The sequence below is a fragment of the Marinobacter sp. genome, from assembly GCF_033722735.1.
Taxonomy (GTDB): Bacteria; Pseudomonadota; Gammaproteobacteria; order Pseudomonadales; family Oleiphilaceae; genus Marinobacter.
Window position 1 is genome coordinate 1 of record NZ_JAWVYN010000028.1, and the last position, 40,871, is coordinate 40,871.

At 62.6% G+C, this 40,871-nt stretch carries 38 protein-coding genes; 8 read left to right on the forward strand and 30 right to left on the reverse strand.

Going from position 1 to position 40,871, the window contains the following annotated elements:
- From tssI to R3175_RS16155, 25 genes are all read right to left on the reverse strand, one after another.
- The coding region (tssI, locus tag R3175_RS16035) for a type VI secretion system tip protein TssI/VgrG (protein ID WP_318945375.1) at positions 1 to 1,323 on the reverse strand (1,323 nt) is incomplete at its 3' end.
- A 205-nt stretch (positions 1,324 to 1,528) separates the two neighbouring features.
- Complete coding sequence (gene flhB / locus R3175_RS16040) at positions 1,529 to 2,665, reverse strand: flagellar biosynthesis protein FlhB (protein WP_318945339.1); 1,137 nt, start codon at positions 2,663 to 2,665, stop codon at positions 1,529 to 1,531.
- Positions 2,666 to 2,676: 11 nt separating this feature from the next.
- On the reverse strand, positions 2,677 to 3,462 hold the full coding sequence (gene fliR, locus R3175_RS16045) for a flagellar biosynthetic protein FliR (protein WP_318945340.1): 786 nt from the start codon (positions 3,460 to 3,462) through the stop codon (positions 2,677 to 2,679).
- A 3-nt stretch (positions 3,463 to 3,465) separates the two neighbouring features.
- Positions 3,466 to 3,735, reverse strand: a complete 270-nt coding sequence (fliQ, locus tag R3175_RS16050) for a flagellar biosynthesis protein FliQ (protein ID WP_318945341.1) — start codon at positions 3,733 to 3,735, stop codon at positions 3,466 to 3,468.
- Positions 3,736 to 3,762: 27 nt separating this feature from the next.
- Complete coding sequence (gene fliP, locus R3175_RS16055) at positions 3,763 to 4,464, reverse strand: flagellar type III secretion system pore protein FliP (RefSeq protein ID WP_318945376.1); 702 nt, start codon at positions 4,462 to 4,464, stop codon at positions 3,763 to 3,765.
- Between the two features lie 44 nt (positions 4,465 to 4,508).
- The gene (gene fliO / locus R3175_RS16060; protein WP_318945342.1) at positions 4,509 to 4,967 is read right to left on the reverse strand and encodes a flagellar biosynthetic protein FliO; all 459 of its coding nucleotides are present in this window, start codon (positions 4,965 to 4,967) and stop codon (positions 4,509 to 4,511) included.
- An 11-nt stretch (positions 4,968 to 4,978) separates the two neighbouring features.
- Positions 4,979 to 5,500, reverse strand: coding sequence for a flagellar motor switch protein FliN (fliN, locus tag R3175_RS16065; protein ID WP_318945343.1), 522 nt, complete (start codon positions 5,498 to 5,500; stop codon positions 4,979 to 4,981).
- Positions 5,493 to 6,494, reverse strand: a complete 1,002-nt coding sequence (gene fliM / locus R3175_RS16070; protein WP_318945344.1) for a flagellar motor switch protein FliM — start codon at positions 6,492 to 6,494, stop codon at positions 5,493 to 5,495. The genes fliN and fliM overlap by 8 nt, the downstream gene beginning before the upstream one ends.
- Before the next feature lie 29 nt (positions 6,495 to 6,523).
- Positions 6,524 to 7,021 carry a flagellar basal body-associated protein FliL gene (gene fliL, locus R3175_RS16075; RefSeq protein ID WP_318945345.1) on the reverse strand — a complete coding sequence of 166 codons (498 nt, stop codon included), beginning with the start codon at positions 7,019 to 7,021 and terminating at the stop codon, positions 6,524 to 6,526.
- Positions 7,022 to 7,244: 223 nt separating this feature from the next.
- The gene (locus R3175_RS16080; RefSeq protein ID WP_318945346.1) at positions 7,245 to 8,366 is read right to left on the reverse strand and encodes a flagellar hook-length control protein FliK; all 1,122 of its coding nucleotides are present in this window, start codon (positions 8,364 to 8,366) and stop codon (positions 7,245 to 7,247) included.
- A gap of 77 nt (positions 8,367 to 8,443) precedes the next feature.
- Positions 8,444 to 8,860 carry an Hpt domain-containing protein gene (locus tag R3175_RS16085; protein ID WP_413231787.1) on the reverse strand — a complete coding sequence of 139 codons (417 nt, stop codon included), beginning with the start codon at positions 8,858 to 8,860 and terminating at the stop codon, positions 8,444 to 8,446.
- Complete coding sequence (locus R3175_RS16090) at positions 8,841 to 10,556, reverse strand: fused response regulator/phosphatase (protein WP_318945348.1); 1,716 nt, start codon at positions 10,554 to 10,556, stop codon at positions 8,841 to 8,843. Before R3175_RS16090 ends, R3175_RS16085 begins: the two co-directional genes overlap by 20 nt.
- Before the next feature lie 31 nt (positions 10,557 to 10,587).
- Complete coding sequence (locus R3175_RS16095) at positions 10,588 to 10,893, reverse strand: STAS domain-containing protein (RefSeq protein ID WP_318945349.1); 306 nt, start codon at positions 10,891 to 10,893, stop codon at positions 10,588 to 10,590.
- A gap of 229 nt (positions 10,894 to 11,122) precedes the next feature.
- On the reverse strand, positions 11,123 to 11,563 hold the full coding sequence (gene fliJ / locus R3175_RS16100; protein WP_318945350.1) for a flagellar export protein FliJ: 441 nt from the start codon (positions 11,561 to 11,563) through the stop codon (positions 11,123 to 11,125).
- A complete protein-coding gene (fliI, locus tag R3175_RS16105) occupies positions 11,563 to 12,933 on the reverse strand; it encodes a flagellar protein export ATPase FliI (RefSeq protein WP_318945351.1) in 1,371 nt (456 codons plus the stop codon). Before fliI ends, fliJ begins: the two co-directional genes overlap by 1 nt.
- Entirely contained in the window at positions 12,914 to 13,765 is an 852-nt protein-coding gene (locus R3175_RS16110) for a flagellar assembly protein FliH (RefSeq protein ID WP_318945352.1), read from the reverse strand. Before R3175_RS16110 ends, fliI begins: the two co-directional genes overlap by 20 nt.
- The gene (fliG, locus tag R3175_RS16115; protein WP_318945353.1) at positions 13,765 to 14,805 is read right to left on the reverse strand and encodes a flagellar motor switch protein FliG; all 1,041 of its coding nucleotides are present in this window, start codon (positions 14,803 to 14,805) and stop codon (positions 13,765 to 13,767) included. Before fliG ends, R3175_RS16110 begins: the two co-directional genes overlap by 1 nt.
- Positions 14,798 to 16,519, reverse strand: a complete 1,722-nt coding sequence (gene fliF / locus R3175_RS16120; RefSeq protein WP_318945354.1) for a flagellar basal-body MS-ring/collar protein FliF — start codon at positions 16,517 to 16,519, stop codon at positions 14,798 to 14,800. Before fliF ends, fliG begins: the two co-directional genes overlap by 8 nt.
- Positions 16,520 to 16,534: 15 nt before the next feature.
- Positions 16,535 to 16,903: a flagellar hook-basal body complex protein FliE gene (gene fliE / locus R3175_RS16125; protein WP_318945355.1), complete on the reverse strand. Its 369-nt coding sequence runs from the start codon at positions 16,901 to 16,903 to the stop codon at positions 16,535 to 16,537.
- 264 nt (positions 16,904 to 17,167) lie between these two features.
- Positions 17,168 to 18,586: a sigma-54 dependent transcriptional regulator gene (locus R3175_RS16130; RefSeq protein ID WP_318945356.1), complete on the reverse strand. Its 1,419-nt coding sequence runs from the start codon at positions 18,584 to 18,586 to the stop codon at positions 17,168 to 17,170.
- Positions 18,587 to 18,598: 12 nt separating this feature from the next.
- Positions 18,599 to 19,879, reverse strand: a complete 1,281-nt coding sequence (locus R3175_RS16135; protein ID WP_318945357.1) for a sensor histidine kinase — start codon at positions 19,877 to 19,879, stop codon at positions 18,599 to 18,601.
- Between the two features lie 197 nt (positions 19,880 to 20,076).
- The gene (locus tag R3175_RS16140) at positions 20,077 to 21,528 is read right to left on the reverse strand and encodes a sigma-54 dependent transcriptional regulator (RefSeq protein ID WP_318945358.1); all 1,452 of its coding nucleotides are present in this window, start codon (positions 21,526 to 21,528) and stop codon (positions 20,077 to 20,079) included.
- Positions 21,529 to 21,668: 140 nt separating this feature from the next.
- Positions 21,669 to 21,989, reverse strand: a complete 321-nt coding sequence (locus tag R3175_RS16145) for an SOS cell division inhibitor (RefSeq protein ID WP_318945359.1) — start codon at positions 21,987 to 21,989, stop codon at positions 21,669 to 21,671.
- Positions 21,990 to 22,025: 36 nt separating this feature from the next.
- Positions 22,026 to 22,946, reverse strand: a complete 921-nt coding sequence (locus R3175_RS16150) for a LysR family transcriptional regulator (RefSeq protein ID WP_318945360.1) — start codon at positions 22,944 to 22,946, stop codon at positions 22,026 to 22,028.
- 77 nt (positions 22,947 to 23,023) lie between these two features.
- Positions 23,024 to 24,382 (reverse strand): DUF1329 domain-containing protein, encoded by a 1,359-nt coding sequence (locus tag R3175_RS16155; protein WP_318945361.1) that lies wholly within the window; start codon positions 24,380 to 24,382, stop codon positions 23,024 to 23,026.
- Between the two features lie 311 nt (positions 24,383 to 24,693).
- Here R3175_RS16155 and R3175_RS16160 point away from each other — a divergent pair, with 311 nt between their 5' ends.
- Positions 24,694 to 25,170, forward strand: coding sequence for a DUF6586 family protein (locus R3175_RS16160; protein ID WP_318945362.1), 477 nt, complete (start codon positions 24,694 to 24,696; stop codon positions 25,168 to 25,170).
- A gap of 81 nt (positions 25,171 to 25,251) precedes the next feature.
- On the forward strand, positions 25,252 to 25,512 hold the full coding sequence (locus R3175_RS16165) for a hypothetical protein (RefSeq protein WP_318945363.1): 261 nt from the start codon (positions 25,252 to 25,254) through the stop codon (positions 25,510 to 25,512).
- A 182-nt stretch (positions 25,513 to 25,694) separates the two neighbouring features.
- Here the strand turns inward: R3175_RS16165 and R3175_RS16170 are convergent, their stop codons facing one another.
- Together R3175_RS16170 and lexA are read right to left on the reverse strand one after the other, a co-directional pair.
- Complete coding sequence (locus R3175_RS16170) at positions 25,695 to 26,240, reverse strand: cell division inhibitor SulA (RefSeq protein ID WP_318945364.1); 546 nt, start codon at positions 26,238 to 26,240, stop codon at positions 25,695 to 25,697.
- Between the two features lie 50 nt (positions 26,241 to 26,290).
- Entirely contained in the window at positions 26,291 to 26,899 is a 609-nt protein-coding gene (lexA, locus tag R3175_RS16175; RefSeq protein ID WP_318945365.1) for a transcriptional repressor LexA, read from the reverse strand.
- 176 nt (positions 26,900 to 27,075) lie between these two features.
- On the opposite strand from lexA, the gene R3175_RS16180 reads away from it, so the two are divergent.
- A complete protein-coding gene (locus R3175_RS16180; protein ID WP_318945366.1) occupies positions 27,076 to 28,077 on the forward strand; it encodes an amidoligase family protein in 1,002 nt (333 codons plus the stop codon).
- Positions 28,070 to 28,804, forward strand: a complete 735-nt coding sequence (locus R3175_RS16185; RefSeq protein ID WP_318945367.1) for a type 1 glutamine amidotransferase — start codon at positions 28,070 to 28,072, stop codon at positions 28,802 to 28,804. The genes R3175_RS16180 and R3175_RS16185 overlap by 8 nt, the downstream gene beginning before the upstream one ends.
- A gap of 470 nt (positions 28,805 to 29,274) precedes the next feature.
- Here R3175_RS16185 and R3175_RS16190 read toward each other — a convergent pair whose 3' ends face one another.
- The 3 genes from R3175_RS16190 to trhA are packed head-to-tail and all read right to left on the reverse strand — an operon-like array spanning position 29,275 to position 35,368.
- The gene (locus R3175_RS16190; RefSeq protein WP_318945368.1) at positions 29,275 to 32,976 is read right to left on the reverse strand and encodes a translocation/assembly module TamB domain-containing protein; all 3,702 of its coding nucleotides are present in this window, start codon (positions 32,974 to 32,976) and stop codon (positions 29,275 to 29,277) included.
- A complete protein-coding gene (locus R3175_RS16195; protein ID WP_318945369.1) occupies positions 32,973 to 34,697 on the reverse strand; it encodes an autotransporter assembly complex family protein in 1,725 nt (574 codons plus the stop codon). The genes R3175_RS16190 and R3175_RS16195 overlap by 4 nt, the downstream gene beginning before the upstream one ends.
- Positions 34,698 to 34,705: 8 nt before the next feature.
- Positions 34,706 to 35,368, reverse strand: coding sequence for a PAQR family membrane homeostasis protein TrhA (trhA, locus tag R3175_RS16200; protein WP_318945370.1), 663 nt, complete (start codon positions 35,366 to 35,368; stop codon positions 34,706 to 34,708).
- Between the two features lie 330 nt (positions 35,369 to 35,698).
- Between trhA and R3175_RS16205 the strand changes: the two genes are divergently transcribed.
- The 4 genes from R3175_RS16205 to R3175_RS16220 form a co-directional block, all read left to right on the forward strand.
- Positions 35,699 to 37,003 carry an acyl-CoA dehydrogenase family protein gene (locus R3175_RS16205; protein ID WP_318945371.1) on the forward strand — a complete coding sequence of 435 codons (1,305 nt, stop codon included), beginning with the start codon at positions 35,699 to 35,701 and terminating at the stop codon, positions 37,001 to 37,003.
- A gap of 13 nt (positions 37,004 to 37,016) precedes the next feature.
- Complete coding sequence (locus R3175_RS16210; RefSeq protein WP_318945372.1) at positions 37,017 to 38,222, forward strand: acyl-CoA dehydrogenase family protein; 1,206 nt, start codon at positions 37,017 to 37,019, stop codon at positions 38,220 to 38,222.
- Positions 38,223 to 38,365: 143 nt separating this feature from the next.
- Positions 38,366 to 39,394 (forward strand): hypothetical protein, encoded by a 1,029-nt coding sequence (locus R3175_RS16215; RefSeq protein WP_318945373.1) that lies wholly within the window; start codon positions 38,366 to 38,368, stop codon positions 39,392 to 39,394.
- The coding region (locus tag R3175_RS16220) for an amidase (protein WP_318945374.1) at positions 39,391 to 40,871 on the forward strand (1,481 nt) is incomplete at its 3' end. The genes R3175_RS16215 and R3175_RS16220, both read left to right, overlap by 4 nt.

Below are 40,871 nucleotides of genomic sequence, written 5' to 3' on the forward strand. Positions count from 1 at the left end.
CGGGTCGCCGTTGAGGAAGCTGACGATGACTTCGTGGCCAATCCTGGGCAGAGCCATGAAACCGTACTGGCCGCCAGCCCAGCCCTGACTGACGCGGAGCCAGGCGCTGCTGTGTTCGTCGTTATCCGAGTAGCGATCCCAGGGGAAGCGGACTTTGACCCGGCCGTGTTCGTCGCAGTGGATCTCCTCGCCGTCCGGGCCGGTGACGAGGGCCATCTGGGGGCCGTCCATCAGCGGGCGGTTCTCTACCTGGGGCCGCCAGGTCTTATCCGCCGGGATGGCGGTGAAGGTGTTGCTGTAGGTGGTGGGCTCGGAACCGCCCTCTTCTGCCAGGGCCTGGGGCTGCTTGCCGGTGTGGACGACACCGGTCAGTAGCCAGTCGCGATTGAGGCTGTCCTGGCTGTGCCCCATCAGCGGCAGCTTGGCGCCGCCGGCGAGGTCCGGGCGGTTGCTCTTGCCCCGGGCCACGCTGGCGTCGTTGCGCAGGGCGTCCAGTCGGGCCTGGGTGAAGGCGGTGCCGCTGGCATCGGCCTTGAAACGGCCGGGGTAGTCGTAGTGCTGGTAGTCGTCGCGCTGGTGGTCGATGCCACTCGCCGCCTGTTCGTGCATCAGGGCGTAGGCGGGGTTCTTGAAGGTGTAGTCCTTCATCGCCACCGAGGCGGCCCGGCCCCGTTCCCGGTAGCTGAATTTGAAGACCGCTGGTTGGCGGGTGCTGGCGCCGGCGGTGGCGTTGTAGGTGGCCTCGGGCAGGATGGGGGCGTCGCCGTGGTGGTCCGACAGCACCAGCGGCTGGTTATCGGAATCGATGTCGAAACGGTAGTGCCAGCCCTCCTCGGCCGCGAGCCGCTGCAGGAACGCCAGGTCGCTTTCCCGGTGCTGGACGCAGTACTCCCGTTCCTCGGGGGTGCGCTTGAGGTCGAACACGGTGCCGGCGATGCCGCGCTCCTCCAGCAGGGTCTTGAGGATGGTATCCGGGGTCTGGGCCTGGAAGATGCGGCTGTTGTGCATCAGCCCCAGGCGCCACAGGGCCGGTTCCACCACCAGCTCGTAGCGGGTGCGGCGGTGGCCGCTGTCGCCGCGGGCGAATTCGGAGACCACGCCGGTGAAGCGGCGCAGCAGCTGGCCGTCCTGCCACACCGCCAGCTCCACGGGCTGCTCCAGCACTTCCGCTACGGCAATGGCCGAGTCGGTGCTGGCCAGCGCCAGGGTGCCCTGGAACAGGCTGGACAGGGATTCGGTCAGTTTGAATTCAGCGACGGCGAACAGATCGGCGGGCAGGCTGCCGACACGGGCGGTGAACTGCAGTCCCTTCAAGAGAGGGATAATGGCCTCGGGCATGGCTTCGGTCCTTGAAGTACGTTTCCTCAATGAGGAGACAGGCTTGAGACCTGTCTCTACGTGCAGCTCTTCCTGAGCAGTCCATGATTATAACCAGCACCACTATGAATAAAACCCCGGTAAGTAGAATTCGGCAATACGACTCTGCAAATCACCAGCTCAAGCCTGGTGACTATGCAAGCAGCCATGTCTAAACATCCCGCCGCAGGTCACTGGGTATGGGGAAATCCGGCATGCCCGGCTTGGGCCCCTGGCCACGGCGGAACTGCCGCAGCTGGAACAGGTAGGCCAGTACCTGGGCCACCGCCATGTAGAGGCCATCGGGAATCTCGCCGCCGATCTCGGTGTTGTGGTACACCGCCCGGGTCAGCGGTGGTGTCCGCAATACTTCCACCCGATGCTCCCGGGCGATTTCCATAATCTTGAAGGCAATCTCGTCCGCGCCCTTAGCCACCACGATGGGCGCGGCCATGGTTTTCTGGTCGTACTTCAGGGCCACCGCGTAGTGACTGGGGTTGGTGATCACCACATCGGCCTCCGGCACTTCCTGCATCATCCGTCGCTGGGCCATTTCCCGCTGCAGCTGACGGATCCGTCCCTTCACCTCCGGCTTGCCCTCGGTGTCCTTGAACTCGTCCTTGACCTCCTGTTTGGTCATTCGCAATTTCTTGTGGTGATCGTAGATCTGGAACGGCACGTCGATGGCGGCAATGATGATGGTGGCGCAGGACAGCAGGAAGAAGCTCCAGGCCAGGGTCCACGCCACGTGTTCCATGGCGGGCATGGCCGGCTCTTCGGCAATGCTCAGCAGGTCTTCGGTCCGCAGGTTGAGGATCAGGATGGCCACCACCATCACCAGCGCCACCTTGGCCACGCCTTTCAACAGCTCCACCAGCGACCGCATGGAGAACATCCGTTTGAGGCCCTTGAGCGGATTGAGCCGATCCAACTTCGGGGCAATGGCCTTGCCACTGAACAACAGGCCGCCGATGCCGATCGAGCCCACAATGGCCGCCACCAGCAGCACTAACAGCAGGGGGGCGACGGCGGCGGTTGCCTCCTCGGCTGCCGCCATCAAATGTATGGCCATGAAGTTGGTGTCGAACAGGGCGGCCCGCTCAATGTCGAAACTGTTGCGCATGATGTCCGCAAACGCCTTCCCCAGCGTGGTCCCGAACACCAACAGGCCCCCAGCCCCGGCCAGCAGTACCGCCATGGTGGCCAGCTCCTTGGAACGAGCGGTCTGGCCCTCCTCCCGCGCCTTTTCCAATCGTCGGGGGGTGGCCTCTTCGGTCTTCTCCTGACTGTCGTCGTTGTCTTCAGCCATCGCCGCTTACCTCAGGGGGCGCCCTGTAACTGGCGCATGAACTCGAAGGTCTCTGCCGTGTACTGCTGGAAATGGGGGGCGAAGTTGCTCTCCAGCACCCAGATGGAAAACAGGCCGAATATCAGCGCAATGGGGAAACCCAGCGCAAAAATGTTCATCTGCGGGGCGGCCCGGGTCATGACACCGAATGAGATGGTGACAATCAGCACGGCGGTCACCGCCGGCAGGGCCAGCAGCATGGCGGAGACAAATATCCAGCTGATGCGATGAGCCAACTGCCAGACACCGGCCTGCCCCAACCCCTCCAGACCGATCGGCAGGGTCCGGAAGCTCTCCAGGAACACCTCGAAGGCCACCAGGTGGCCATTCATGGCCAGGTACAGCAGGGTAATGCTGACGGTATACAGCTGGGACAGCACCGGCACCGTGACGCCGTTGGCGGGGTCGTTCATCGAGGCGAACCCCAGCCCCATCTGCATGGCGATCATCTGGCCCGCCACCACGAACAACTGGAACAGCGCGGTCAGCGCAAAGCCCATCCCCACCCCGATCAGAATCTGCTGCAGGGTGATCACCACGGCGTCGGCGCTGAGCGCCTCCACCTGGGGCACCGGCCCGATCAGCGGCACGATCAGCACGGTGATCAGCAACGCCAGCCCCAGGCGCACCCGCATCGGCACCAGCTGGGTGCCGATAAAGGGAATGACCATCAGGAAGCTGGCAATGCGAAACAGCGGCCATAGGTGCCGCCCCACCCACTGGCCAATCTGGTCTGCACCGAAATCCAGAGGGACCACAACTTACCCTATGAGATAGGGAATGTTGGTGATGAGGCTGCGGGCATGATCCACCAGCTGGGTCAGCATCCACGGTCCCATTACGATAATCACCAGCAGGGTCACGATCAGCCTGGGCAGGAAACTCAGGGTCTGTTCGTTGATCTGGGTGGCGGCCTGGAAAGTACTGACCACCAGGCCGATCACCAGGCCCGGGCCAATGATCACCCCCGCCAACAACACGATCATCCACAGGGCGTCGCGCATGATGTCGATCACGGTTTCCGGTGTCATATTCGACCTCCCCCTGGCGGCGTCAGGCTAGATGCCGTAACTGGCGGCCAGGGTTCCCATGATCAGGGCCCAGCCATCCACCAGCACAAACAGCATGATCTTGAACGGCAGCGAGATAATGATAGGCGACAGCATCATCATCCCCATGGCCATCAGTACGCTGGCCACCACCATATCGATAATGAGAAACGGGATAAACAGGATGAACCCGATCTGGAACGCAGTCTTCAGCTCGCTGGTGACAAAGGCCGGGGTCAGCACCCAGAACGACACCTCTTCCGGGGTATCGAACTGTTCGTCGGCAATGCGCATGAACAGGGCCAGGTCGTCCTCCCGGGTCTGGGACAGCATGAACCGACGAAACGGCTGACTGGCCCGTTCCACCGCCTCCAGCGAAGTGATTTGCTCCGAGACGTAAGGCTGCAGGGCCACCCGGTTGGCCTCCTCCAGCACCGGCTTCATGATGAAGATACTGAGAAACAGGGCCAGCCCCAGCAGAATCTGGTTGGACGGCGTGGCCTGCAGCCCCATGGCCTGGCGAAGGATGGCGAACACCACGATAATGCGGGTGAACGAGGTCATCATCATCACCATCGCCGGCAGGAACGTCAGCGCGGTCATCAGCGCCAGGATCTGCAGGGTCACCGAGTACTCCTGAGTCCCCTCGCCTTCTCCCGGCGTCATGGTAACCGCGGGAATGCCCGGCAGGTCGGCCAGGGCCGCCGGCATGTAGGTGGCCAGCAGGACACCGCCAAGGGTGAGCCAAACGCGCTTCACTGGGAGTCTCCCGAGGGCTTGTCCCCCTGCCAGGGCTTGCTGATCATGCCCTGGAGTCGACGGGCGAAGTCACTGGAGGTCGTGGCGTTCGGGTCGGTCACCGGCTCTTCAAACACGTGCAGGGTACGAATGGTGGTGGGGGTGATCCCCACCAGAATCTGCTTGTCGCCAACCTCGATCAAGGCGATACGCTCCCGGGCCCCCAGGTTGAGCACCGATACCACCTTCATCAGCTGGTTGTTCATGCCGGTCAGGCCACTCATGCGACGAACCAGCCAGGCACAGACAAAGATCAGGCCGATGACGACCAGCAGGCCGATCCCCAGACTGGTGATGGTGCCGACCGAATCCGGCACCGATGGCCGGTTCGCCGGCGCCCCCTCCTGGGCCAGGGCAACCGCCGGCGCTAGCCACAGCAGGGTCAGCCCCACCGCCGGATCACAACGCCTGCGCACAGCGGATGGCCTCATTTCTGCAACCGCTTGATACGTTCGGCCGGGCTGATGACGTCGGTAAGGCGGATGCCGAACTTTTCGTTGACCATCACCACCTCGCCGTGGGCGATCAGAGTACCATTGACCAGCACATCCAGCGGTTCGCCCGCCAGGCGATCCAGCTCGATCACCGAGCCCTGGTTCAGTTGCAGCAGGTTACGGATGGGAATCTGGGTATTGCCCACCTCCATGGAGATGGTGACCGGGATATCCAGGATGACATCCAGGTCCGGCGATTCGCCGCCGCCCGCAGCCAGCCCGGTATCCTCGCCAAACTCTTCCATCGGCGCGGTACGCACCGAGTCTTCCGGCTCCTCCGCTTCGCCAGCTTCGGCCATGGCGGCGGCCCACTCGTCGTCCCGGTTCGCCTCCGGCGATTCGCCAGCCTCCTCGTCGGACTTGTCTCCGGCCTCTTCCATGGCGGCTTCCCATTCGGCGGCGAGCTTCTCGTCCTCGCTCATCTCCTGGTCGTCTTTCTTGTCGTCGTCAGCCATTTCGCCCTACCTTCAGTTGTTTTTTGACCTTGGGCCGCTCGGCCCGGGCCTTGATCCGCAGTGCCAGCTTGCCATCCCGGGTCCCCAGGGTGGCCTTGTAGATGGGGATGCCGTTGGCAGTCACCGTCAATGCGTCCGGCATCTCAATGGGGATCACATCGCCCGCCTTGAGTTTTGCCACATCCCGCAGGGAAATGCGGCGCCGGCACACCATGCTGTTGATGGGCACATCCACATCCTTGATGTCTTCCTGCAGCGCATTCACCCAACGCTCGTCCACATCATCAATGTCACTCTGTACCCCGGCATCCAGCACGTCCCGGATGGGTTCAATCATCGAGTACGGCAGCGCCATGTGCAGTTCGCCGCCGCCCCCATCCAGCTCAATGTGGAAGGTGCTGATCACCACCACCTCGCTGGGGCTGACAATGTTCGCCATGGCGGGATTGACTTCCGAGCTGAGGTATTCGAAATCCACCTTCAGGACTGCCTGCCAGGCCTCCCGCATGTCATGAAACACCTGGTCCAGCACCATCTGGACAATCCGGGTTTCCGTTGGGGTGAATTCGCGGCCCTCAATCTTGGCGTGGCGCCCCTCGCCGCCGAAAAAGTTGTCGACCAGCTTGAACACCAGCTTGGCGTCCATGATGAACAGGCCCGTGCCCCGCAGGGGACGGACCTTCACCAGGTTGAGGCTGGTGGGTACGTAAAGGGTGTGGATGTATTCGCCAAACTTCATGATCTGGACGCCGCCGGTAGAGACATCCGCATTGCGGCGCAGCAGGTTGAACAGGCTAATGCGGGTGTAGCGGGCAAAACGCTCGTTGATCATCTCCAGGGTGGGCATTCGCCCCCGGACGATGCGATCCTGGCTGGCCAGGTCGTAGGCCTTTACCCCGCCGGCCTCTTCGGTTTCATCGTAAGTATCGATGTCCCCGTCGTCCACGCCGTGCAAGAGCGCATCGATTTCATCCTGTGACAGTAGATCCTGCATAGTCGGTCCTGCCCGTAATCACACTTTGGTTACTGCACTACAAAGTTCCGCAGGAGCACCCGTTTCAGGGGTGGCTCGCCCTCCCGCTCCAAGACGCTGTTGACCGAGACCAGCATGTCTTCCGCCAGCTGCGCCCGACCCTCGGGGGTCTGCAACGTCAGAAAGTCGCTGCCGGCCACCACGTTGATGAGCTCGCTGCGCAACAGCGGCATGTGCAACTCGGTGGCAGCCAGCGCCTCCGGGTTGTCCGCCTCGAAGGCAACATACACCTGGGCATAGCGTTGCCGACCTTCTGCCTGGACCGTGGTTACCAGTGATTTTTCCAACACCGCATACTGACTGGGACTGAACGCCTCTTCCTGGGTTTCATCGGGTTCACCATTGGCCTCGTCTGGCGCCTTGTCCTTGAGGAACCACAGGGTACCTCCGATTGACAGGCCCACCGCCAGCACGATGACCACCGCCAGCAGCACGATCAGTTTCAGTTTACCTTTTTTGGGTGCCTCTTCGGGCGTATTGTCGGCCATAGGTCGCTTCTGTCAGATAGTTGTCGTTCAGCTCGAATTGACTGGAATAAAGCAAAGGTTGGGCCAAACCGGGTAGCCCAATGTTTCAAATCAGCAGTTTAGCGTTCCCACACGGCGGGGGCAAAGGGCATGACAGGGAGAATTGAGGCATGGTGAACCGGCGACGCCGGGCGGGACGACCGGCCTCCCGGAAGGCACAAGGGAGGCCGATGGCATCGAATCGCTAGGCGTAGAGATCCACCTCGCCACGCCAGCTCAGATCCAGCGCGTCGCCAGTGATGGCCTGGCCGGAGCCGTCATCGTCGATAACGCCTCCGGCAACGGTATCGCCGTCATCAGCTCCACCCTCCCGGTCACCACCCCGGTGATCGTGGGAATCGGCGACGTCGAACTGGTCCAGGGCGATGCCCTGCTCGTTTAGCATTTCACGCAACCGATGGCTGTGCAGTTCGAGCTGGTCCCGGACCACTGGGTTGGCCGAGTGTACCGTCACCGTCGCCTGATCCTGCTGCACCTGAACCCGGACCTCCATGGGCCCCATATCCGGCGGAGTAAGGTGAATCTCGGCCACCGACATCTTGTTGGCGGTCAACCAGGTCAGCTTGCCCACCAGCTTGTCCCCCCATTCCGCATGACCAACCGGAAGCTCGATGCTGGTGGTGTAACCCCGCAATGGCACAGCAGGTTCTGCCAACCGGGTATTGGCCTGCGCCTGGGTCTGAGCCAGATGGCCCGCCAGGTCCGTGCCGGTACCCCGGCTGGCAGCCGCCAGCGTCGCGGCCGGATCAATCGGCCGGCCACCCTCGGTGGATGGTTGGCCCAGCAATGCTTCCACCACCTGGCCCATGGACTGCCCTGGCAAGGCGTTGCCGCCATCCTGGCCGTTGGCCTGCTGAATGGCCAGCATCGGCACAGGGCCGGCGACAGTCCCCGCTCGCCCAGGCGGCAACCCGGTCTCGAGCCGGTTTCCGGTCACGGGCTGCTCGGCTAACGCCTGCAGGTCCGCAAAACTGAACAGAATGGGGTTGCCTTGGTCCAGAAGCTCCAGTTCCCAGGCAGGCTCGCCGTCACCAGCCTGCTCCGCGTCGACTGGACTCTGCCCTTCACCCCCGGGCTTGGTGCCGGCCACCGGGTCGGCAGGTGGCGAGCCAGGTTCTTCCGGCGGCTGCGTCCGCTTGTCCTGCGGTTCGGAATCCGGGGATCGCTCCAGGCGTCGGCGTTCCTGGTGAGAGACCTCGTCAAATCGGCTCTCTCCGCTTTTGCCGGAGGAGCCGGACGGGTGGGAATCACTGGCCTGGCCGGCTTTGCCAGGGGCCGGACTGGGAGGAAGTAACGGTGCAGTCATGGCAACCTCTTGCCGCTTTTTGGGATAAACGCTGGTGTTGACGTTAAGCAGGCAAAAGTAATGCCATCAAGGCGGGGTCAGGTGTTCAGGAGCTTTTCAAACAGCGAACGCACGGTGTCGAACTCGCGTTCGATCTGGTCCAGAACGGCCGCCGCCTCTTCCAGTTGGGCCGCCCGACCGGCCTTTTCGGCATTCAGGCACAGTTCTCCGAGGCAGGGCGCACCGATGTTGACGGAACTGCCCTTGAAACTGTGAGCGGCTTTGCTGAATCCCTCCGGGTCCTCGCGTTCCAGGGCCTGGCGCAGGGTTGAAATGCGGTCCCTGGAATCGCTGAGATAGGTGGTGATCAGGACGTCAAACTCATCCTCCATGACCTCCTTTAACTCTGCCAGCGCTTCCTCGTCAAGGTGCGGTTTGTCGGTCATGACGCCCCCCTTGTCTGCCTGAGTGTCCCGTTGCGATCCGTAGTCCGGGTTAAGTGAACTTCCAGTCATACACGACGCCTACCTGATTTCCCTTGTCGTTAAAACTCAGTGAGGTACTCAGCTGCTGCAGGAGCATGAGCCCTCGCCCGGCATACCGTTTATCCGGGCGGCTTTCAGCGAGGCAAGGTCGATAGTCGAACCCGTCTCCACTGTCTTCGCACAGGATTTCGAGGCGCCCCCCCTGGTCTTTTGGGGTGTGGCGCAACCTGAAGCGGATGAAGTGGCCAACGGTCTCGGACAATCGCCTCTCCCTTTCAGCATAGTACTGTCCGAAGCCTTCTGGAGAAATTTTCCATTCGGAGGGCAGTTGCAGGATGCCGTGCTCCAGGGCGTTGCTGTACAGTTCTGACAACAGGGTGTAAACCTCGCCACTGCGGCGCCGCAACCCGGGCACCTCCATGCAGATCTGCAATAGCAGTGGCAGCGGATTAAACTGCCCGAGGGTCCTGTCGGTCAACTCATACTCGCATTGCCACTCGGTCGCGCCGCTGAGGGGGGATTGTGGCAAGCGGCTCGGCAGGTCTGCAAGTAGTTGTTCGTCCACCATCTCCAGGGCGAAGACCGTAAGATCGTCCTGCACCCGCTGGTCACCGGTAAACTCACTCACTGCCGCCATGACCGATTCAAACAGGTCGTCCCCGCCCGTCTGCCCCGACATGGCGTCCAGCAACCGGACCTCGCCAAACATCTCGCCCTCGGCGTTTTCCGCCTCCAGAATCCCGTCCGTGGCCACCAGCAGGGCGTCCCCGGGTTCGGTGTGAATCACATCCACCTGCGCGGCAAACCGTTCGCTGCTCAACACCCCGAGGGGCAGGTGGCTCGAGGCGAGCTTGACCCGCTCGCCGTTGTGACGCACCAGGTAGCCGTCGGGTAACCCGCCATTCCAGACCCGCAGTTGGTTGAGGTGAAAATCCGCCTGGATGAACAGGGCGCAGCAGAACATCCCGGTAGGCAGGATGCGCTTGAGCTTCTGGTTGATCTCCCGCAGCACATCGTCGCTGCCAAAGCCCTTGCTGGTCATGCCGTAGAATATCTCCGCCATCGGCATGGCGCCGATCGCCGCCGGCAGGCCATGACCGGTAAAGTCCCCGATCAGCACATGCATGCCGCCGGCCGGTCTCGGGCAGGCAAACAGCACGTCGCCGTTGAATATGGACAGTGGCGAGGCATGATAGCGGAGGTTGGGCGCGTCCAGGCAGCCAGTGTGGGCCACGTTGTCGAACACCCGCTTGGCCACTTTCTGCTCGGACAACAGTAGTCGGTTCCGGTCCCGAATCAGGTCCCGCTGATGGGACAGGGTCCGATGCATCAGGCGCATGCGATTGAACGCATTGATCTTCGCCTCGAGGATGACCCGGTTGTAGGGCTTGGACAAGAAGTCATCGCCACCGGATTCCAGGCACTTGGCGAGTGTCGGCGCGTCCGAGATCGACGTCAGGAAGATCACCGGCACCAGCCGTTCGCCGGCAATCACCTTGATCTGGCGGGCTGCTTCCATGCCATCCAGTCGAGGCATCATGACATCGAGCAACACCAGGTGAGGGTCGTGGTCGCGAAACTGCTCGACTGCCTCCAGGCCATCCCTGGCACCGACAACCTCGTGCCCTTGACGCTCCACCAGCTTGGCCAGGATCAGGCGGTCGGACTCGCTGTCATCCGCAATCAGGATGCGCAACGGGCCTTGCTCCGGTAGTGGCTCGTCCACAACAGGCTCCAGGATTCATCGGGGGTGAGTATCAGCGAATGGCGAAGAGTTGTTCGAAGTTGGAGATCGAGAGGATACGGCGCACGTCGCCGTTGCAGTTCTCGATACGGATCTGGGCGGAATCGCCCCCTGCAAAGTCCCGCAGCAGCAGTAGCATGCCCAGTGCCGAGCTGTCCAGGTAGGTGGTGTCGGACATATCGACGACATAACTGACGATGCCCTCGTCACTATGCTCGTACGCATCCCTGAACTTCTGGTGGGTACTGAAATCGAAGCGCCCCTCAATCTTTATGGTCAGCGTTCGGCCATCTTCACTTCGGCGCGTCTGAATCGACATCCTGGGTCCTCCGTCAATTACTCCGTCTGGCGAACATACACGTCTTCTTGCCTTGCCCTGGTACTCCTTCAAGGAGATTTCCCCTTGACACAGATCCGCTATGACTGCGAGACAACGCCCAGCATTGAACCGCTTTTGGACTGACTGAATACGGCAAAATCACCCTGAATGAGTACTAGAATAGCCCAGCGCTCGCGAATTGCACCTGCTTTTTCGCTCGCGGCCCGGCTCACCGCCGACGCGTCACGGCGCGGGCTGCCGCTTCATCCATCGCTTTCTGTTCCCGGGCATCCTCGGCCCGTTGCTCCCGCTCCCGGCAACTGGCAATGTACCTTTCCATGCCCCGCCGGCGCTCATAGGCCTGCTGCCATTTGGCACGGCATTCCTCAAAGGCTTTGAGGGCACTCTGCAGCTGGAGTTCCTGTTGCGCCACCACCTGGTTCAGCTGGGCAATAAAGGCCTGCCAGCCCTGAAGCCGGCTCACCGGCACCACGCCCTGCTGTCCCTGGCGCATCTGCTCGCGGTAGTCCGCCTGGTAACGCCGTAACTGGTCCAGATGCTGACGCAGCTGATCCACCCGCTGCCGGGCGGCGGTCAGTTCATCAAGCGCCGCCTGCTCCCGCCGCTCCTCCAGATTGAGCACCACTTCCAGGCGTTTGGAGCGAAGCATTATTCACGGCCTCCGGTGGCCTTGGGCGCGCCGCCTTCCCCCTTCACCGGCATCACCGTCATTAACTGATCAATGCTGGCAGACAACGGGGCACTCTCTTTCAGCCCCTGCCGCAGGAATTGCCGCATGTTGTCGATGTGGGCAATGGCGAAGTCGGTTTCCGGGTCGGAGCCCTGAACGTAGGCCCCTACGCTGATCAGGTCCCGGGCCTGCTGGTAACGGGAATACACCTGCTTAAAGCGCTGAGCCCGGGTGAAATGCTCGTCCTCGGTCACCTGTGGCATCACCCGGCTGACCGAAGCTTCCACGTCTATCGCCGGGTAGTGGCCTTCTTCCGCCAGCTGGCGGGACAGGACGATGTGGCCATCGAGGATGGCCCGGGCGGCGTCTGCGATCGGGTCCTGCTGGTCATCGCCCTCGGTGAGCACGGTGTAGAAGGCGGTAATGGAGCCACCGCCGGGTTCGCCGTTACCGGTGCGCTCCACCAACTGCGGAAGCTTGGCGAACACGGACGGCGGGTACCCCTTGGTGGCCGGCGGTTCCCCAACCGCCAGGGCGATTTCCCGTTGCGCCTGGGCATACCGGGTGAGCGAATCCATCAGCAGCAGCACCCGCTTGCCCTGGTCGCGGTAGTATTCGGCAATACGCGTGGTGAGCATGGCGGCCCGAAGTCGCATCAGGGGGGAATCGTCCGCCGGCGATGCCACCACCACTGAGCGCGCCAGGCCCTCGTCGCCCAGGATGTCCTCGATGAACTCCTTCACCTCCCGACCCCGTTCGCCAATCAGCCCCACCACGGTGATGTCGGCATCGGTGAACCGGGTCATCATGCCCAGCAGCATACTCTTGCCGACGCCACTGCCGGCAAACAGCCCCAGGCGCTGCCCCTGGCCCACGGTCAGCAGCGAATTGATGGCGCGAATCCCCACGTCCATGGACTGTCGCACCGGCGCCCGATTGAGCGGGTTGATGATCTCGCCACCCAGCGACACCTGGGCCTGGGCCTTGAGCGGTCCCTTGCCGTCGAGGGGATCGCCGGTGCCGTTGACCACCCGGCCCAGCAATTCCGGCCCCACAGGCACCCGGCTGGCCGCGGACAAGGGCACCACCCGGGCCCCCGGACGCAGCCCCTCGATGGCGGTGAGCGGCATCAGGTACACCCGGTCGTCCTCAAACCCGACCACTTCGGCTTCCACATTGCCCACGCCCTGCCCCTGGATCATGCACCGGTCCCCCACCACCATGGGACAACCCACACATTCCAGGGTCAGTCCCACCATACGGGTCAGGCGTCCGGACAGCTCGGGTTCAAGTTGAGGTGGCAGGTAATCTTTCAGGCGTTCGAGTCGTTCACTCAGGGTCGCGGTCATCGTGGTCCTCCGGGCGATCCGGTTCGGAGAGGACATCCCGGTGGAAGTCCGTCAGGTCCCCCATCATCGCGTCCAACTCAACGCTGTCACCCGGGTCGTCGCTGTCGAGCTGCTGATCGAGCATGCTCTGGACGGCCTTCTGGAAACGCTTCTCGACGGTGAAATCCACCAGGCTGTGACGGGTTTGCAGCTTGCACCCACCGGGCAGAATGCTGTCGTCTTCGACGATGGACGTACTCGCCTCGAACTGGTCTGCGACCTCCTTCACCCATTGGCCATCGGCCGGGTTCACCATCAGCCTGACGTTGTCGCTGGTGGAAGGCAGTGACGCCATGGCCAGGCGGACTACCGCCTTGATCTGGCTGGAATCGAGTTGCAGCTCCCGGAAGACGATGGCCCGGGCCAGCACCGTGGCCAGGTTGAACAACGCGGTCTCCAACTCGTCCTCATGACGCTGGATGGGAATCAGCAACTCGCCCAGTAATTCTTCGAGGCGAGCCAGCTTGGCCTTCACGTCCTCCCGGGTCTGCTCCAGGGCTTCATCATGGCCGGCCTGACGGCCCTCCGCCAAGCCCTCGGCATGGCCCTCCTGGTAGCCCTGCTCGCGCCCCTCGGCATGCCCTTCCCGCTGCCCGGCTTCGCGCCCTTCCCGGAGACCTTCCTCCCAGGCCGCCTGGCGAATCTCTTCCAGGTCCGCAGCGGTGAGCGGCTTGACCTCACGCTCTTCCTCCCGCGCCACTTCGTTGCCCTGCTGATCCAGCAGGGGCAACTCCCAACGCTCATAGGCGGTGAGTTTCTCGGACGGTATGCGATTGCGGGGGTCGTCTTTCATTACATCATTTCTTCGCCGGCACCACCGAGGGTGATTTCACCCGCCTCCGCCATGCGGCGGGCGATGGTGATGATGTCTTTCTGGGCCGCCTCCACCTCACTGACGCGGACCGGCCCCTTGGCTTCCAGGTCATCCTGGAGCAGTTCCGCCGCCCGCTTCGACATGTTGTTGAAGATCTTGTCCTTGACCGCATCGTCGGCGCCCTTGAGGGCGACCACCAGCACATCGGAAGATACCTCCCGCAGCAGCGACTGGATGCCCCGGTCTTCGATGTCCTTGAGGTTGTCGAACACGAACATCAGGTCTTCGATGGTGGAGGCCAGGTCCGGATCCATGTCCTTGATCGAATCCATCAGCGAGCCTTCCACGCTCCTGTCCATGAAGTTCATGATGTCCGCCGCCCGCTTGATACCGCCAATACGGCTGGTTTGCGCGGCGGACCCGCCGGAGAACTGCTTCTCCAGGATGTCGTTAAGCTCCTGCAGCGCCTGCGGCTGCACACTCTCCAGGGAAGCGACCCGCATCATGACGTCCAGGCGAACCTTTTCATCGAGGGTTGCCAGAATTTCGGCGGCCTGATCCGGGTCGAGGTACGAAATGACGATGGCCTGGATCTGGGGGTGTTCGTAGCGGATGATGTCGCCCACGGCCCGCGGCTCCATCCACTTCAGGGTGTCCAGGCCGGTGGTGTTGCCGCCGATGAGAATGCGGTCGATCAGACTGGCGGCCTTGTCCTCGCCCAGGGCCTGGGTCAGCATCGCCCGGATGTAGTCGTCATTACCCACCCCCAGTCCGGTCTGGCCACCCACGGCGTCGACAAACTGATCCAGCACATAGCTGACGTCGTCCTTGCTGACGTCTTTCATCTGCGCCATGGCGACGCCCACCCGCTGGACTTCCTTGGGTCCCATGTGCTTGAGGATCTCCGCCGCATCCGCCTCCCCCAGGGTCATCAGCAGGATCGCCGCCTGTTCAACCCGGGGAATCTTGCGACGGGGCTTGGCCGGAGCCTCGGCCTTCTGTTCGTTCTGATCACTCATCGACATTTACCCACTGGCGCATTACCTGGGCGACCCGGGCCGGGTCTTCGGTAATGAGCCCTTTCAGTGCGTTCAACTGTCTATCATAACTGTCCGTGGCACCCGGCAAAAGCAGTTCATCCTGGGAACTCAGGGCCTCACGGAGGGCGCTGTCACTGCCCAGCCCTTTCATGTCTTCGTAGCCCCCTTCGCCCTCCAGCTCACCGCCGCGCTCACGACGGCCACTGCCCGACAGGCTCTTGAGTGTCGGTCGCAACAGCCCCAGCACCAGCACCAGGATCACCAACCCCGCCAGCACCTGCTTCATCAGGTCCCAGAACCATGGCTGCTCCCAAAAGCCCGGCGCCTCGAACTCAACCGCCTCTTCCGGGGCAAAGGCCGTGTTCATCACCGTCACGCTGTCGCCCCGCACCGCGGAGTACCCCACTGCGTCGCGAATCAGCATGGTCAGGCGCTGCAACTCCTGCTCCGGCCAGGGTTCGTAACTCACCTCGCCGGTCTGCGGGTCCACCACTTTCATGTCGTCCACCGCCACGGCGACGGTCAGGCGTTTGACCCGTCCCTGCTCCTGCCGGATGTAGCTGACGGTGCGGTCCATCTCGTAATTGCGGGTGGCTTCGCTGCGGACATTCACCGGCGGCGGCGTGCCCTCTTCCCCTTCCTCGCCGTCCTGGGGCTGCGCGGCCTGCTCCGGCACCGTTGCCTCCCCGGGCGGCTGATTGGACAGCGCACCAGGCACCCCGCCGAGGAAGCCGGAGCTGCGCTGTTCGGTAAGCTCCCGCTCGCTGCGGACCGCCTGCTGATCGGGGTTGAACAGCTCCTCGGCCTGTTCGACCGAGGAAAAATCCAGATCCGCGGTCACTTCCGCACGGAAGCGGCCATCGCCCACGATGGGGCCGACGATGGAGGCCACCCGGCTGGTCAATCGCTCCTCGACCCGGGTGTTGTAGTCGATCTGATCCTGCATCTGCTGACGGCTGCTCGGCTCCCGGCGACCGGTGAGCAGGTTGCCACTCTGGTCGACCACGGTGACGTTGTCCTTGGTCATCTCCGGGATGCTGCCCGCCACCAGGTTCATGATGGCGGCAATCTGCTCCTGTTCCAGGCGGCGACCGGCAAACACCTCGAGAAACACCGAGGCCGTGGGTGTGCGGGCGTCGCGCACAAACACCGAGCGCTTGGGTATGGCCAGGTGCACCCGGGCGTTACGCACGTTGCGCATGCTGCTAATGGTGCGGGCCAGCTCCCCTTCCAGGCCACGGCGATAACTGATGGTTTCCATGAACTGGGAGGTGCCCAGTCCCCGCTCCTGGTCCAGCAGCTCATACCCGATGGTGCGATCGTCGGTCACCCCTTCGGCGGCCAGCTTCAGGCGGGCATTGTAGACATCGTCCGCGGGCACCAGCAGGGCTCCGGTCCGTGGCTCCAGCCGGTAATCGATGTTGTTCTGTTCGAGGATGGTGGTGACGTCCTGCGGGTTGTAGCTCGACAGGTCGCCCAGTACCGGCTGATAGTTGGGCTCCTGGGCCCACAACACCACCGCGACCCCCAGGGCAACACTGGCGGCCAGCCCGACCATCAGACCGATCTGGCGTAGCAGGTTCAGCCGGTTGAAGCCAAACAGCATATCGCTGCGGCTCTCCAGCCCGGAGGCTTCCTCGGTGGTAGCGGCCGGCGGGTTACCGGCTGCGGTCTCGGCTGGTACGCTGGACATGGTGGTTCTCCGCTATTACACCGGCATGTTCATGATGTCTTCGTAGGCCTGAACCACCCGATTACGCACCTGGGTCAGCGCTTCGAAGGAAACAGACGCTTTCTGGGAGGCGATCATCACCCGGGTGATGTCCACATTGGGTTCCCCCATGTCAAAAGCCGTACGCAGGTCACTGGAGGTCTGCTGCAACTCGTTCACGTTGTTGACCGCCTTGCTCAGCATGTCGGCGAAGCCCGGGGTTTCCTGGGTCTCCTGTACCTTCGCCGGATTGTCCACCCGGCCACGGATGGCATTGTCCTGTTCGACTCGCTGGTTCTGCATCATTTGCGAACGCAGTGTGCGAATCTCCGAGAGCACATTGTTGATGTCGGCACGCTGTACCATATCTCCCTCCAGGGCCACCGCCGGTCAAGCTGGCGGCTGAAATCGTTGGATCTGTCTCTACCCTTCCCGAAAGCAATTTCCTGGCCAAACACATATTAACTTTTATTTTCATTGGCTTATGGCCGCCCAACGTCACCTGCCCCGGCACCGTGACAAAGAATTGACGGCCACCGATCCAACCAGGGGGCGGACAAAAAAACGGCGCCCAGGGCGCCGCACGAAGGAGTTAACGAAGGAAATTCGAATCCGGACGGATTAATCCGCTCAAGCCAGGGCCAATTCGGCATCCAGGTCGATACCGGCTTCCCGCATCTGGGCCAGCTTGTAGCGCAGGGTGCGCGGGCTGATGCCGAGCTGTTCCGCCGCCCGATTCCGCCGGCCGCGCTCGCGCCGGAGCGTGTCGATAATGATCCGGAACTCCTGCTGTCGCAGGTCGTCGCCCAGGGAAGCGGGTTCCTGCGGGGCCTGGGGCTCGTCCGGCGTTTGCTGCTGGCTCACCTCCGGCACGGCGATCGCTTCTGGTGACGGCGTGGTGCCGGTCACCTGGCCGGTGATGCCCAGTTCCAGGCACAGGTCGGCGGCCCGGATGACGTTGCCCTGGTGCAACACCAGCGCGCGCTGGATGGCGTTGTCCAGCTCCCGCACGTTGCCCGGCCAGGGGTGGGCCATCAGGGCCTGCCGGGCATCCTGGGCAAAACTGAGGGCGGTCAGCTTCATCTTGCGACTGTGCTTCTTCAACAGGGCCTGGGCCAGCGGCATGATATCCAGCGGCCGGTCCCGCAGCGGCTGCCACTGCATGGGAAACACCGTGAGCCGGTAGTAGAGGTCCTCACGAAAATTGCCTTCCCTGACGTATTCGGCCAGGTCACGGTTGGTGGTGGCCACCACCCGCACATCGAGCGCGATGGTCTTGCGTCCACCGACGCGTTCCACTTCCCGCTCCTGCAGCACTCTCAGCAGCTTGGACTGCAAACCCAGTTCCATTTCGGAGATCTCATCGAGCAGGAGGGTGCCACCATTGGCCTGCTCGAATTTGCCCGGCGAGGCGGCGTGAGCCCCGGTGAAGGCCCCCTTCTCATGGCCGAACAGGATCGCTTCGAGCATGTTCTCCGGAATGGCAGCACAGTTGATCGCCACGAACGGCTGGTCGGCCCGCGGCGAATGCTGATGGATGTACCTGGCCAAAACTTCCTTGCCGGTCCCGCTCTCCCCTGAAATCATCACCGTCGAATCGCTGGCGGCCACCTTGGCAGCAAGCTGGAACATGCGTTTGCTGATGGGATCTTCCGCCACCGGCTGATCGCTGCTCCGTTTCTGATTACCGCCGACAATGCGGCCAACGGCCTCCACCAACACCTGCGGCTCAAACGGCTTGACCAGGTAGTCGGTGGCACCGGCCTGCATGGCGGAGACCGCCTGGCTGATCTGACCATAGGCGGTCATCAGCATCATCGGCAGCCCCGGATACAGACGCTGGACCTCCGCCAGCAACTCGTGACCGGACATGCCCGGCATGTTGACGTCGCTGACCACCATATCGACGGTGTCCTCCGCCAGCAGGGCCAGCGCCAGCTCGGCACTCTCGGCCTCCCTGACCCGGAATCGGGCCAGTTCCAGGGTCGTGACCAGCGCTTCCCGAAGGTCGTGATCGTCTTCAACTATCAGAATCTGCGCCCGGGCCATATCTGCCTCCGCTTATTCACTGCGTTGTTCTTGGTCTTGCTCCGCCCGTCCGGCCAGGGGCAGGCGAATGGTCGCGCAGGCACCGCCGTGTTCGGACGCCTGCAGGTTAAAGTCACCCTGGTGGGCTTTCACCACCGCCTGGACCACGGCCAGACCGAGACCGGTGCCGTGGGACTTGGTGGTGTAGAACGCCTCCATCAACTGGGACCCCTGCTCCGGCGAAAAACCGGGACCGTTATCGATCACCCGGAGCTCCAGGCGCTCTTCCACCCGCGCCAACGCCACCGTCACTTTGCTGGCGCCGGCTTCGATGCTGTTGTTCACCAGGTTGGTGCAGGCCCCAACCAGGGCCTCCCGGTTGCACAGCAGCTGCAACTCCGGCAGCTTCGCTTCCAGACGCACGTCGATACCCCGGGTCAGGTTCAGGGCATCAATCGCTCCCCGGAGCCCCTGCACCAGCGCCTCCGACGACAGTTCCTCGGCCAGCCGGGTTTCCCCCCGGGCAAAGATCAGCATATCCCGCACCTGCTGCTCGAGATGGGTCAGCCGGGACATCAGCCGGGTGGCACAGCGTTGGCGCAGCTCGGTGTCCAGCTCGTCCTGGCACAGATGCCCACCATAGAGAATGGCGGCGGACAACGGCGTGCGGATCTGGTGGGCCAGCGAGGCCACCATCTTACCCATGGCCGACAGGCGCTGGGCATGGGCCAGCTGGGCCTGTAGCTGGCGGGTTTCGGTGAGGTCGGTGAGCAGGATCAGCTGACCGGGCTGGTTTTCCATGGTCCGGATCTCGATGCTGACCCGGCGGCCGTCCCGCAGGGAGACCTCGTGGCCGTCATCCAGGCGGGGCGCGAAGCAGCGGTGAATGATGTTGACCCAACGTTCCCCTTCCAGCGGCTCCCCCAGCAGGCCAACCGCAGCTGGATTGGACTGGCTGACCACGCCCTGACTGTCCAGCACCACCACGCCGGCGGGCAGCGCGGACAGCAGGGTTGAAAGCCGGTCCGCCAGCTGCTCCTTCTCCTCCAGCTCACGCTGGCGTTGCTGACACTCCGCCGACAGCTCCCCGGACAACTGATTCACCCGGGATTCCAGCGTACGGTAGGAGTCGGTGATCTGGCGGGACATCTGGTTGAACAGTTCCAGCGCCGTTCCCACGGCCGGGTCCTCGTCCTGTTGCGGGAACAGGGCGGTAACCTTGTCGTTGGCGTCGGCTGCGGCATTGGCTGCGGCCTCGGCCTGGGCTTGGGCTTGGGCTTGGGACGGCTGAACAATAAACTGTGGCTGACTCATGATTCCCCCTAACGCAGTCCTGGCCCCGGTCATCCGGGCGGATAGGTCGTTTGAGGGGGATTAAGCCAATGTCGTGCCAGGTCAGCTTTTTTCTTTAAAAACAACAGGTAGGAATTTTACCGGCAGGATTGGCGACGACTTTTCGTCGCCAGATTCAAGCAACAGTTCCATTCCGCAGAGGCTTTGACGGGAGTTCGTCAGGCCTCTTCGGATTCGTCCTGGCGGAGGCCATACTTGCGCACCTTCTCCACCAGCGTGGTTCGACGGATCCGCAATTTTTCCGCCGCCCGGGCCACCACTCCACCGGCCTCATCCAGGGCCTGCTGGATCAACTGGCGCTCCAGGTTGGCAAGGTAATCCTTCAGGTCGATGCCGTTGACCGGAAGCAGCGCCGGCGCATCGAGCCCCACCAGCCCGGGCACGCCCGAGGGCATGCCCGTGTCTTCCACCGGCCGGTTCTCGTCGATGTCGTCGACGTAGCGGAATTTCTTGGGTAGCTCCTGCACCCCGATCACGCCATAGGGATGCATGATGGCCAGCCGTTCGACCAGGTTGGCCAGCTCGCGAACGTTGCCCGGCCAGTCGTGACGGCACAGGCTCATGATGGCGGCGGAATTCAGCCTCAGCGACCCCCGCTTCTCTTTCTCCATTCGCGAGATCAGCTCGTTGATCAGCAGCGGTATGTCTTCCACCCGATCCCGCAGCGCCGGCATCTCGATCGGGAATACGTTGAGGCGATAGTACAGATCTTCCCGGAAATCGCCGGTTTCGATCATGTCTTCAAGATTCTTGTGGGTGGCCGCGATGATCCGGACATCCGCAGTCTGGGTGCGGTTGCTGCCGATCTTCTCGAAGGTACGCTCCTGCAACACCCGCAGGATCTTCACCTGCATGTTCAGCGGCATGTCGCCGATCTCGTCAAGGAAGAGTGTGCCCCCTTCGGCCATTTCAAACCGCCCGACCCGAGCGGTAATCGCTCCGGTGAATGCGCCCTTCTCATGGCCGAAAAGCTCGCTCTCGAGGAGTTCCGCCGGGATCGCGCCACAGTTGACGGGCACGAATGGCTTATCACGTCGGGCGGAATGGTAGTGCAGATTGCGGGCAACCACTTCCTTGCCGGTCCCGGACTCCCCGGTTATCAGCACGCTGACGTCCTTATCCGCCACCTGCTCCATCAATTGGCGCACGCCCTGCACGCTGCGGCTGGTGCCAACCAGACTGCGGAACAGTTGCACACTGCGCTGCTGGCCGCGTTCACGGTTGCGGGCGAACTGGTCGCGGAACACCTGCGCCCGGTACAGCGAATCCACAAACTTGGTGTAGTTCAGGGGCCAGTCCAGCCGGGCGATAATGCGGCTGTTTTCCTGCTCGGACAGCGACTTGAGTTCCGGATTTCCGATCAGCAGTATCGGCAGGCCCGGATCGGCGGCGTACACTTCGCTGACTACTCGTTCGACGCTGTCGTCATCGCCATTGATGATGGCCACCCCCAGCTCAGCCAGCTTCTCCGGTTCACTGGCGGAGAGAAACTCCCGTGCTTGCGTATTGGTGTATACCCGGTCTTCATCAATGAATTCGAGGATGGTGCGTATGTCCCGGCAACGAGCTTCGTCCTCGCACAACACCAGCACATTATTGTTCTTGGCCATTCAGTCGGGTCTCTTGCTTTGGATAATCCGGCGAAAAGGTTCGCAACTTCCGTCGTCTTTGGCGGTATTTAAGACCCTTAGGCTGGAAGAGTCAATTTTATGACGCTTTGTCGCCGAAGATTCACTCCTAAGTGTGACCCTTATCCCGCCGGGCCATCCTGCACATTGTGGTAGGCACGAGTCGCCTGGCGGTTACGGTTGACGTCCTTCAGCGCAATCCGGGCCGCTTCCCGGGCCTGCTCGGCCCCCTCTCGGGCCTGGTTGCACAGTGACTGGAGGGTTTCGAGGCGCTCCTGAACCGCTCCGGAGTGCAAGTCGCCGCTGCGCAAATCCGCCATCACCCGGTCCACGGTCGGCTGAATCTGGCCATTCAGTTCACTGAACCGTTCCCAGTGCTCCGACACCAGGGCCCGGCGCAGTTCGTCGTTCAGGGTATCGAGTTGCTCCAGCGAAAAAGACATGACTTCCTCCAGCACAGGTACAATCGGGCCGCTTGGCTAGGACTGCTGGCGCCGAATGCCGCTCAGGGTGTTGAATGACGTTTTCCTGACAGTATCCAGGAACGCGTCCATATAGGGCGACTTGCGGTCGTCAACCCGCACAGCAGCGTATAAATCAGACCATACTCCCTCCGCCCCCAAGGGTCGAGCGGCCAGCAATCCGGAATCCATATATTCCCGCAAGGCCCAGGACGGCAAGGCCGCAACCCCGCGCTGGCTGGCCACCAGCTGGACAATCATCATGGTCATGTCCGCGGTTCGAACGTGGGCCGGCTCCAGTCCGGCAGGCCACAAGAAGTGCCGAAAGACATCGAGGCGCTCCGGATCCACCGGATAGGTGATCAGGGTTTCCCCGGCCAGGTCGTCGGCGGCCACACGGGTGTTCCTGGCCAGGGGATGGGAGGGCGCCATGGCCAGCAGTATCTCAAAACGAAACAGGGGCTCATACGTCACCCCCTCCATGGGCACCGGATCGGCCGTCACCACCAAATCCAGTTCCCCGCGGGCCAAGGCCGGCAAGGCATCCAGGTGCCAATGGCCGACAAAATCCAGTTCCACATCTGGCCAGGCCGGCCGGTAGCTATTCACCGCCGGGATCAACCACAGATAACAGCTATGGCACTCTATCGCCATATGCAGACGACCACGCTGTCCCCGCCCCAATGCCAGCAACGCCTGTTCAGCGCTGACCAGCTCCGGCAGCACCGCACTGGCGGTTGCCAACAGCCGCTCGCCGGCGGGGGTCAGGCGAAGTGGACGACTCTTGCGGATGAACAACTGGACGCCGAACCAGTCCTCCAGATCCCGGATCTGGTGAGACAACGCCGACTGGGTAACGTGGAGCTGGTCCGCCGCGCGGGTCAGGCTGCCAGTCTCCTGCAAGGCCTTGATGGTTTTCAGGTGCTTGAGGTCCAACATGAGGCAGTTTCATGCATTAAATTGATCGCATAATACTGCCTCATACTATCGGGCCGAAACAAGACCCGAAGTGTCGGTTAGCGCCGAGCAGCCCGCCGGGCGGCGGAAGCGGTGAACTCGCTGCTGCGGAAGCCCGGATCGAAGTCATACGGTGCCTGGCCTTCATCCAGCCCGTCGATGTAGTAGCGCCGCGCCTTCAGGTCATAGGTCATTTCCAGCGTGGTCCAGAACACCGGCTCACTGTAGTAACTGATGTTGTGGGCTTCCGAAACCCGCCACAGCTGGCCGTCGTTGTCGTATTCCTCGCTGGCGAGGATCTGCCAGCTGTCCTCATCCACGTAGAAGATCCGGCGGCTGTATATATGGCTGATCCCGGTTCGCAGTGTGGCTTCCACCACCCAGACCCGGTGCAGTTCGTAACGGGTGAGCGACTGGTTAATATGCCCCGGCTGGATAATCTCTTCCGAGCTGTGTTCATTCGAATGCAACTGGTAGGCATTGTAGGGCACAAAGATTTCCCGCTTGCCCTTCAGATGCCAGTCATACTGGTTCGGCGCGCCGTTATACATGTCTTTCTGGTCAACCGAACGCAACGACGAGGAGTTGGGCAGATCCGTTTCATAGGCCAGGTTGGGAGAGCGACGTAAACGACGGGATCCCGCCTGATACCGCCAGGCCAGCCTTGGGGATCGAACCTGGTCAAGGGTCTCGTGCACCAGGGTAATCGAGCCAGCCAGATTGGCCGGGGAGATGGTTTCGGTCTTGAGGTAGAAAATCTTGTTGTCGATATCCGCCAGCTCCGCCCCCGGTTTGGCGTAGGCAAAGAAATAGTCGTACTGGGTCAGAATGGGATTGAATGCACCATTCACCGCCGGTGTGGCGGAGGCGGAACGAAACGCAAGTTGTTCACCCCGGTAACGAAGAATGTGATTCCAGATTACTTCAAGACCATTTCGGGGAATGGGGAACGGGCTGGTCATGATGGTATCCCGGACGCCGTTACCATTTTCCAGCAGTTCGGCGGTCAGCGCGTTTTGCCGAAGCTTGTCATACACATGCTCCGGAAATGCCGCAGTGCGACGGGTCTGATAAACCGGCAGGAAATAATCCGGACCATAGGTTTCCAGCATGGCGACATGGCCATTGGTAAGCCGATCGCGATACTGTTCGTAGTTGTCCTGGGTGATGGTGAAAAGTGGCTGGTCGCCGGCAAAGGGGTCGGTTTCCCGCTGCCCCGGGGACCAATTGGCGGGAGGCTGTGACAAACCACCGGTCCAGGCGGGAATGGTTCCTGCGGCATTCCCCGCCCGTTCCGCCCCTACCGGCGTGAGTTCCGATCCAAGCCTGGCGGCTTCCGCTTCACTGACCTTGGCCAGGGCCTGGACGCCTCCAAGCATAGCGCTCACAGCCATCCCGACGATAACCAGGTTACGCATCCTCAATGTCCTCCCATCACAGCTGCGCTCAGATTGGCACGCCACCCCAGGCTCACCATCGCTGAACACACGCGATCATCTGTTATCTTTGAAAGTCGGCCGCTTATTTGCCTGAACGCCACCTCGCTTACAAGGATTTTTTTGTAGTTTCTTGTTAGGTAGCTATCGCAATCACCCTCCGCCCACCGTCTGTTGTAGTGGCGATTTCTTATGCCGGCGCCCTTTTTAGCTGAGGAAATTTGACGCTGAAAATGGTAGACTGACGGGGTTTCAATTTGATCGATTGGCTTTACACCGACAAAAGGCCCTCAATGTCATCCCAGTGGTTCACCCAGGTTTCCCAGAAGCTTTACCTTGCCAGGACACTGCTTAACCAACAGGAAACCAGCGACAACCCGGTGGGACGAGAGGCCGCCAATCAGGGGGCGATTGAGCTGGCGCTGCGCGCCCGAACCCTGTTGCTCGCCATGGTGGCGGAGCTCTATCAGCACAAGGGATCCACGCCCAGGACCCTGGCTGAGCTAAGCGCCCTGCTCGGTCCGGATGCGCCGGAAGCGGTCGAACTGTCGTCCCTGGCCCGGCAGTCCGGCAGCTGGTGGTCGCTGCTCGACCAGCTGGACAGCGCGCTGGCCCAGCCGCCAGCCAAGAAAAAGTCGGTGTCTGATGACAACATCATCGCGATTGTCGCGGAGTCCGGTCCGGACCGGTCGGTGGCAACCATTGAGCAAGCACTTACGGCGATGAAACAGTATGCCAATTCGCTGTCCGAACGGCACCAGGAGTGGTAGCGCCCAGCAGCTTCAGGCCCGGCAGGGCCACCACCCGCTTCACAGTATTCGTACTCAACCAGCAAGCTAAAGGCAGAGCAAATGTCACCGTCCTACTTTGAAATCGTCCAGTTGACCAATGGCGACTATGCCCTACGCCGCATCGATGATGACAGCGCACCCCTGGTGCGGATCTCGTTTTCTCCGGAAGCCCGGGACATGATGGAAGATCGGGATATGTCGGTGGCCAAGGCCATGATTGCGGCGGGCATTGAGGCCGTGGGCAATGTGACTCACGACATCGACTGGGAAGAAGACGACAACGACACGGTAGAAACCCGCCCGTCCTACACCCTGCACTGATTGTTCGAACCGCAGCCCGTCCCGGACGGCGTCCTGCCAAGAGTCATACTACCCACACCCAGCTTTGGTAACGACGCCGGCCGCTCATTGCGGCCGGAATTGACCCGCTCCAGGTAATACGCGGTGGCCATCGCGGCCAGGTAGCGGAGACGTCAGGGTGCTGGTTTCCACCAGACGGGACGCTAACGCTGCCGGAGCACCACGCCGTGGCTGTTGCCCGCAGCTGAGGCCTGCTGCAACGACTCAAAGGCCTGCCGCCCCAACTTCTCAGTCCACAACACAACGGCGTGGCAGGTTCCCGCACTGAGCGCGCGCTCAGCCAGATCCTGGGCGGTGTACTCCTCGGATGACCGCAACACCAGCAGCTCACCGGCGACAATGCCGTGCATGGTCTGCCACTTGCTCACCAACGCCTGGGGGGGATCAATCCAGGCAAGCCAGCGCTGCTCCTGGTTAAGCTGGGTCAGCATCGGTAACAGCAGCTGAAAATTCTCCACCTGCCCCTCAGGCAGGATGATTTCGGTAACGTTACCCGGGGGCTCAGCCCTGCCCCGGAGCCGCCGGTCTGCAGCCGGTCTCGCACTCCGCCCGTGGCTGTGTCGCGGGTCGGCCAAAGGGCTGGTGACCGAGACGGAACCAATCACTCGCTGTACGCCGGCGCGACCGTGACCCGTACGCTCGACGGGATGAGCACCGGCAAGACTCTGATTGAAGCTGAGCTGTTCCATCCTGATCCCCTTATTCCAACAATACGTTAACCTGGTTTCCCGCAACCGGATCAGTGCAGATCCGATCGCCGAATCACACCCACACCGAGTCCTTCGATAAACAGTTCCTGTTCCCGAAGATCCACTTCAATCGGGTCAAACTCCTCGTTCTCGGCAATCAGCAACACCTTGGCGCCGTCCCGGCGGAAGCGCTTTACGGTGACCTCCTCGCCAACCCGGGCAACCACAACCTGGCCATTATGGACATCCTGAGTGCGGTGTACCGCCAGCAGATCGCCGTCCAGGATGCCAATGTCTTTCATACTCATGCCCCGAACCCGCAGCAGGTAATCCGCCGAAGGCGAGAAGAAGTCCGGTTGCAACGTGCAGTGATCTTCGATGTGTTCCTGGGCCAGGATGGGACTGCCAGCAGCCACCTGACCAATCACCGGCAGCCCCAGATCTTCCTCCGACTCCGGCAGACGAATCCCCCGACTGGCCCCCGGTACCATTTCAATAGCGCCCTTGCGCGCGAGGGCACGGAGGTGTTCCTCCGCGGCGTTGGCCGAACGGAACCCGAGCTCCGAGGCGATTTCAGCGCGGGTCGGCGGATAACCGGTCTCATCCAGATAGCGGCGGATGATGTCCAAAACCTGGCTTTGCCGTGCGGTCAGCTTCATAGTTCAGTCCTGTTTTTTTATACAGCAACCGAAATATATACAGTGTTTTATCCAGTGTAAAGGGGGATTTTCAACCGGGCCGCTCCGTCAGTGGCCTATTCTGCAATCAGGTTGGATACTCTAAAGACTCACTGAATGGCTAGACTGACACCAGTGCTACAGGGAGGGAGAATACCGTGAACAGCCCAAGGATCTGCCATCTGCCGGACATCTGCTTTACCAGGGAACAGACCGAACGCCGGGTTGGCATTGAAATCGAGATCTCCGGCCTGGGCTATCAGCAACTGGTGCAACTGGTAGCGCAGCTGCTGGGCGGGACCGCCGTGCAGACCTCTCGTTATGTCAGCCGGGTGGAGACCGAGTATGGCAGCTTTGCCATAGAACTGGATTCCGACCCGATCAAGGACCTGGACCTACAGGACGACGACTTACCCGAAGCCATCCGCGAGCTCGGAGAGCAGGCGATGCACCTGATCGACGCCGCGGCGGAGAAAATCGTGCCGCTGGAGATCGTCACCCCGCCGATTCGCTTTACCGATCTCGAACGCATAGAATTCCTCTGTAACCAGCTGCGGGAGGCCGGCGCGCTGGGCAGCCGCGAAGCCATTTACTACGCCTTCGGCCTTCAACTGAATCCGGAGCTGCCAGACCTGCGCACCGCCACCCTGCTGCGTTACCTGCGTGCCTTTGCCTGCCTGTACGACTGGCTCAAAACCCGGCACCAGCTCGACATCAGCCGCAAACTGACTAGCTACATCGAGCCCTGGGACAACCTGTTTGTGGATCGGTTGATCGAACCGGACTACGCTCCCACCCTGAGCGAGTTGATGGTGGACTATTTGCGGGACAACCCGACGCGCAACCGGGCGCTGGACCTGCTGCCGCTGTTTGCCCACCTGAACCCGAACCTGGTGGCGGATTACACCTCAGACCATCGAATCAAAGCCCGGCCCACCCTGCACTACCGGCTGCCGGATTGCGACATCGACAACCCCCAGTGGCACTTTTCCACCGTGTGGAACGACTGGGTGGTTCTCGAACAGCTTGCCCACAACGCCGGTGACCTCGCCGAGCTGATGACGGCATTCCGTAACAGCCGGAAACTCAGCCTGCGCAACCTCACCCAAAGCTGGCCGGATACTTGCCAGCTATGGCTGCAGTCCCAAGGATATGTCTGACTCACGCCCCCCCCCGTTCCCGCATCCGGGCCTGACCATCGGCATCAGCGGCCCCAGCCGAAAGGGCCTGCCCCACCGGCTGATCAGCCTGGCCCTGGCGCTCTCCGGCGCGGGCACGATGTACATCCGTCCCGGCTCAAGGGTCAACGTGCGGCTGCTTGATGGGCTGGTGCTCTCCGGAGGGACCCACGTTCATCCGGGCCGCTATGGCCAGGAGCCGGAAGTCACCGCCCGCTACGACAGACTGCGGGACGATACCGACTGGCGCCTGTTGCGAGAAGCGGAACAGCTGGGCCTGCCAGTGCTGGGTATCTGCCGGGGCGCCCAGATACTGAATGTATTCAGGGGGGGGTCGCTGTGTCAGAACGTTGCCCCCTTGCGGGTCCATACCCGGCACCATCCGCTGCTACTGCCCCTGCAAACCGTTCGGGTGGTTCGCGACAGCCTGCTGGGTGAAATCATGCCGGCCCCGTCGATCGGCGCCAACCGGATTCACAGCCAGGCCATCAAGGTCCTCGGTCGGCACTTGCGGGTGGTAGCCATGGACAATGACCTGTTTGTTCAGGCAATTGAGAACACCCGCGGGCAATGGGTCATGGGGGTCCAATGGCACCCGGAGTACCTGCTCTATCATCCCGGCCACCGGCGTATTTTTGCCAGCTTCGTCGATGCCGCCCTGGCGCTTAAGCTGATTAGACTGGAAGGTGGAGACGCAGCACTCTCTTGATCAGCTGAATCTCCATGGCTTCATCGGGTAAGACCTGAAGATAGCGATCAGCCCACTCTCTCAGTTGCCGCCGGGTGGTCACATGACAGGGGTCCGACCCGGTCAGGCGAAAGAGGATATCCCGCTCCCGCTCAGTGAGCCGTACCTGTTGATCGTGTAAAAGCATGCCGTTGACTCAATCTCTTGCGTAAAATGACAGGTCCGACAGTCCCCCGCCTACTGTTACCGAGGCGGGTTGCCCTCCCTGACAGTACTGGCTCCGCAGGCTGCTTCCACTGCCTATTATAGGTCAAGCCATCCCTGTGCGCTCCCCGGCCGGCGCCGGGATGCGATCTGCCACCCGGTTGAGGAACGTCTGACCAACGCCGGATCGCCGCTGCCTTGCACCTGCGTGTAAGGTCCCGACATTACGGCAAAGTCGCGCCGGGTTTGTGAATGGCGCTGAGTGCCAGAGGTGATCCAGGGGCGGCTTAGAAATCCCGGGTGTAGAAGATATCCAGCGACGCCGCCAGGCCACTGGCTGCCTCCAGGTAGAAATACCGACCCAGTTCGTAGCGTAGGGCTACCGTGGAGATGGGCTCGAACAGGCCGACACCATAGCGAACACTCAGCTCGTCGGTCAGATATCCGCTGGCTACCACCGAAGCTTCCTCACCAGAGCCTTCGGTCTCCAAAATCAGCTGCTCGATGCCGATTTCCTCACCAATTTTCTGGGTGACCTTACTGGCCTGCGTGAGCCCCAGTGAAATGGCCGCCTGACTGACCTGGCCTTCGTCCCCTTCCGAGCGCAACGGGCGCCCCAGAATGACATAGGACAGCGCATCGCCCTGGGACATCGCCGGCTCGGAGAAAACCTCGGTCCGGGGCTCGGTGACCGGCCCGCTGAGCCGAAGGCCGGCCACCACGGTTTCCACCTCGCGAATGGCCTCGATATCCAGATAGGGCTCCTGAATCGGGCCAACAAACACCAGACGGGCACGCCTTAACTTTAGTTCCTGGCCGTATGCCTCAAAGGTGCCATGGGTCAGCTGGAGAACGCCCCGGGCATCGAGGTCATTGCCCAACCGGAGTGTCCCTTCCAGGTCTCCCAGCACACCGAAGCCGTCGAACGTGACCCGATCGCTTCCCACCGAGACCACCACATCCATCAGGATGGACCGCAACACAGGCTCCTCTCCACTCTCGCCCACAATCACTTCGTCCTCCGAGGGCGAAACCGCCTGCTCCGGCAGGCGGCGGATTTGCACCTGACCTCGAGGTACCGCCAGCTTACCGCTGATGCGGAGATCGCCACTGGCGAAGCGCACCGCCAGATCTGGCTCCAGCTCAACATCGGCATAGGGCTCATAGGCAAAGGGCAACCGAGAGCCGCTGATGTCCAGGGCCACGGTAGGACTCCCAGACCAGTCCAGTTCCCCCGTCACCAGACCTTCACTGCGATCATTGCTCTGCCAGCGACCGTCTACCGTGGCAGATTGCCCCCGCAGGGCGACGCCAACGGCCACCTGCTCCAGGGGAAAGGGTAATCGCTGGTCGACCAGGCTGCCCCCGCTCAGGGACAGGTCACCGAACACCTGCGGGGCCACCAGGGGGCCAGACAGGCGCCCACGGCCTTCCAGCCGCCCACTCACCGCCTCCAGATCCAGCAGTGGGCCGAGCAGGGTCAAGTCGAGCCCCCGCAGGTCAAACTGCCCGTCCATGGGATAGTCCCGCTCGGTGGGGTCGACGCTGACTCGGGTGTGAAACTGCCCGATGCGCGGCCCGGTCAGTTCCAGGGTTACGGTCGCGTCACTCGCGGCCAGGGTGACATCGGCGGACAGGGTCTGGTAGTCCAGGGCGTGCCATTCATCCACCAGATAGACATCGAACTGCCCCTGGTCGGCGCGAAGCCGGAGCACCCCATCCGGCCCCTGATCGGACATGGTCAGGGCCAACTGGCCATTGAGCTGCGATTGCCAGCGCAGGGTGTCCGGCAACAGCGGGGCCAGGGCTTCGGTGGGGAACTCACGCAACTGATAGCTGATCGCCAGATCCGGCAGCAACGCCTGGTTGTCCGCGCACACGGTGCTCTGCTGCCAACGCCAGCAGTGGGCGCCAAGGGTCAGGCTGCCATCCGGTCCGTAGTCGATGGCGATGGGTTGCTCGAGTACCCATTGCTGCTGTTGTTCCGGCAGCGCCAGTTCGCCCTCGCTGAGCTGACCGCGCCAGCCGTTTTGCCAGCCCCCGGATGCCACCAGCCGGGTGATCAGTTCCCGCTGGCGGGTTCGCAGGGTCAACACATGTTGCGCCAGGCTCCCCCCCAGCTCTGCCGTGACCTGATCCAGGGATTGCCCGGCCACCGCCAGCGCTTGCCCCTCTGCCCTGGCCTGCAGGGACTGACCATCGGTCAGACTGGCGGACACTGACAGCGCCTCCAGGGCCAATGCATCCTGCCAGGCCAGCCCGGCCCCGTTCAGCTGCAAGTTACCATCCAGGGCCTCCGGCGTGCCGCTGGCGCTGAGCCTGGCGGACAGGGTTCCGGCCAGCCCCGGCAGCAGCACCGCCGGATCGGGGACCTCCAACTCGAACAGGGCCGAGACCTGGCGGCCCCACTGACCTTCGGCCCGGAGACGATTCGGACCAACACTCAGGGACGATTCGGAGACCGTCCAGCGACCGCCCTCGGCGAGAATACTGCCTGCGCTGCTGGCATCCTGTTGCTGCCAGCGGCCCGCCAGCCGCCAGTCGGCTTTCAGCTGCAGGTCACCCTCCCGCAGGCGTCCGGTGGTGGTGACATTGCCGTTCAGTCGGGCCTGAAGCCACGGCGCCCAATAGCCGGGGTCGAACCGGTCCAGCGCCAGCTGGGCTTCCCACGCCAGCTCGTCCGCGTAGCTTACCCTGGCATCGCCCCGGGCCAGGCCGCCACCGGTGGTCAGTTTCAGCCGTTGCAGCCGTACCGATTCCAGGTCCCCCTCGGCTCGGCCGGCCAACGAGGCATCGCCAAGCGGCCCGGAAACCGAGGCCGAGAACTGGGCCCGGTAATCGCCCTGATCGTACCGGCCCTCGGCGCTGAAAGTCTTCAGGACAACCTCGGGGGGCGCGACATCCGGCAACAGGGTGTGCCAGGGAAACTGTTGCAGCTCGACGGCCGCCGTGGCCGCCATGCCCGCTTCCCAGGAAAGGTCGCCGTTAACCGCCAGCAGGCCTTCGCCTCGACCGTCAGCTGCCGCCGTCTGCATCCGAAGCTGCAAACGCTCTGCTCCGGCGGTGGTGAGCACCCCGTCCAGGGTGGTGGACACCTCCCCGGCGGTGCCCGGTAAGCTTGCCCGGGAGTGGGTCTTGAAGCCGTCCGCCAGGCTCCCTTCCAGGGTCACCATCCAGTCCTTCAGGGTGAGAGTCTCCGGCAAGGTGTCCAGGGCCAGAAAGTGGGGCGATGTAAGCTTGATTCGCGCCGGCAGGCCGGACGTCAGGGGCTGGGTTCGGCCCTGAATGGCCGCGTCCAGGTAACCCGCACTCCGACCAGATACCCGCAGGTCGGCGACGCTGCCCGCCAGTTCCAGGCCCACTCGCCAGCGATCGCCGTAGGGTGGCGGCAGCTCAGCCTCCACCGTCAGATTAACCGGCCAGTCTCCCCGGCTTTCCACTCGGCCCCGGGCCGTCACGCTGATGTCCTCCAAGCGGTAGGACAGCCGCTCCAGTACCCAGGCAGGCCCGCTTCCCGAGGCCACCAATTGGGCGTTGGTCCAGACCGGGCTGCCGTTGAACGACATCGGGCCCAGATCGACGTCACCAAGGGACAGCGCCAGGGGCAACTCCACGACTGGTAGCGTGAGATCCGCGGCGTCCTCGTCGCCGTTGCCGGGTTGAACCGTCAGGTCGATTGCCTCGGCATGCAGGACATCCACGCACAACCGTTTTTCGAACAGGCAACTGGGTGACCAGTCCAAAAGAGGCTCCTTTACCTCCAGCTCAACACCGTAGCCATGCCAGCGTAGCCACTGTGCCTGCCACTGGCCCAGCAATGTGCCCTGGTCACCGCTTACCTGCAGACCGGGAATCTGCTCGATGACCCAACGGGTGCCGGTATCCGACCGCAACGCCAGTATGAGGACGGATACCAGCAGCGTCAGCACCAGCACGACGATCAGCAGCGCGGCCCCGGCCCACCTGAGCCAATGGATTGGACGTCTCATAGTTCCGGCCCCATGGAGAAGTGGACCCGCCATTCACCACCGAATTCCGGATCAAGCCCCTTGGCGATGTCCAGACGCAGGGGGCCCACCGGGCTCACCCAACGCACCCCGATTCCCGCGCCACTGGCCAGCGGGTCGAACACCTCGTCGATGGCGTTGCCCCGATCATAGAACACCGCCGCGCGCCATTTTTTGAACAGAGAGTACTGGTACTCCAGGCTGCCCACCAGTAGGTAGCGGCCGCCGACCTGGGAACCGTCACTGTCCTGGGGTGAGAGCGTCTCGTAGCCGTAGCCGCGCACGCTCTGGTCCCCCCCGGCAAAGAAACGCAGAGACGGTGGCACATCGTCGAAGCTGTTGGTGGCGACCCCGCCGAACTGGAACCGGCCCAGGAATCGGTGTTTGTCAGCGACCGTGATCAAGCCCTTGAGCAGGACACCGACATGCAGGATATCGGCATCGGACAGGGCAGCACGGTGGGCCCCGGTGACGTCAAACTGGAGGCGGTAGCCCCGGGAGGGATCCAGGGGCGAATCCGCCCTCAGCTTGGAGTAGCCCGCCCCGGGCAGGAACAGGGAACTGGTGACGGTGCGGCCGTGACTGATGTTGAAACGTTCCCCCTCCCACCGCATCGACAGGATCTGCAGCCAGCCATTGTCTAGCTCGTGCTGCCACTGCTGGCCCAGGGTCAGCCGCTCCGACTCCACGTCTTCGATGTCTTCTCGCTGATACCCCGCACTCAACCGGATGAGGTCCGTCATGGGCGGATCCAGCGGTAACTCATACCAGGTGCTCAGGCTTTGCCGAGGCCCCGACAGTTCGGTTTCGGCGCCCCGCCGATGGCCCATCTCGTTGATCCAGTGTTCACGCCAGGTGCCCCTGAAACGCGGCCCGACGTCGGTGGAGAAGCCAATGCCGGTGGACACCGAGCGTGGGTCCCGGACGCGCAGCCGAACCTTGACGGGAATGACCCCTTGCTGGGCATCGGCCGGATTGGCATCGACCAGCACCTCGCGAAAATACCCGCTGTTGGACAGGTCACTGTTGAGCGCGGCAACCTTGTCGGCGTGGTATTCCTCGCCCGGCGTGAGGGTGACAAACTGCCGTAACAGCGGCTCGCCGATCTGAGTATCCCCCCGGAACTGGACCTCGCCCAGGCGGTAGCGCTCGCCACTGTCAAACACCAGCTCGATGTCAGCCATCCGCTGGTCCGGATCCACCGCCAACCGCCGGGTGGCAAACTGGCCATCAAAGTAGCCCAGTCGCAGGGCGCGATTGCGAATGGTCTGGCGCAGGGCGTCGTAATGGCCGTGATTGAGCACATCGCCGACCGCCGGTTTCTCCGGCAGCACTGGCAAGAACGCCGGGTCGTCATCGGCAGGTCCATTGATCGTCACTGACACCGAGCGAATGCGGACCGGCGCCCCCGGGGTAACCCTGAGCAGCACCGTCGGCAGTTCCGCCTCCAGCATCTCCCACTCGATCTCGGGCTGGTAGTACCCCAATGCCCGCAGGGCATCCATCACCTGCCGCTCCGCCGTGGGGATGTAACGGCGCAGACGCTGTTCACTGCGGCCTTCAACCTTGCCGATAAAGGCCTCGGCATTGGCCTGCAGGTCCGGGTAATCCCCGAGCACCTCGACCTCCACCTGCTGGGCATGCCCCACACTGGCTATCAGCCAAAGCAACGCCGGCAGGAGTGACCTGAACTTCCCTGGCATTGACAGCATCAGGCGGTGTGACCGTTCAGCACCCCATGGTAGATGGCAAAGAAATGACAGGAGCTGCCACCAACCACAAACAGGTGCCAGATAGCGTGGTTATAGGGAATTTTCTTGATCAGGTAAAACACCACCCCCAGGGTGTAGGTCAGGCCACCGGCCACCACCAGCCACAGACCCAGTGGATTGACACTGGCGGCCAGCTCGGTGGATGCCACCACCACCAGCCAGCCCATCAACAGGTAAATGGTAATCTGCAATGGCTTGAACCGGTGGCCAAACACCAGCTTGAGGATAATTCCCGCCACCGCCAGCCCCCAGATGATGGCGAACAGGGTCCAGCCAATGCCGTCGCGCATGTTCACTAGCAGGAAGGGCGTGTAGGTGCCGGCGATCAGCAGGAAAATGGCGCAGTGGTCGAGCATCTTGAAGACCTTCCGCACTTCATAACGGCGGGCGGAATGGTACAGGGTGGAGGCAAGGAACAGCAGCGTCATGCTGGTGCCATAGATGCTGAAACTGACGATCTTCCAGACGTCCTGCAGCTTCGCCGCCATGATCAGCAGCACCACCATCCCGGCGACACTGGCCAGGGCCGCCAAGCCATGAGTTATCTGGTTCAACCACTCTTCCACCTTCGGGTATGGCTCAAACGAAACCGGTTGCGACACGCTTTGTCTCCTTCCCACTCAACGCTTGGTGCCTGCACGACATCCAGACTCAGACTGTGAGTGTAACGTTTGCCGGGCCAGTTAGGGAGCCTCCGAATCACTCCGAATCGCCTCGGCGTGCTCTGAAGGCTGTCGCGGCAATTGATGCGGCACACCAACGCAGCCTTCAGAGCCATCCAGGAAGGCATCAGCGGCTCCCTAAGCGACTCTGCCATTAGCCAGGATTGACCCGGCTGCCCCGGGCCCATGCCGGTTATGCCAATGGCGACTCCGGTCCAGCGTCACATGATCCGTAGACAACCTCACAATAAGAACACAAGGAGTCGATCAATGACCCGAGACCCGATAGGCCTTGCCCTGTCCGCCATGAACCGGCTGGCCGCCAGCCCCTGGCTGGACCGCCTGGGGATGCGCAGTCCGGTGGAGAAAGTCGCCTACCAGGGCACCCGAGCCGGATTTCGTACCCTGGCCCTTGCCACCCGCGAGTACAAACGCGTCACCGGCTGGCTCCCCAAGAAACGACTGCCCACACAAACCGCTCGCGATCTGTTTGACCTGAACCTGGACCAGGACCAGCAGTTGATCGTCGACAACCTGCACCGCCTGGCCCAGGACCGACTGCGCGCGGCGGCCGCCAGTGCCGATGAAGCCTCGGCGATGCCGGCGGAGGTGTTCGAGGACGCCGCCGCCCTGGGGCTGACCCTCTACGCCGTTCCCGAGGCGTTTGGCGGCGTGGCCGAGCGTCAGTCACCGGTGACCAGCGTGTTGATCGCGGAGCAATTGGCCTGGGGTGACATGGGCCTGGCCACGGCATTGCTGGCTCCCTTCAGCTTCGCCCAGGCCATCAGCCAGTGGGGCACGGGCGAGCAGCAGGCCCAGTACCTGCCAGCCTTCTGCGAGGACACCCCTCCGGTAGCCACCATCGCAGTGGATGAACCCACGCCGTTGTTCGATCCCCTGTCGCTGCAAACCCGGGCCACCCGCACCCGTGATGGCTACCGGCTGTCCGGCATCAAGAACGGCGTGGTGCTGGGCGACGTCAGCGAGCTGATGCTGGTGGCGGCCGAGCTGGATGGAATGCCACGGCTGTTCGTGCTCCCCGGCGACGCCGAGGGCCTGCACAAACGCCCCGATCCGGGGATGGGATTAAGGGCGACGCAACTGACCCGCCTGGAACTGCGGGACGTCCAGCTACCGGACCATGCCCTCCTGGGGGATGAAGACTTCGACTACCAGGCCTTTCTCAACCGCGCCACCCTGATGCGCTGCGGCCTGGCCATTGGTACCGCCCAGGCCACACTGGATTACGTCATCCCCTACTGCAACGAACGTCAGGCCTTTGGCGAGCCCATCAGCCATCGACAATCCGTCGCCTTCATGATCAGCAACATGGCCATCGAGATCGACAGCATGCGGCTGATGGCCTGGCGTGCCGCCAGCCGCGCGGAAACCGGTCTGGATTGGCATCGGGAGGCCTGCCTGGCCCGCATACTCTGCAACGACAAGGCCATGGAAGTCGGCACCAACGGAATTCAGCTGCTCGGCGGCCACGGCTTCGTCAAGGAGCACCCGGTGGAGCGCTGGTACCGGGACCTGCGGTCGGTTTCCGTTCATTTCGGCGGCGTGCACGCCTAAGGAGAGTTTTAGTATGTACCTGGAAATCCCCCGCAAATTTGGTCCTATCATCCACCAGGCCCAGCAGGTCGCCCGTGAGGTCTTCCGCCCGATCTCCCGCAAATACGACCGGGCCGAGCACACCTACCCCAAGGAGCTGGACATGTTCGCCCACGTGGTGGACGGCATGAATGCCGGGGCCGGTGAACATGGCGCTGCCGGGGCCGCTAAACTGTCCCGCTCCGGCAACGGCAACGGCAGTGGCAACCGCAATGGCACCAACATGAATACCGTGCTCAGCCTCACCGAGGTGTGCTGGGGCGACGTGGGACTGGCGCTGTCGATTCCCCGCCAGGGGCTGGGCAATTCCGCCATCGCCGCGGTGGCTAACGAGGAGCAGTTGGCCCGCTTCGGCGACACCTGGGCCGCCATGGCCATCACCGAACCCTCCGCCGGTTCCGACAGCGCCGCCATCCGCACCACCGCCACCGAGGACGGCGACCATTACGTCATCAATGGCGAGAAAATCTTCGTCACTGCCGGCGACCGGGCCGATGCGGTGGTGGTGTGGGCCAGCCTGGATCGAAGCCTGGGCCGGGCCGCCATCAAGTCGTTTGTGGTGGAGAAAGGCACTCCGGGCATGACGGTGGAGCGGCTGGAAAAGAAGCTGGGCATTCGCGCCTCCGACACCGCCACCATCCGCTTTGAGAACTGCCGGGTTCCTAAGGAGAACTTGCTGGGCGACCCCAGCGTGGACAAAGGCTTTGCCGGCGCCATGCAGACGTTCGACAACACCCGGCCAGTGGTCGCCGCGATGGCCATTGGCGTTGCCCGCGCCGCACTGGAGAAGACCCGGGAACTGCTGGCCGAGGGCGGACACGGCAGCCGCTACGCCGCCCAGCCCTGGACCCTGCCGGCCGCCGACCGGGAACTGCAGCTGCTGGAGGCCGAACTGGAGGCCGCTCGCCTGCTCACCCTGCGGGCTGCCTGGATGGCGGACAACGGCCAGCCCAACTCCAAGGAGGCCTCCATGGCCAAGGCCAAGGCCGGTCGGGTGGCGAACACCATCACCCTGCGCTGCGTGGAACTGTGCGGTAGCTTGGGCTATGGCGAAACCGAGTTGCTGGAAAAATGGGCGCGGGACTCGAAAATTCTGGACATCTTTGAGGGTACCCAGCAAATTCAACTGCTTATCATAGCCCGTCGGTTGCTGGGCAAGTCGTCCGCCGAGCTCAAATAGGCTAAGCTGACGCCCCTTGAAATGGAGGGCGGACCTGTTGCCATCGATTCATCGGGGGCAGCAGTCGGACCGGGCTGGCGTTCCAGCCGGCCTGGCCTGACCCAATCTCCGCAGTTTCCCGGCTACCCGTTTAAGGCGTCTTCATGCTCAACATCAACAGGGAGAACCTGAAAGCCAGCCATCAGCTGATCTGGTTTGCCATCGACTTTGTCATGCTCGGTTTGCTGATTCTCAACCTGGCACTGATCATTTTCGATTCGATCTACGGTTTCATCGCCGTCCAGGACCTGCTGGCCGTTCATGCCGCCGGCTTCCACGAGCTCTACCAGCCGGTGCATGAGAACTTCATTTTTTACGATCTGCTGTTTGTGGCAGTGTTCCTGACCGAGTTTTTCCTGCGCTGGGGCTACGCCATTCGAGCCCAGGTCTACGATCGCTGGTATTTCTACCCGTTTATTCACTGGTACGACCTGGTCGGCTGCATTCCCGTGGGCAGCCTGCGCTTCTTGCGGGTACTGAGGATCATCTCCATCATTTACCGGCTGCACCAGTACAAGATCATCGACATCACCCAGTCGCGGCTTTACCAGTTCTTCAATTTTTATTATGAGGCGTTTATGGAGGAACTGTCTGACCGCATTGTGATCAAGGTCTTATCCGGGGTACAAACCGAGGTTGGGCGGGGCTCGCCCCTGTTCGATCGCGTCCAGCACGAGATCCTCTACCCCCGCAAGGCCATGCTCACTGACTGGCTGTCCGAGCGAGTCTCCCAGGCGGCCAGCGAGGGCTACATGCCCAAGCGGGGCGAATTGAGGGTCTACCTCGAAGAACGTGTCGACGCCGCCCTAAAACAGAACCTTGAGCTGTCACGCCTGCGGTACCTCCCCGTGGTGGGTCCCACCATCCAGGAAACCCTCGAAGAGGCCGTCGGCGACATCGTTGCCAACGTGATCCACCAGATCCTGGAAGACCTGGCCTCGTCCACCAACCATGCCTTTATCGAAGACATCGTGGATGTGTTCCTGCCCGCCCCGGAGCTGGCACCGTCCCCCTCGCGGAAGCAGAACGAGGCGCTGATCTCGCTCATCCACGACATCATCGAAGCCATCAAGGCCCAGGTCCGCGTCAAACACTGGCGCTCCGACCTCAAAGAACGCAAGGATATCCCGTGACCGACACTCCCCTGTACTACCGTCCGGCGCATCAACTGCTGGCCGACCTCAAGGCCGGCACCCTGTCCAGCGTGGATGTCACCCGAGCCTTCCTGGACCGGATTGCCGAACACAACGATTCGGTCAATGCCGTCGTGCACCTGGACGAAGACGCCGCCATGAAGGGCGCCAGGACCGCCGACGAACAGCGGGCTTCCGGCGCTGCTCCCGGCCCGCTTCACGGCCTGCCCGTCACCCTCAAGGACACCTGGGAAGTGGCGGAGATGACCTGCACCGCCGGCGCCCCCGCGCTCAAGCACCATGTGCCCCGACGCTCTGCCGACGTCGTCGAGCGGCTGGTGGCCGCCGGCGCCATAGTGGTGGGTAAGACCAACGTGCCGCTGTATGCCTCCGATGTGCAGAGTTACAACAAGCTGTTCGGCGTCACCAACAACCCCTACGACAACGCCCACACCCCCGGTGGCTCGTCCGGCGGTGCCGCCGCAGCCTTGGCCGCGGGCATGACGCCGCTGGAGATCGGCAGCGACCTGGCCGGCTCCATCCGCACGCCGGCGCACTTCTGCGGCGTATTCGGCCACAAGCCCTCCCGGGGTCTGGTGTCGTTCCGTGGCCACATACCGGGGCCCCCGGGCACCATGGGCCAGCCAGACCTTGCCGAAGGCGGGCCGCTGGCGCGCACCGCCCAGGACCTGGAACTCCTGCTGGGCGTCATCGCCGGTCCCACCGCCCCGGACAGCCGCTGCTGGCAACTGGCCATGGAACCGTCCGGTTTAACCGAACTGAGCGAGGCCCGGGTCGGACTCTGGCTGGACGATCCCCGCTGCCCCATCAACGCGGAACTGAGCCGGGGCTACCGCGACCTGGGTGAAAAACTGACCCAGTCCGGTGCCCAGGTTGCCCAGGCCCGGCATCCGCTGCTGAGCCTGGATCGGATCATGCCGGTCTACTTCAACCTGCTGGGCAGCCTGTTGAGCACTTCCTTTAAGCCCGGCCAACGCCGTCAGCTGCTGTGGATCAGCCGCCTCGACAAGGTACTGCGCCACTTTGTGCCGATGACCGCTGGCGTTGGCCAATACGGCCGGGGCGTCAACCAGCCCATTCACCAGTGGATCCAGTGGCACGAAACCCGGGAAAAGATGCGCGCCCAGATTGAGACCCTGTTCGAGCATCACGATGTCCTGTTAACGCCGGTGACCCCAACCACCGCCATCCCCCACGACCTGAGTCAGCCGATGTTCAAACGACGGGTGTCGGTGGACGGCAAAACCCGCTCCTACCTGGACCAGTTCTGCTGGATCGCCCTGGCCACCCTCCTCGGCCTGCCCGCCACCTCGGTCCCGGTAGGACGCACCGCCAAGGGCCTGCCTTACAACATCCAGGTGATCGGCGCGCCGGGCAAGGATCTGACCACCATCCGCTTCGCGCAGCTGTTGGAGGAACGGGGATTGGCGGGATTCCGGGTGCCGGAGGGGTTCTA

Bases quoted from the DNA above. Each gene is read 5' to 3' on its own strand.
- R3175_RS16130 (WP_318945356.1), bottom strand. From the start codon at position 18,586: ATGGCCCGGGCGCAGATTCTGATAGTTGAAGACGATCACGACCTTCGG.
- R3175_RS16080 (WP_318945346.1), bottom strand. From the start codon at position 8,366: ATGACTGCACCGTTACTTCCTCCCAGTCCGGCCCCTGGCAAAGCCGGC.
- fliJ (WP_318945350.1), bottom strand. From the start codon at position 11,563: ATGCTTCGCTCCAAACGCCTGGAAGTGGTGCTCAATCTGGAGGAGCGG.
- R3175_RS16110 (WP_318945352.1), bottom strand. From the start codon at position 13,765: ATGAAAGACGACCCCCGCAATCGCATACCGTCCGAGAAACTCACCGCC.
- R3175_RS16205 (WP_318945371.1), top strand. From the start codon at position 35,699: ATGACCCGAGACCCGATAGGCCTTGCCCTGTCCGCCATGAACCGGCTG.
- fliM (WP_318945344.1), bottom strand. From the start codon at position 6,494: ATGCAGGATCTACTGTCACAGGATGAAATCGATGCGCTCTTGCACGGC.
- fliF (WP_318945354.1), bottom strand. From the start codon at position 16,519: ATGTCCAGCGTACCAGCCGAGACCGCAGCCGGTAACCCGCCGGCCGCT.
- R3175_RS16185 (WP_318945367.1), top strand. From the start codon at position 28,070: ATGTCTGACTCACGCCCCCCCCCGTTCCCGCATCCGGGCCTGACCATC.
- R3175_RS16150 (WP_318945360.1), bottom strand. From the start codon at position 22,946: ATGTTGGACCTCAAGCACCTGAAAACCATCAAGGCCTTGCAGGAGACT.
- fliE (WP_318945355.1), bottom strand. From the start codon at position 16,903: ATGGTACAGCGTGCCGACATCAACAATGTGCTCTCGGAGATTCGCACA.
- fliI (WP_318945351.1), bottom strand. From the start codon at position 12,933: ATGACCGCGACCCTGAGTGAACGACTCGAACGCCTGAAAGATTACCTG.
- R3175_RS16210 (WP_318945372.1), top strand. From the start codon at position 37,017: ATGTACCTGGAAATCCCCCGCAAATTTGGTCCTATCATCCACCAGGCC.
- R3175_RS16145 (WP_318945359.1), bottom strand. From the start codon at position 21,989: ATGTCTTTTTCGCTGGAGCAACTCGATACCCTGAACGACGAACTGCGC.
- fliL (WP_318945345.1), bottom strand. From the start codon at position 7,021: ATGGCCGACAATACGCCCGAAGAGGCACCCAAAAAAGGTAAACTGAAA.
- lexA (WP_318945365.1), bottom strand. From the start codon at position 26,899: ATGAAGCTGACCGCACGGCAAAGCCAGGTTTTGGACATCATCCGCCGC.
- fliQ (WP_318945341.1), bottom strand. From the start codon at position 3,735: ATGACACCGGAAACCGTGATCGACATCATGCGCGACGCCCTGTGGATG.
- fliN (WP_318945343.1), bottom strand. From the start codon at position 5,500: ATGGCTGACGACGACAAGAAAGACGACCAGGAGATGAGCGAGGACGAG.
- R3175_RS16195 (WP_318945369.1), bottom strand. From the start codon at position 34,697: ATGCCAGGGAAGTTCAGGTCACTCCTGCCGGCGTTGCTTTGGCTGATA.
- R3175_RS16190 (WP_318945368.1), bottom strand. From the start codon at position 32,976: ATGAGACGTCCAATCCATTGGCTCAGGTGGGCCGGGGCCGCGCTGCTG.
- flhB (WP_318945339.1), bottom strand. From the start codon at position 2,665: ATGGCTGAAGACAACGACGACAGTCAGGAGAAGACCGAAGAGGCCACC.
- R3175_RS16160 (WP_318945362.1), top strand. From the start codon at position 24,694: ATGTCATCCCAGTGGTTCACCCAGGTTTCCCAGAAGCTTTACCTTGCC.
- fliG (WP_318945353.1), bottom strand. From the start codon at position 14,805: ATGAGTGATCAGAACGAACAGAAGGCCGAGGCTCCGGCCAAGCCCCGT.
- R3175_RS16095 (WP_318945349.1), bottom strand. From the start codon at position 10,893: ATGTCGATTCAGACGCGCCGAAGTGAAGATGGCCGAACGCTGACCATA.
- R3175_RS16140 (WP_318945358.1), bottom strand. From the start codon at position 21,528: ATGGCCAAGAACAATAATGTGCTGGTGTTGTGCGAGGACGAAGCTCGT.
- R3175_RS16135 (WP_318945357.1), bottom strand. From the start codon at position 19,879: ATGAGTCAGCCACAGTTTATTGTTCAGCCGTCCCAAGCCCAAGCCCAA.
- R3175_RS16155 (WP_318945361.1), bottom strand. From the start codon at position 24,382: ATGCGTAACCTGGTTATCGTCGGGATGGCTGTGAGCGCTATGCTTGGA.
- R3175_RS16085 (WP_413231787.1), bottom strand. From the start codon at position 8,860: ATGACTGGAAGTTCACTTAACCCGGACTACGGATCGCAACGGGACACT.
- R3175_RS16215 (WP_318945373.1), top strand. From the start codon at position 38,366: ATGCTCAACATCAACAGGGAGAACCTGAAAGCCAGCCATCAGCTGATC.
- R3175_RS16165 (WP_318945363.1), top strand. From the start codon at position 25,252: ATGTCACCGTCCTACTTTGAAATCGTCCAGTTGACCAATGGCGACTAT.
- R3175_RS16170 (WP_318945364.1), bottom strand. From the start codon at position 26,240: ATGGAACAGCTCAGCTTCAATCAGAGTCTTGCCGGTGCTCATCCCGTC.
- fliP (WP_318945376.1), bottom strand. From the start codon at position 4,464: ATGCCGGCGGCCCTGGCCGACCTGCCGGGCATTCCCGCGGTTACCATG.